The sequence below is a fragment of the Rhodococcus sp. AB351 genome (assembly GCF_049538275.1).
GTDB lineage: Bacteria > Actinomycetota > Actinomycetes > Mycobacteriales > Mycobacteriaceae > Rhodococcus.
In genome coordinates this window covers 115344-172117 of sequence record NZ_JBMVFW010000002.1, presented here as the reverse complement: position 1 = coordinate 172117, position 56774 = coordinate 115344, and the positions used below count along the sequence as shown (strand labels likewise).

Sequence of the window (56774 nt, the reverse complement as noted above, 5' to 3'; positions counted from 1 at the left end):
TGCCCGACGAGCAGCGTCGCAAGATGCTCGCCGACCACGGTATGGCGGCCCGCGGCTACCCCGACGTCCGCGCCAACACCGTTCCGGCCTTCGCGCTCGGCGACTACGAGTGGATCCTCGCCTTCGAGGCGCCGGAGCTGCACCGCATCGTCGACCTCATGCGCGACCTGCGGGCCACCGACGCGCGCCTGCACGTCCGCGAGGAGACCCCGTTCTTCACCGGACCGCGGGTCGACGTCGAAGCCCTCGTCGCGTCGCTGCCCTGACGTGACCTCGACGAGCGCGGTGCCACCCGAGGGAGAAGGTCGTCTGTTCTCCCAGATGGCGCACTGGGGGATGTTCTCGGCGCAGGCACGCGACGGCGAGGTCGTCGCCGTGCGCCCCTACGCCGGGGACCGCGACCCCTCACCGATCCTGGGGAACATCCCCGGATCGGTGCGGCACCGTGCTCGCATCGCCGGCCCGGCCGTGCGCCGCGGCTGGCTCGAGAACGGACCGGGACCGAGCTCACGACGCGGCGACGACGAGTTCGTCGCCGTCTCGTGGGACGAACTCACCGAGATCCTCGCGGGCGAACTGCAGCGTGTGAAGGACCGGCACGGCAACCGGGCGATCTTCGGTGGCTCCTACGGCTGGTCCGCACCCGGCCGGTTCCACCACGCCCAGAGCCAGGTGCACCGCTTCCTGAAGATGTTCGGCGGCTACACCCGCTCGGTGCACTCCTACTCGCTCGGCGCAACCGGCGTGATCATGCCGCATGTGGTGGGCACCCACTGGAAACTGTTCGCGCGCTCGACCTCCTGGGAGGTCATCGCCCGCGAGACCGATCTGATGGTGTGCTTCGGCGGGATCCCGCTCAAGAACACCGCCGTCAACGACGGCGGCACGAGCGATCACCCCACCCGCGACGCCCTCGACCGGATGCGGGCCCGCGGCGGACGGATCGTCTCGTTCAGCCCGATCCGCAGCGACGTGCACGGTGAGCACGAGTGGCTCGCGCCCCGGCCGGGCACCGACGTCGCGATCATGCTCGCCCTCGGCTACGTCCTGGCCACCGAAGGCCTCGCCGACCGCGAGTTCCTCGACCGCTACTGCACCGGCTACGACCGCTTCGAGGAGTATCTGCTCGGCCGCACCGACGGCGTCCCCAAGACCCCCGAGTGGGCCGCCGGACTGTCGGGCATCCCGGCCGGTACCCTCGTCGACCTCGCGCGGCGCATGGCCCGAGGCCGCACCCTGGTGTCGGTCACGTGGTCGCTGCAACGCGTGCGGCACGGCGAGCAGGCGCCCTGGGCAGGCGTGACCCTCGCCGCGATGCTCGGCCAACTCGGCGTTCCCGGAGGCGGTTTCGGCCACGGCTACGGTTCGATGAACGAACCCGGCCTCGCGCCCGTCCCGTATCCGCTGCCCACCCTCTTCCAGGGCAACAACGACGTCGAGGACTTCATCCCCGTCGCCGCGATCTCCGACCTGCTGCTGCGGCCGGGGGAGCAGTTCGACTACGACGGGCAACGCCTGACCTTCCCCGACATCCGGCTCGTGTACTGGGCGGGCGGCAACCCCTTCCACCACCACCAGGACATCGGCCGGCTGCGGCGTGCCCTGCAGCGACCCGACACGATCGTCGTCCACGACCCGTACTGGACGCCGATGGCCAAGCATGCCGACATCGTCGTGCCGTCGACGACGGCGCTCGAACGCGACGATCTGACGTGCACGCGCAACGATCCGCTGCTCGTCGCGATGCAGGCCGCCGTCCCGCGGTTCGCCGACGCCCGCGACGACTACGACACCTTCACCGATCTCGCCCACCGTCTCGGTTTCGGCGAGAAGTTCACCGACGGCCGGACCTCGCGGCAGTGGCTCGAGCACCTCTACGAGCAGTGGCGCGGGTTCGTCCTCGCCGACGACCGCCGGATCGAGGACCCACCGCCCTTCGACGACTTCTGGTTCGGCGGACCGGTCCGGATGCGGACCGAGGACGATCTGACGCTGTTCGAGGACTTCCGGTCCGACCCCGAGGCGAGTCCGCTGCGGACCCCCAGCGGACGGCTCGAGATCTTCTCCGCCGACATCGACTCGTTCGGATACGACGACTGCGCCGGACATCCCACCTGGTACGAACCCGACGAATGGCTCGGCTCCTCGCGGGTCGAGCGGTTCCCGCTGCACCTGATCGCCAACCAGCCGGCCACCCGCCTACACGGGCAGCTCGATCACGGTTCGGTGAGTCAGGCGTCGAAGATCCGTGGCCGCGAACCGATCCGGATGCGTCCCGACGACGCGGCCGCGCGAGGTCTGGAGGCCGGCGACATCGTCCGCGTCTTCAACGATCGTGGTTCGTGCCTCGCCGGGGTGGTCCTCGACGACGGCCTGTTGCCGAACGTCGTCCAGCTCGCGACGGGAGCGTGGTACGACCCGCTGGATCCGTCCGATCCCGGATCGATGTGCGTGCACGGGAACGCGAACGTGCTCACCCCCGACGTCGGCACGTCGTCGCTGTCCCACGGCTGTACGGGGCAGCACGTGCTCGTCGACGTCGAGCGGTTCGACGGCGAGCTGCCGCCCATCCGGGCCTACGATCCGCCGGTCGTCCGGCAGCGCTGAGCGGTCACAGGCCGAGGGACGCCTGGACCTCACGCAGGGTGGCTGCCGAGGCGGCCAGCCCCGCTTCCTCCTCCGGCGACAGCGGCACGTCGAGCACGGTGTGCGCGCCGCGCGCGTCGACGACGGTGGGAAGCGAGAGGCAGACGTCCTGCAGGCCCTGCCGCCCGGTCTGCAGCGTCGACACCGCGAGTACCCGGCGCTGGTTCCGCAGCACGGCCTCCACGATGCGGGCACTCGACAGTCCGATCGCGAGATTCGTGGCGCCCTTGCCGCGGATGATCTCGTAGGCGCTGCGCACGACCTCCTCGAAGAGTTCGGCGCGGGTGTCCGGACCGAAGACCGGGCGTCCGTCGACGGCGAAGGACTCCACCGGCACACCGCCGATCGTCGCACTCGACCACAGGGCGACCTCCGAGTCGCCGTGTTCCCCGACGACGAACGCGTGGACGTTCTCGACCGCGACGTCGGCGCGGTGGGCGAGCAGGTACCGCAGCCGGCCGGAATCGAGCACCGTGCCCGACCCGAAGATCCGGCCGTCCGCGATGCCGGTCGCCGCGATCGCGGCGCGGGTGACGATGTCGACCGGATTGCTGACGAAGACGATCACCGCCTCGGGGGAGACGGACAGCAGACCGGGAGTCAGGTCCCGTGCCAGGGCGACGTTCGCGGCCGCGAGATCCAGGCGCGACTGGCCGGGATGCTGCTTGGCCCCCGCGGTCACGACGATCAGATCGGAACCGGCGGTGACGGCGATGTCGTCGCTGCCCTCGATCCGGCACGACGGCGCGAACTGGGTGCCGTGGTTCAGGTCGAGGACCTCCGCGCGCACCTTCGCGGTATTCGTGTCGTACAGCGCGATCGCGTCTGCCGACCCCCGGAGCAGACATGCGTACGCCACCGCGGTGCCGACGCTTCCGGCACCGACGACGGACAGTTTCGTGTGTCGCCGGATTCTCGTACCCGTCTCGCTCATGCGAGGAATTGTGGCGTATACCGGCCGCTCGGTCGGTGACCTCGGGCCACATGATTCGGTCCGTATCAGGGCATTCCCTGCGGGCGGCCGGCCCGCCGCGAGGGCGGCGATGCGACTGCTCGAGGAGATCTACCCGAGCCGACCTGCCACTGTCCCGCAGCCGTTAGCCTCGGGACATGGCCGAGACCCCCTTCGATGCCGTCCTGTTCGACTTCTCCGGCACCCTCTTCCGGCTCGAGGAGGACGAGAGCTGGCTCGCGGACGTCACCGACCACGAGGGCAGACCCTTCGACGTGCACCGGCAGGCCGAACTCATGCGGCGGCTGACGCAACCCGTCGGGCAGCCCGTCGAGATGGACGCCGACGAGCACCACGCGTGGACCAACCGCGACCGAGAGCCGCGCTGGCACCGTGAGGCCTACCTGACGGTGCTGCGCAAGTCCGGCGTGGCCGATCCCGAGCAGGCACAGGCGCTCTACGAGAAGGTGACCGACCCCGACTGCTGGACCGTCTATCCGGACACCGTCCCCGTCGTCGAGGCACTCGCCGGCGACGGCATCGCGGTCGGCGTGGTGAGCAACATCGCCTTCGATCTGCGGCCGGCCTTCGCGCGCCTCGGTATCGACGACCTGGTGTCGGTGTTCGCGCTCTCCTTCGAGGTGGGCGCCGTCAAGCCCGAGCCGGAGATCTTCCGCTACGCAGTCGACGCACTGGGCGTCGACCCGCAGCGCACGTTGATGATCGGCGACAGCGAGAAAGCGGACGGTGCCGCCCGGTCGATCGGATGCGCGTTCGAACTCGTCGAACCGGCACCGACCGCCGAACGGCACGACGCGCTGTGGACCGTGCTGGCCGCGGCCGGGATCACTCCGACGGAACCAGGCGCAGGGAGATCGAGTTGATGCAGTACCGCTTGTCGGTGGGCGTCGGGTAACCCTCGCCCTCGAAGACGTGCCCGAGATGGCTGTGGCACGTCGCGCACACCACCTCGATGCGCCGCATGCCGAGCGAGTTGTCCTCGCGCAGGATCACGGAGTCGGAGTCGGCGGGGTCGAAGAACGACGGCCACCCGCAGTGGGAGTGGAACTTCTCGGTGCTGCGGAACAGTTCGGCACCGCACGCGCGGCATTCGTAGATGCCCTCGGTCTCGGTGTCGGTGTACTCGCCGACGAAGGGGCGCTCGGTGCCGGCCTGCCGCAACACGGCGAATTCGGCGGGAGTGAGCTTCGCGCGCCATTCCTCGTCGGTGTGGACGACCTTGGGTGCGGGTTCGGATCGAGGAGCAGACGTCATGATCTCCACGCTAACCGCGGTCGGCGCACGCGTCACGTCTGCACCGGAAGCAGCGGGTCACGTCCGTGCCGGCTGTTTCTCCTCGAGCAGGTGCGACGGCTCGATACCGTCCGCCAGGCGTCCTTCCCGCTTCGCGGCGAGGTAGCGGTCGAGCAGGACGGCGAAGACGACGATGAGCAGCAGCGACCAGCCGAAGGTGGTCTTCATGTACTCCGCCGCGCGCCCGGCCTCCACCCATCGGCTCGACAGCCACGAGTCGTAGCTCAGGAAGCCGTAGACGGCGAGCCAGGCGGGCCAGTTCCGCATCACGGAATTAGGCAGCAGCACCGTCATCAGCAGCGGGAACAGCATCATCGAGTAGTACATCTGGCCGAGCGATCCGAGCAGGAACGAGGCCGCGAGCAACACACCGCCGGCGGTGCACACGAAGAACACCTCGTCGTGGCGGCAGTAGCGGTAGAGCAGCCACACCGAGACCGCGACCATCACCGCGAGCACCGCCCGCAGGCCGAAGACCAGCCAGGTCGGGAGCCCGTAGTACATGCCGTTGCCGACGATCGCGCTGTTGAAGTAGTCGCGGGACTCGAGCAGGTACGGCACGGTGTGTTCGACGAACTGCCACGCGTCGACCGACAGGGGCCACGCGATGATCGTCAGCGCGATCGGGACGCCCGCGGCGGTGATGAAGACCTTCCACTGTCCGCGCACGAGTGGCAGGAACAGCAGGGGCGCGAGGATCGGTTTGACGGCGAAGGTCAGGCCGAGCGCAGCTCCCGCCCACAGATCACGGCGTTTGAGCAGCAGCGTCAGGAAGGCGATCTCGCCGAGCAGGACGAGACCGTTGATGTTCGTGAAGACGAGCGTGTTCGTCACCGTCTCGGAGGCGAACGCGGCGAAGACCAGCACCGGCGCGATCGGCGAGTCGAGCCGCAGACCGAACATGCGCAGCAGCAGGTACAGCGCGACGAGGATCGCGATCGCATTGGCGAGGATGAACAACCACCGCGACCGTTCGGGGTCGATCACCGCGATCGGGGCGATCAGCAGCGTGCCGGAAGGTGGGTAGAGATAGTGGGGATCGACCCACTGGAACTCGGCGGTGTACACCGGCCGGCGGTTGAGGAAGGCCAGCGCCGCGTTGTAGACCGGGGTGAAGTCGTCCGTCCGGAACCCGTTGACCGCTTTGATCACGACCCGGTGCAGAACCGTCAGTACGGCAAGGGGCCACACCACAGCCTTGACCACCTCGGCGGTCGTGCGTGCGGTCCGGGGTTCGAGACTTCTGAGGAACACTACGGCACGGTACACCGCGGGCCTGCGGACCCGTGCACACGCCCTGACCCCGTGCCGGGAAGGTTCACGCGGGGCACAGGCTCCCGTTGGGCGGAAGTTCCCCCTCGGACAGATAGGCCTCCACCCGGGCCTGCACGCAACCCGAGTGCAGGACTGCCGAATAACCGGCGCCCTGCCACGACAGTGACGCCCAGGCGATACCGCCCGCGGTGAGCACACCGGTCACCGACTCCACGCCGGCATTGCCCACGACCGGGTCCGCGGCCCCCGAGGAGACGAGCACGGGCACGTCGAGCGCAGCCGGCAGCGGCGGGGGAGGCAGGCTCGGCCACGCCGCACATGCCGTCAGGCCCGTCGCAAGGTCCGCGCCGTAGAGCGGATACAGGGTCGACCAGCTCCGGGCGAGATCGCCCGCATGGGTCGGGGTCGGCCACCGCTGTCCGTCGCTGCACCGGGCGACGAACTGACCGTCCGTCGAGAGCCTCTCCTCGGCCGCGCCGACCAGTTCGATGAGCGGCATGACATCGCCGTCCCGTGCCGCCGCGAGGACGTCCGCCACCTCACGGACGCGGCCCTGCAGATCGCCGCGCGGCGTGCCGAGGACACCCGTCAGCGCCGTGAGGAACGAGTTGGCCGAGACCGGCGCGAGGTCACCCTCGGTGGCCTGCTCGTGCAGATCCTCGATCGCCGCGCGGGGATCGTCGCCCAGGGCGCAGTCGAGGGCGATGCACTGCCGCGTGAAGGCATCGACGGCGGCCTCTGCCCCGCGGGCCTGCGACTCGGCCATGAGCTCGGCGTCGGCGGTGGCCGCGGCGGGGGAGTCGAGGACCAGGCGGCCGACCGCGCCCGGATAGGCGGCGGCGTAGGCGAGCGCGACCGTCGCACCGTTCCCCACGCCGAGGAGGCCGATCCGGTCCACGCCCCACGCCTGGCGGAGGCGCTCGATGTCGTCGGCGGCGTGCGATGCGCCGAACATCAGCTGCTGGGGCTGCAGGTAGTCGGTGCACGAGACGGTCGCCTGTCGGCCCAGATCGGCGACACGTTCGGGTGCATCGCCGGTGCGGCCGAATTGCCCGAGATCGCCGAGACCACGACGGTCCGCGGGGAAGATGCAGTCGATCGCGAGCGAGTTGCCGATTCCGCGCCGATCCACCGCGACGATCGGGCGCATCGCCAGTGCACCGGACATCGGACCGGTCGCCATGCCGGTCAGTGCACGCGAGGACGCGATGTCGGCGCCGGTCGTGAGAACCAGCGGCGCCACGTCGGTGGGGGTATCGGGCAGTCGTGCCCGCATGACCGCCAGCGGGAAGGTGCCCGTCACGGTGCCGGCCGCATCGATCGGGGCGACGACCTCCGCGCACTCGAGAACCAGGCCCTGAGGGCCGGGCAGTGCGTCGAACGAGGAGAGTGTCTCGTCGGTGCAGTTCCGCCACGCCGGTTCGGCCGACGGCACCGGGAGGTCGGGCACCTCGGTCTCGTCCTGCGGGGTCCTGTCGACGGCGACACCGGGATCGTCGCGCACCACGGCGACGTCGGGACGTATCGACGGTCCTGCTCCGCACGCGGTCGACGCCGCGGCAACCGTGATCAACATCGCGGCGATCACTCCCGATCTGCGCATGCGCACAGCCTGCCAGGTTCACCGGCGGACGCGTGCAACCGGTGGTGGAGCGGCCGATCCGAAGTGTCCTCCCAGTGCATGACGCCGAGGTGAACGCCGTGTGAAGTAGGTCGCAATCCGGATTCGAGTGAGGATCCGAGCATGGTGCGGTCGTACCCTGGGCTAATGCACGAACGTCTCGTCGACCGCAATCCGGTGGTGCCTGCAGACCAGTTGGTGGCGCAGATGGTGCCCCCCGCGATGTTCGACGAGGTGAGCTTCGAGTCGTACATCCCGGATCCGAACGAGCCGAGTCAGGCGGCTGCGGTGAAGACCGCGGCAGAGTTCGTCGGCAAGATCGGGAAGATCCGCGGCGGCAAGCGCGGCCTGTTCGGCCGCCGCTCCCAGCCGCAGGGTGCCGGCCTCTACCTCGACGGCGGCTTCGGTGTGGGCAAGACCCACCTGCTCGCCTCGATCTTCCACAGCGCACCCGCCCCCAAGGCCTTCGGCACGTTCGTCGAGCTCACCCACGTCGTCGGCGCCCTCGGGTTCAACAAGGCCGTCGAGGAGCTGTCGAGCCACAGCGTGCTGTGCATCGACGAGTTCGAACTCGACGATCCGGGCGACACCATGCTCGTCTCGCGTCTGCTGACCGAACTGTCGGCCCGTGGCGTCTCGATCGTCGCGACCTCCAACACGCTCCCCGGCCAGCTGGGTGAGGGACGGTTCGCGGCACAGGACTTCCTGCGCGAGATCAAGAAGCTCGCGTCGATCTTCGAGACCATCCGCGTCGACGGCCCCGACTACCGTCACCGCGACCTGCCGCCCGCACCCGATCCGGTCGACTCGGCCGAGCTCGCCGAGCGCGCCGAAGCGATCCCGGGCGCCACGCTCGACGACTTCGACGAGCTGTGCGCGCACTTGAGCACGCTGCACCCCTCGCGTTACGGCAAGCTCGTCGAGGGTGTCCCCGCGGTCTTCCTCGAGGGCGTGCACCCGGCGAAGGACCAGTCTGTCGCCCTGCGTCTGGTGGTCCTCGCCGACCGCATGTACGACGCGAGCATCCCCGTGACGGTCTCCGGCGCCAAGCTCGACGAGATCTTCACGCCCGAGATGCTCGCCGGCGGTTACCGCAAGAAGTACCTGCGCGCGACGTCCCGTCTCCTGGCGCTGTCCCGCTTCGAGGTCGCCGCGGGCTGATCGCATGCCCGGCGCTCGTGCGCGCCGGGTCGTCCTCATCCCATCACCGGCTCACTGCCGGGAGTTTCGTTCAGAGGGTGCGCTGCATGACGAAATCGTCGTGCGTCTGCGCGCCCACGACGAACGTGCGCGTGCCCACCACCTCGAAGCCCTGCTTCTCGTAGAAGCGCCGGGCGCGGGTGTTCTCCTGGTTGACGCCGAGCCACAGGCCCGCCCGCCCGAGCGTGCGGGCCCGCGCGACGATCGCGTCCATGAGCGCCGCGGACACCCCGGAACCGTGGTGACCCGGCATCACGTACAGCTTGCTGATCTCGATCGCCGGCCGTGCCGTGAGCATCGCATCGATCGCCGGATCCTCGGGAGCGGCGTCCACTGCCATCAGATAGCCGACGATCTCCTCACCCGCGCGCGCCTCGAGAACGATGCGTTCGGGGGAGGACAGGTACTCGGCGAACTTCTCCGCGCTGAGAGTGCGCTCGATGAAGTCGGCGATGTCGTCCTCGGCGGCGTCCGGAGGGCAGGCGAGCGGGAAGGTCGCGGCGGCGACCTGGGCGATCGCCTCGGCATCCCAGATGCCTGCCTCGTCGACGGAGACCGCTTCTTCGAGTGGTGGCATGGACATGCACACCAGTGAAGCACTCGGACGGGACGATCCTGCAGGTGCCCCGCGTGTCGATGCGAGACGGAGACACGAGCCGGACGTGAGGCGGAAAAGGGTCCGGATATGGCTGAACCCCAGCCTTGGATGGGGGGTCATGGCTGGGGTTCGACACCATCGGGGGGATGGCAACATCCACGCTACATGAGGGATACCTCAGGTTCCAGCCGCACTGGTCACGGTTCCGTCACACGGTCCCGTGTATACGACTTGCACGAAATGTCGGTGCGTTGTACCGTCGCGGCTATGAAGCGCGTACTCGTAGTTCACCGCCGTAGCGGGGTCTGATTCGGACCGACCCCTCGCTGCGGGTCGTTGAGCTACGCGTCGGTCCTCCCTTCTCGTGGAAGACCACTACGAACGATGAACGCCTTCACCTCCTTCTCCGGTTCTGCTCCGATGTTCCCTTTCGGCACTCCTGATGCCGATCCGTTCTTCGCCCGCTACGGGCGTGCCCTTCCTCGCGGACTGCGCGAGGAAGCCTCCGGCATGAGCTGGACGGAGTTCGAATCCACCTACGGTGCCCAGCACGGCCCGGTCCGCCTCGGTGGCTGGACCGCGACGGCCCTGGGTGCGGGGCGCAGCGCCTTCGAGGCGACGATCGCGATCGGCGACACGATCCACACGGCATCCGCCACGACCTGCGGGCCGATCGCCGCAATGACTGCGATGCTGTACGACCTCGGGCTGAACATCGAGATCCTGTCGTTCCACCGCCACGACCTCGGTGGGATGTCCGCGACCTTCCTGTTGTGCCGTTCCGGCGAGCGCACGACCTGGGTGATGGGCACGGGCGAGACCGGCAACGAGTCGTCGCTGCGGGCGATGATCGCGGGGATCAACAAGCTCGGCGCGTGACGCGCCGGTCCGGTGCGGGGGAGTGCCTTCGCACCGGACCACCCGCAGTCGGATCTCTCACCGTGGTGACCCGGACGATCGGCCGGCTCCACGAACGAATGCGTCTCCACGAACGAATGAAGGCCCCCTTCGAAAATCGAAGGGGGCCTTCATCTTCTGTGCGCGATACTGGGATTGAACCAGTGACCTCTTCCGTGTCAGGGAAGCGCTCTCCCGCTGAGCTAATCGCGCCGGCATGGTGATCGCCGGAGTGGAGCGGATGACGGGATTCGAACCCGCGACCCTCACCTTGGCAAGGTGATGCGCTACCAGCTGCGCTACATCCGCATGTGCACGTTGTTTCGGTGAACCGGTTCGACCCACGTGCTGGTCGAACCTGGTGCGCGATACTGGGATTGAACCAGTGACCTCTTCCGTGTCAGGGAAGCGCTCTCCCGCTGAGCTAATCGCGCGAGGTGGAGACGGGAATCGAACCCGTGTGCACGGCTTTGCAGGCCGTTGCCTCACCACTCGGCCACTCCACCGTAAAAGGTCGAGTCCAACCTCTCGAGCGGATGACGGGATTCGAACCCGCGACCCTCACCTTGGCAAGGTGATGCGCTACCAGCTGCGCTACATCCGCATTCGCACCGTTCGGCGTCTTGCTCTCCGTGGTGCGGTTCAAAACAGTAGCCGAGCATCTACGAAACACACAAATCCGCAGGTCAACGGCGGAAAACCGGCAGATTTCGCGAACGTGACGGCTCGATGACCCCATGAGAGGTGTCGAATCAGGCTTCCGAATTCGGCTTCGGGGCCGATCTCGCGTCTCCTGCTCGGGTCGATCCCGCCGGCGGTCGCGCCCTCCGGGGCCTCCCGGGCGGAGGGGCGTGCCGCTCCGGGTGCCGACTCCTGCCCGCCCGCGTGCGCGCGCGTGCAGCGCCCGGACGCGCTGCACGGAACATCGCATCGAAACGCTACGACCAGGCGATTCGTGTTCGTGGCGGGAGCGTGTTAGTGTTCCATCTCGTTCGAGCCGCTGCGAAGCGGCCCGGTCCCGTGGCTCAGTGGAAGAGCGTCCCGTTCACACCGGGGAGGTCGCTGGTTCGATCCCAGCCGGGACCACCGAGATCGACAGTGACGAAAGGCACCCCCGCAGGGGTGCCTTTTTTCGTACCTTGATGAAATCGTTGAGCGTGCGTGGCGCCCGGTCGGGCGGGTCGCCCGCGAGCGCTTGTTTCCTTCGAACCGCAACGGCCCCATCGGGCTCGACCACGCGTGTCGTGTGGGCACAGCTGTGGTGCTTGTGGCCGAAGTGCGCATAGTGATGGCAGGATCGTGGTCGTCGAGGAGGACACGTCCGGATGAGCGTTGCGGACAGCGAATGGCCGGTCGTGGGGGCGACCGGAGCGAGATTCGGATCCGGTCGGTCCCGTCGGCGTCGGCGGCCGGCGGATCACGCCGTGCCGGTACGGAATCACCGCGAGCCGGGCCCCGTCGTGGACGAGGTCACGGCAGCCGAGGTGTACCGGCCCGCAGCGCAACCGGTCGACACAGCGCAACCGGTCGACAGAGCGCAGTCGGTCGGAGCAGCGCAGGCGGCCGGCCGGAATGCGGGCACCGGGACCAGTGTGGGAATCGAGGACATGAACCAGCCAGAGACGTCGTCGTTCGTGCGCCCGTTCGTACGGAGCGGGGGACGCACCCGAGCCGAGGTGGAGTTGCCTCTCGAAGTGCTCGTGTCGGCCGTCCCCTCCGCGATGGGCAGTGAGTCCGGTCCGGCGATGGACGAGCATCGCCTCGTGCTGGCGTTGTGCGCCCAGCCGAGATCGATCATGGAGATCGCGGCCCTCGCGCAGATCCCGCTCGGTGTCGCCCGCGTGCTCGTCGGCGATCTCGCGGCGACCGGCGAGATCACCGTGCACCGCACCGCCGACAAGGTGGGACCGAACGTCGAACTGCTCGAACGGGTACTGACGGGTCTCAACCACCTCTGAGGACTTCACGGCTCCCTGTGTTCGCGGTCCGCGCGGATGTCGATAGCATGAGGAAGTTGCCGTGTGCTCGCGGTCGTCGACCGCAGCACGTGCCCGGCGACGACCACGTATCAGGCATCGAGCCGAGGAGTCCGTCACAGTGACCACGCCCGCATCCGCGAAACCAGCCACGATCGTCCGGGTGCCCGCGGGGACCACTGCGGGCGCGGCGGTCCGTGACGCGGGTCTGCCCACCAAGGGACCCGAGACGATCGTGGTCGTCCGCGACTCCGAAGGCGCGCTGCGCGACCTGTCCTGGACGCCCGAAGCGGACGTCGAGGTCGAGGCCGTCGGCGCCGACACCGACGACGGCCGCAGCGTCATCCGCCACTCGGCCGCCCACGTGCTCGCGCAGGCCGTGCAGCAGGAGTTCCCGGAGGCCAAGCTCGGCATCGGCCCGCCGATCCGCGACGGCTTCTACTACGACTTCCAGGTCGAGCGTCCCTTCACGCCCGAGGATCTCGCGAAGCTCGAGAAGCGGATGAAGAAGATCGTCAAGGACGCCCAGCGCTTCTCGCGTCGCGTCGTCGACAGCCTCGAGGACGCCCGCGAGGAACTGAAGGACGAGCCGTTCAAGCTCGAACTCATCGACGACAAGGCAGGAAGCAGTGACTTCGAGCCGGACCCCGAGGTGATGGAGGTCGGCGGCAAGGAACTGACCATCTACGACAACCTCAACCCGCGCACGGGTGAGCTCGTCTGGAAGGACCTGTGCCGCGGCCCGCATGTGCCCACCACCAAGTTCATCCCGGCCTTCAAGCTCACGCGCAGCTCCGCGGCCTACTGGCGCGGCGACCAGGACAACGCCGGCCTGCAGCGCATCTACGGCACAGCCTGGGAGTCCACGGAGGCGCTCGACGCGCACCTCGAACTCCTCGCCGAGGCCGAACGCCGCGACCACCGCAAGCTCGGCAACGAGCTTGACCTGTTCTCGTTCCCCGACGAGCTCGGTTCGGGTCTGCCCGTCTTCCATCCCAAGGGCGGCATCATCCGCCAGGAGATGGAGAACTACTCGCGCCAGCGGCACGTCGAGGCCGGCTACGAGTTCGTGTACTCGCCGCACATCACCAAGGGTCAGCTGTACGAGGTCTCCGGTCACCTCGACTGGTACCGCGACGGCATGTTCCCCGCGATGCACATCGACGAGGAGCTCAACGAGGACGGCACCGTCCGCAAGCCGGGCCAGGACTACTACCTCAAGCCCATGAACTGCCCGATGCACGACCTGATCTTCCGGTCGCGCGGGCGCTCCTACCGCGAACTGCCGCTGCGCATGTTCGAGTTCGGTTCGGTCTACCGCTACGAGAAGTCCGGTGTCGTCCACGGCCTGACTCGCGTGCGCGGCATGACGCAGGACGACGCGCACATCTTCTGCACCCCCGAGCAGATGCGCGACGAGCTCACCAGCGTCCTGAACTTCATCCTCGACCTGCTCAAGGACTACGGGCTCGACGACTACTACCTCGAACTGTCGACGAAGAACCCCAAGAAGTTCGTCGGCAGCGACGAGCTGTGGGACGTCGCGACCGAGACGCTGCGGGAGGTCGGTGAGGCCTCCGGCCTGAACCTCGTGCCCGACCCGGGCGGGGCCGCCTTCTACGGCCCGAAGATCTCGGTGCAGGTCAAGGACGCGCTCGGCCGCAGCTGGCAGATGTCGACGATCCAGCTCGACTTCAACCTGCCCGAGCGGTTCGAGCTCGAGTACACCGGCGCCGACGGTGCCAAGCACCGCCCCGTCATGATCCACCGCGCCCTGTTCGGTTCCATCGAACGGTTCTTCGGTGTGCTCACCGAGCACTACGCCGGTGCCTTCCCCGCGTGGCTCTCGCCCGTGCAGGTCGTGGGCATCCCCGTGGCCGCCGACTTCGAGGGCCACCTGTTCGACGTCGTCGGCAAGCTGAAGGCGCAGGGGATCCGCGCCGAGGTCGACGTCTCCGACGACCGCATGCAGAAGAAGATCCGCACCCACACCACGCAGAAGGTGCCGTTCATGCTGCTCGCCGGCGAGCGCGACGTCGCGGCCGGCGCGGTCAGCTTCCGCTTCCGCGACGGCACGCAGGTCAACGGCGTGCCCGTCGACGAGGCCGTGCGAATCGTCACCGAGTGGGTCCGCCGCCGCGAGAACGCCTCGCCCACCGCCGAACTCGTCGGTTCCGGCGGGGAAGGCAGCCCGTCGTGACGGGCGACCGTACCCCGGGGCCCGCCGACATCCCAGCGACCGACGACAGTCCCGCCTCGATGGTCGACCGCGGCGTGGGGGAGTCCGACCACCTGCAGCGCCTGTGGTCGCCCCATCGCATGTCGTACATCACCGAGTCCCCGCGGGGTCGCGACGAGCCGTACGAGCCCTTCACCGACATCCCCAAGATGTCCGACGAGGAGGGCCTCGTCGTCGCACGCGGCGAACTGGTGTACGCGGTGCTCAACCTGTACCCGTACAACCCGGGTCATCTGATGGTCGTACCGTATCGCCGGGTGGCCAACCTCGAGGACCTGACGCCCGAGGAGAGCGCCGAACTCATGCAGTTCGCGCAGCGGGCGCTCCGCGTCATCAAGCGCGTCTCGCGTCCGCACGGTTTCAACGTCGGCCTCAACCTCGGTGCCGCGGCGGGAGGCTCGCTGGCCGAGCATCTCCACCTGCACGTCGTGCCGCGCTGGGGCGGCGACGCCAACTTCATCACCGTCCTCGGTGGGTCGAAGGTCATGGTGCAGCTGCTGCGCGACACCCGTGCACTGCTCGCCTCGGCATGGGACGAGTGACAGCCCTCCCCGAGTCGTCGCGATCGCAGCGCACGGCCGTGGTGTCGTTCGCGTGCCGATCCGCCGCGGGCCGACTGCGCATTTCCGGCCCTATTCGTGGCAGGATCGGATTCCGGACACAACGGTCGGACAGGAAGACAGGGGTCGCGGGATGCTGAGCTTCTTCGGGCGTGCGTCGGTGTCGAAGGTCACCGCGCCGCTCGGCAAGGCGCTGATCCGTACCGGCCTGACTCCGGACGCCGTCACACTCGTCGGCACCGTCGCCACGATCGCCGCCGCCGTGACCCTGTTCCCCATGGGACACCTGTTCTGGGGTGCGATGGTCATCTGGCTGTTCGTCATGTTCGACATGCTCGACGGCGCCATGGCCCGGGCCCGCGGTGGCGGAACGCGCTTCGGAGCGGTACTCGACGCGACCTGCGACCGGGTCGCCGACGGCGCGATCTTCGGTGGTCTGGCATGGTGGGCCGTCTACCACGAGCAGAGCCGCCCGTTGTTCGTCGCCACCCTCGTCTGTCTCGTGACGTCGCAGGTCATCTCGTACGCGAAGGCGCGGGCGGAGGCGAGCGGACTGTCCGCCGACGGTGGTCTGATCGAGCGGCCCGACCGGCTCGTGATCGTGCTTGTGGGCGCCGGTCTCACCGGCCTCGGGCTCGACTGGGCGATCCACATCGCGATGTGGCTGCTCGTCGTCGGATCGGTGATCACCGTCTTCCAGCGGGTTCTCGCCGTCCGCAACTCCGCGGGTGCGCGCGAACTGCTTCCCATCACGCCCCCGGCAGGCGGGACGACGGAGACCCGGGACGACGGGGGAGCGCAGTGAGTGTCGGCGAGAAGGCGTCCGATCTGGCGTACGCGGGTGGCTGGCGTCTGGTCCGGGCACTGCCCGACGGCGTCGCGCGACGGTTGTTCGACGTCGGCGCCGACTATGCGGCGCGCCGTGGCGGCGGACCGCAGCAACTGCGCCGCAACCTCGCGCGGGTGCTCGGGGTGCAGCCGGACGAGGTGCCCGACGATCTGATCCGCCGGTCGGTCCGGTCCTACGCGCGCTACTGGCGCGAGGCGTTCCGCCTGCCGTCGATGGATCTCGACGCGACCGCGAAGTCGATCGATTCGTCCATCGAGGGCCGTGAGCACATCGAGGTGGCGCTCGCCGCCGGTCGCGGCGCGATCCTGGCGCTGCCCCACAGTGGGAACTGGGATCTCGCCGGCGTGTGGTGCGTCCGCTACTTCGGCGGATTGACCACGGTCGCCGAGCGCCTGCGTCCCGAGTCCCTCTACCGCCGTTTCGTGGACTACCGCGAGGGTCTCGGTTTCGAGATCTTCCCCTCGAGCGGCGGGGAGACACCTCCGTTCGGGGAGCTGGCCGCGCGGTTGCGCGACAACCGGATCGTGTGCCTGCTCGGCGAACGCGACCTCGCTCGCAAGGGAGTCCCGGTCACCTTCTTCGGCGAACCGACCCGCATGCCCGCCGGACCGGCGAAACTGGCCATCGACACCGGTGCGGCACTGTTGCCGGTGCACTGCTGGTTCACCGAGGACGGCTGGGGGTTCCGTGTGGATCCGGAGCTCGACGTGAGCGTCGGGATCGACGCTGCCACACAGGCCCTCGCCGACCGGTTCGCCGCCAACATCGCCGCCCACCCCGAGGACTGGCACATGCTGCAACCGTTGTGGCTCGACGACCTGTCGGAGGCCCGCCGCGCCCGGATGGAGGCGTAGGTGAGGATCGGGATGGTCTGCCCGTACTCCTTCGACGTTCCCGGTGGAGTACAGGCACACGTCGTGGATCTCGCGGAGGTCCTCATCGGCCGCGGGCACGAGGTGAGCGTGCTCGCTCCCGCGTCGGAGACGACGCCCCTGCCGGACTTCGTCGTCTCCGCAGGTCGCGCCGTCGCCATTCCGTACAACGGATCGGTCGCGCGCCTGAGTTTCGGTCCCGTCTCCTACGCGCGGGTCCGCCGCTGGATCAACGACAACGACTTCGACGTCCTCCACATCCACGAACCGAACGCGCCGAGCCTGTCGATGCTCGCGCTCAAGGTGGCGGAAGGGCCGATCGTGGCGACCTTCCACACGTCGACGACGAAATCGCTGGTGCTCAGCACCTTCCAAGGTGTCCTGCAGCCCTATCTCGAGAAGATCAGCGGCCGGATCGCGGTGTCCGAGCTGGCCCGGCGCTGGCAGGTCACCTCTCTCGGCGCCGACGCGGTCGAGATCCCCAACGGTGTCGACGTGCCGTTCTTCCGGCACGCCCCGCTGCTGCCGGGCTACCCGCGACCGGGCCGCACGGTGCTGTTCCTCGGCCGGTACGACGAATCCCGCAAGGGCATGGATGTCCTGCTCGGAGCGTTGCCGGCTCTCGTCGCCCGGCATCCCGACATCGAGATCCTCGTGGTGGGGCGCGGCGACGAGGAGCGGTTGCGGAAGGAGGCGGGGCGCTACTTCCGGCACCTGCGCTTGCTCGGGCAGGTCGACGACGACGAGAAGGCGTCCGCGATGCGCAGCGCCGACGTGTACTGCGCGCCGAACCTCGGTGGTGAGAGTTTCGGCATCGTGCTCGTCGAGGCCATGGCGGCGGGGACGGCGGTCGTCGCCTCCCAGCTCGACGCCTTCCGCCGTGTGTTGCGCGACGGACAGGCCGGTGTCCTCGTCCCGGTCGGCGACGCCGACGCGCTCGCACGTGGCATCCTCGAGGTCCTCGACGACGACGACCGCCGGCAGGCGCTGGTCGACTTCGGATCCACGGTGGTCGAGGCGTACGACTGGCCGGTGGTCGCTGATCAGATCCTGCGGGTCTACGAGACCGTCACCGTCGGTGCCGGCCCGGTGCGGGAGGTCCGGTCGTGACCGTCAGCGCGGTGACGATCCTCGTCCTGTCGCTGGTCGCCGCCGTGGTCGTGGCGATCGGTGTGTGGGCCTATTCCACTGCCAACCGGCTCGACCGTCTCCACGTGCGCTCGGATCTGTCCTGGCAGGCACTCGATGCGGCCCTGGCGCGCCGCGCGGTGGTCGTGCGGAGCATCGCCGCGTCGATCCCCGTCCCGGAGGGGCGCGCACTCGCCCAGCTCGCCGACACCGCCGAGCGGGCCGACCGCGACCGGCGCGAGGAGGCCGAGAACGCGTTGTCGGCTGCCCTGGCACGCCTCGAGACCGGCCGGCTGCGCCCCCAGCTCGTGGCCGAACTCGCCGATGCGGAGGCACGCGTGCTCATCGCCCGCCGCTTCCACAACGACGCGGTACGCGACACCCTGGCGCTGCGCACCCGACGACCGGTCCGCTGGCTGCACCTCGGGGGAACCGCGCCGCTACCCACCTACTTCGAGATCGCCGAGCGGGCGGGTGCGGTCGCCACCGCGTCTCCGGCCGTTCCCGGCACGGCTCCTTCTCCGAGCGCGACCCCTGCCTCCGGCACTGCCACCGCTCCCGTTGCGCGCACCACCCCGGTGCCGGATCGGGCACGCACGTCGGCCCGCGTCGTGCTGCTCGACGAGGACGGCCGGGTCCTGCTGCTGCGCGGACACGACCCGGCGGTGCCCGAGCGGCACTTCTGGTTCACGATCGGCGGCGCCGTCGAACCCGGCGAGGACCTCGCGTCGGCCGCGCTCCGCGAGCTCGCCGAGGAGACCGGCCTGCGGGTCGAGCGCGACATCCTGTGTGGGCCGATGTGGCGGCGCGTGGCCGTCTTCCCGTTCAACGGCGAGGTCCTGCACTCGGAGGAGCTGTTCTTCGCGGTGCGGGTGCCGTCCTTCGAACCCGCAGCGGACGGCTTCACCGATCTCGAGCGGAGCATGCGCCTCGAACACCGCTGGTTCGACGACGACGAACTGCAGGCGCTCGTGCAGTCCGGGAACCCGGTCTACCCGCACGATCTGCCCGAGCTGCTCGACGAGGCGCGGCAGGTTGCGATGCGCCGGCTCGAGCCGGAGATCCGCGCGATCCACTGAGCCCGAGCCGCTCCCCTCACACGAGCGTCGACCGGAACGACCAGGCGTCCTGCAGCCGGGCGTAGAGCCTGCCCGTGGCAACCAGCTCGTCGTGCGTGCCGTCCTCGACGATCCGGCCCCGGTCGAACACCAGGATTCGATCGGCGACCCGCGCACTGTGCAGGCGGTGGGCGATCGTCACCGTGGTGCGTCCACGTCCGATCGATGTCAGCGCCCTTTGCAGGCGCACGTCGGTTCCGGCATCGACACCGCTGGTGGCCTCGTCGAGGACCAGCAGGTCGGGGTCGACGAGCGCGGTGCGTGCCAGCGCGACGAGCTGGCGTTCGCCGACCGACAGCGCCTCACCCCGCTGGCCGGTGCGGGTGTCGAGGCCGTGCGGCAGGTCGCGGGCCCAGTCGTCGAGCCCCAGCTCGGCAAGGATCGCTTCGACGTCGTGCCGGTCGGCTCCCGGACGGGCGACGGCGATGTTCTCGAGGACGCTGCGATCGAACAGGAAGGGATCCTGGGGGACCACGGCGACACGCCGGGCGAGCGACTCGTCGCCGATGCTCGCGACGTCGACACCGGCGAAGCGGACGGTACCGGTCGTGGGGTGCAGTTGCCGGGTGAGCAGCTTGGCGAAGGTGCTCTTGCCCGAACCGGTCTCGCCCACCACCGCGACCTGCTGCCCGGCACCGATCCGCAGGTCCAGCCCGCTCAGGACCGGGCGTCCGGGGACGTAGCCCACCTCGACGGCGTCGATGTCGACGTCGAACATCCCGGGTCGCAGCGGCGTCGCGATCTCCTGTGCGACCGCGTCGGTCTCCAGGTCGAGGATCGCGAGCACCCGGCGCAGTCCCGCCTCCGAGTTCTTGGCGTCGGCCAGTGTGTTGACGGCGAACTGCAGAGGCCGCACGAAGAACGTCACGAGGAAGACGAAGGCGACCACCGTCCCCACGGTGATCGACGAACCCACACCGGAGGTGCCGAGGCCGAGCGCGACCCCGCCGCACATCACCGCGATCGTGATGAGCGTGTCGATGCTCTGGCCGACGGAGAACGAGGCGCTCATCGGCAGCAGCGTGCGGACCTGTGCGTCCGCCGTCGCATCGATCCGCGAATGCAACCGGGTCCGGACCCGCTCGACGGCGCCGGCGGCCCGGATCGTGTCGATCCCGGTGAGGGTCTCCGCGAACGCCGCGTACAGCTGCCCGATCCGCGAGCGCACCACGTCGAACCGGCCCGCGATGATCCGCTGCACGTAGCGGCCGACGAGCGGCACGACGCACGCGACCAGCGCCGCCAGGATCGCCAGCGGCCACGAGTACACCGCCATGACGAGGAACGCGATCGTCATCTGGGTCAGGTTCTGGACGAGGGTCATGCCGCCACCCTGGGCGAACACCGTCACCGCATCGAGGTCGTCGGTGCTCCGGGCGACGAAGCTGCCCTGCGCGCCGGATTCCAGACGGGTGGGAGGCAGCCGCAGGGTGTGGTCGAGCACCCGGGTCCGCAGGGCGGACACGACGTCCTCGACGGTCGAGATCAGACGACGGTTCATCAGCGACGAGCCGACGCCCGCGACCAGCACGGCCGCCATTCCCAGGAGCGCGCACCGGACGACGATCCGGGTGCGCTCCTCGGAGGTGACCGCGGTGAGCAGACCGTGATCGATCGTGTACTGCACCACGACGGGAACGACGATGCGTCCCACCGCCGCGAGCGCGGCGAACGCCAGGGTGGCGGCCAGGCCGGTCCGCACCGACGGGACGAGCCGGGCGACGCGGCGGAGCAACGCGACGGTGCCGAGTCGTTCGGTGTCGATCCTTTCGGCGTCCGGTTGTGCGGATGCGGTGGGGGACACGGTCATCGGGTCGCCCCCTCGAGTTCGGCCGTGCGTGCGTTGTCGTCGTAGGCCGTCACCAGGTCGCGGTAGGCGGGCACCGATGCCGCGAGACCGGCGTGAGTGCCGGTCGCGACCACCTGGCCCTGATCGACGAAGACCACCTCGTCGGCGAGCGAGATCATCGCGGGACGGTGTGCGACGACGAGGATCGTGGTCTCCGATCGTCCCTGCGAGAACTCCGCCCGCAGGTTGTCGACGACGGCACGCTCCACGGCGGGATCGAGTGCGGACGTGGCGTCGTCGAGGACGAACACACGGGGTCGCCGCACGAGTGCCCGAGCGAGGGCGATGCGCTGGCGTTGGCCGCCGGACAACCGCGCGTGACCGTCGCCGATCACGGTGTCGAGACCGTCCGGCAGTTCGTCGACGAAGCCGGCCTCGGCGAGCGCGAGCGCGCGACGGACCGTTGCCTCGTCGATCCCGTCGTCCCACAGGGTGAGGTTGTCGCGCACGGATCCGGCGAAGACGAACGGGGTCTGGGTGACGAGAGCGACGTGTCGTGCCGTGTGACCGGGTGGTGTCGTGGCCAGGTCGACGTCGTCGAGGGTCACGGTGCCCGAGGTGGGCGGGAACAGACGAGTGAGCAGCGCGACGAGGGTGGACTTGCCGGAACCGTTGCGCCCGACGAGCGCCACGATGCGTCCCGGGCGCAGATCCAGGTCGACCGAGTCGACGGCGGGCCGGTCGGCGTCGGCGAAGCGGTAGGAGACGGCATCGGCGCGCAGACGGGCCGGAGCGGCCGAGTGGGGGACGGAGGCCGAGCCGGACGGCTCCGGTTCGGCCTCGGCCAGTACCGTCTCGACGCGGCGGCGACCGACGACACCGGCCGGCAGGACGGCGAGGAAGCGGCCGATGACACCGAGCGGCATGACCATGGTGAGCAGCAGGTAGACGACCGAGACCAGAGCGCCGATGGTCACCGCACCGGCCTCGATCCGCACCACGCCCACGAGCAGGACCACGAGGACCGCGAACGACGGGGTCAGTTCGATGAGCGGGTCGAAGATCGCCCCGACACGACCCGCGGACCGATTGGCCCTCGCGAGTTCGTGTGCGGCGCCGGCGAATCGCCGCGTCTCGTCGTCGGTCGCTCCGAGCGTGCGGATGACCTGGGCGCCGGCGATCGCCTCGTGCGCGAGCGCGGCGACCTCGGCGCGGCGCGACTGCACCTGCCGGGCGCGCGGCGACAGGACCCGTTGGTAGACCACGTTCGTCGCGATGAGCGCGGGGATGAGCACGGCCGCGATCACACCGAGCCGGGTGTCCGTGCGGAAGACCTGGACGAGCACCGCCAGGAGCATGCCGGTCATGCCGACCGCGAACGGGAAGTGCTGCATCGGGGCGTGGGCGGAGTCGGCGTCGGAGACGGCATGGGCGAGCAGGCGACCGGTGGGATGACCTCGGTGCCAGCGCGATCCGGAATCGAGATAGTGATCGGCCAGGCGCGTGCGCGTGCGGGCCAGTCCGCGGAACTGGACGGTGCCTCCCGCGAACGTGCGGGTCACGATGCTCAGGACGCGCAACAGGGCGACGCCGATCAACGCGAGGGCCGTTGCCACGGCGACGCCGGTGGACAGCTCGCCGCGTTCGAAGCTCCCGAGGACGAGATCGTCGGTGGCCGAGCCGATCACGTCGGCGAACAGTACCGTGCACAGGCCGTTGGCGATGCTCGCGCCGATCGCGACCGCCGCGGGGACGGGGAATCGGCGACAGTCCTCGACCATCATCGCGATTCCTGCCCGGAAGGTGGCTCCGCGGAGCGGTTCACGAGCAACAGGGCGGTTCGGTGCCACGGGCATCCCAGCCTTTCGTCGGTTCCCGGACATCCGCGTGAACCCTCGAGGTGAAACGGCGGAGTGCGCCCACGGCCGTGGGCGCACATCCCTCCCATCATGAGCATCGGCAACGATCCGGGCGACGGTTCGAGTCGGCGTGATCGAAACCTCCGGAGCCCGGCCGGGGGAGTGGACCGGCAGCATGCAGTCCAGTTGTTGTCAACTGGCTATGGGGGTGGCTCGGATACGGCCCTAGGCTGGGGTCCGCTGCCCGTCGCCCCGTGCGCCGGCAGTACTCGCCGATCCGTCCACCGAGGAGGAATCCCCATCGTGACCAGCCCCGATACCGCCCCCGTCACCGGCACCGCCCGCGTCAAGCGCGGCATGGCCGAGATGCTCAAGGGCGGGGTGATCATGGACGTGGTGACCCCCGAACAGGCGAAGATCGCCGAGGACGCCGGCGCGGTGGCGGTCATGGCCCTCGAACGCGTGCCCGCGGACATCCGCGCGCAGGGCGGCGTGTCGCGCATGAGCGATCCCGACATGATCGACGGCATCATCGAGGCCGTCTCGATCCCCGTCATGGCCAAGGCGCGCATCGGCCACTTCGTCGAGGCGCAGATCCTGCAGGCTCTCGGGGTCGACTACATCGACGAGTCGGAGGTGCTCACCCCCGCCGACTACGAGAACCACATCGACAAGTTCGCGTTCACCGTGCCGTTCGTGTGCGGCGCAACGAATCTCGGTGAGGCACTGCGCCGTATCAACGAGGGCGCGGCGATGATCCGCTCCAAGGGCGAGGCCGGCACCGGCGACGTCTCGAACGCCACGACCCACATGCGTCGGATCCGCCAGGAGATCCGGCGCCTGACCTCGCTTCCCGAGGACGAGCTCTACGTCGCCGCCAAGGAACTGCAGGCCCCCTACGACCTCGTCGTCGAGGTCGCCCGCGCCGGCAAGCTGCCCGTCACCCTCTTCACCGCCGGTGGCATCGCCACCCCCGCCGACGCGGCGATGATGATGCAGCTCGGCGCCGAGGGCGTGTTCGTCGGATCCGGAATCTTCAAGTCGGGCAACCCCGCCCAGCGTGCGGCCGCGATCGTCAAGGCCACCACCTTCCACGACGATCCCGACGTGCTCGCGAAGGTCTCGCGCGGCCTCGGCGAGGCGATGGTCGGTATCAACGTCGACGAGATCCCGCAGCCGCACCGGCTCGCCGAACGCGGCTGGTGACCGCTCTACCGGGGTGCGTGCAGGGCGAGCAGGGCGACGTCGTCCTGCACGCCCGCCCCGAGCGTCGCGAGCGCCTCGCGGACGGCTCCGACCGCTTCCGCCGCGCTCGTCGGCTTCGATGCGCGGACGTGGTCGAGGAGGCGGTCCTCCCCGAAGCGTTCGCGGGTCTCGCCGGAGACGAGGGCCTCGGTCACCCCGTCGGTGTACAGCAGCAGCGTGTCGCCGGGGCGCAGCGCGAAGGTGTGCTCGACGAGCCGCGGCGTGGGCAGCATTCCGATCAGCTGTCCGCCGATCGTGGGGAGATAGTCGACGTTGCCGTTCGCGCGCACGAGAAGCGGCGGCGGATGCCCACCCGAGGCGAGACGGATGTCGACCCGTCCGGTGTCCGGATCGGGCGCGACCGTGCCGAAGGTGAGCGTGCAGAAGGGAGCTCGCGTCTCGCTGTCGCGTTCGTCGAGCAGGGTGGTGTTGAGCGTCCTGAGCGCCGCGGACGGGAACGTCTCGTAGACCGCCGCGGCGCGCAGCGTGTAGCGGACGATCGACGTCACCGCCGCTGCGCGAGCGCCCTTTCCGCACACATCGCCGAGGAACAGCCCCCACGTGCCGGCGCGCGCGGGGAACAGGTCGTAGAAGTCGCCGCCGACCTCGTCGGGGGACGCGATGTGGTAGTACGCGTCGACCTCGAGTCCCGGTACCGCGGGCAGGCTCGGTGGAAGCAGGGTCGCCTGGAGCGTGGCGTTGATCTTGCGGAGCCGCTCACGCTCGAGTTCCGCCTCGCGACGGGCACGGAGCAGTTCCGTCTCGTAGGCGCGGCGCTCGCGCGCATCGAACAGCATCGTGCGGATCAGCGCGGGCCTGCCCTCGGCGTCCGGCTCGACCACCGAGGCGGCCAGGACCGGAAGCCGGGTCCGGTCGGCACGGACGAGTTCGAGAGCGATCCCGTTGATCTGCCCGTGCATGAGCAGGAGCGGCGCGTAATGGGTCTCGTGGTAGATACGGCCGCCCACGCTGAGCAGGTCCGAGAAGTACCGCTTGCCGACCAGTTCGTCGCTCGGGAACCCGAGCCAGTCCGTCAACGTCCGGTTCACCTCCGTGATCCGTCCGTCCGGGAGCGTCGTCAGGAATCCGCACGGCGCGTTGTCGTACAGCGCATCGCCGTGTCGGATACGGGGATCGAGGGTCCGATCGGTCGTCGCCGTCACCCCGATCGGCGCGCGAACGCCGCGATCGCGGCTGCTGTCTCTTCGGGTGCGCTGAGCTGCGGGCAGTGGCCGGTCGCGTTCAGAGTCACGAGTTCGCTCCCGGGGATCTGCTCGTGAACGAAGGCACCGACCTCGCGCGGAGCGATCGCATCGTGGGCGCACTGGGCGACGAGCGTGGGCACCGACACCGCGGCCAGATCGGAGCGATTGTCGGCCAGGAAGGTCACCCGGGCGAAGACGCGCGCCACCTCGGGATCCGCGCGGCAGAAGATCTCGGCGAGTTCGTCGCCGAGCTCCGGCCGCTCGGGATTGCCCATGATGACCGGCGCCATCGACTCGGTCCAGCCCAGATAGTTCGCCTCGAGGGATTCGAGCAGCTCGTCGATGTCGTCGGCGCTGAACCCACCTCGGTAACCGGTGGCCGGATCGTCGATGAAGCACGGGGACGGCGCGAGCAGCACGAGACCGGAGAAGACCTCCGGGGCAGCGGCCGCCGCGAGGACACCGATCGACGCGCTCACCGAGTGGCCGACGAAGAGCACCGGCCCGAGATCCAGGCTCCGGCACAGGTCCACGACGTCGTCGGCGTAGGTCTCCATCCGCGAATAGCGCTGGGGATCCCAGGCGGTCGCATCGGAGCGCCCGGAGCCGACGTGGTCGAACCGCACCACGGTGAAGTCGGGTTCGAGCAGCGGGATCACCAGGCGCCACAGGTGCTGGTCGCAGCCGAAACCGTGCGCGAGGACGACCACCGGGCCCTGTCGGTTGCCCGTGATCGTCACGCTGTTCCTGCGCACCACATCGGTGACTTGTCGCATTGCACCCCCTCCGTTCTCCCGAGGGTGTCACATTCGGTACCCGATAGCGATCCCGGTTCTCCCACCACTTCCCGGGGACACGGCGTTCGGTACACGTCCGTGCAGCTAGCCTTCTTGCGTACGGTGCACAGAAGGAGTTCCCATGGCGAAGATCGAGCAGATCCTGGCGCTCGAACAGATCGAGAACGACATCTTCCGGGGTATCGCGACGGAGACGTTGCTGCCGCGGACGTTCGGTGGTCAGGTCGCCGGTCAGGCGCTCGTATCGGCGGTCCGCACCGTCGATCCCGACTTCGGGGTCCACTCGCTGCACGGCTACTTCCTCCGGCCGGGGAACCCGACGATGCAGATCGTCTATCTCGTCGACCGGATCCGCGACGGCCGCTCCTTCTGCACCCGGCGCGTGACGGCCGTCCAGGACGGCAAGGCGATCTTCACCATGTCGGCGTCGTTCCACGTGCGCGACGAGGGGATCGAGCACCAGGACACGATGCCGCGCGTGCCGGCTCCGGAGGAACTGCCCGATCCGGAGACCGTGGTCGACGACGCAACCCTGCTGTGGGCGAAGAAGGAATGGGCCGAGTGGGACTTCCGGTTCGTTCCCCGCGACCGGATGGACTCGTCGAGCAGGATGGCCGCACAGCAGCAGCTGTGGTTCAAGTCCCGCGAGATCCTCCCCGACGACCCGGTCTTCCACGTGTGCACGCTCGCGTACATGAGCGACATGACGTTGCTCGGCTCGGCGAGTGTCGGCCACGACGACGAACGGACGCAGGGCGCATCCCTGGACCACGCGATGTGGTTCCTGCGGCCGTTCCGCGCCGACGACTGGCTGCTCTACGACCAGACGTCACCCTCCGCCGGGCTGGGGCGCGCACTGACCCAGGGGCGGATCTTCGATCGCAACGGCAACATGGTCGCGGCGGTGGTGCAGGAAGGACTCACGCGGTACCTGCGCGAGTCCTGAACGAGGGCGTCCCCGACGAGGACGCCCTCACGGAGTGCCTGCACACCGGCGACCCCGGACGGACAGGCAGGCAACGGTGACCACTTCTTCCCCCACGATCGGCGTCCTGGCACTGCAGGGCGACGTCCGCGAACACCGCAGTGCTCTCGAGGCGGCGGGTGCGCGGACGATCGCGGTGCGGCGCGAGCGCGAACTCGACGAGGTCGACGGCATCGCCCTCCCCGGCGGCGAGTCCACGACCGTCAGCCGGCTGTTACGCGTGTTCGATCTGCTCGAGCCGTTGCGGAGCCGGTTGAAGGCGGGCCTGCCCGCCTACGGTTCGTGCGCCGGCATGATCCTGCTCGCCTCCCGGGTGCTCGACACCACCGAGGACGCCGAGCACCTCGACGCCCTCGATATCGTGGTGCGCCGCAACGCGTTCGGCCGTCAGGTCGACTCGTTCGAGACCGACCTGCCGCTGACCGGCCTCGACGACGGACCGGTGCGCGCGGTGTTCATCCGCGCACCCTGGGTGGAGGAGGTCGGGCCCGACGTCGAGGTCCTGGCCACGGTGCCGGACGGGCCGGCGGCGGGCCGGGTGGTCGCGGTGCGGCAGGGTGCGGTGATCGCGACCTCCTTCCATCCCGAGATCACCGGCGACCATCGCGTGCACCGGTTGTTCGTGGAGACCGTGCGTTCGGCCACCTGACCGCGGAGTGCGCCCGACGACCTCGGCGACATGACGACACGGCCACCGTGCGGTGACCCACAGCGGGAGCGAGTAGAATCGACGCTCCGACCTGTCGGTTGACGCCGACCACACTTCGCCGGAAGGGGCTCGAAGCGAATGAGCGGCCACTCCAAATGGGCCACCACCAAGCACAAGAAGGCGGTCATCGACGCCAAGCGCGGCAAGATGTTCGCGAAGCTCATCAAGAACATCGAGGTGGCGGCTCGGACCGGCGGTGGCGACCCGGCGGGTAACCCGACCCTGTTCGACGCCATCCAGAAGGCGAAGAAGAGCTCGGTCCCGAACGACAACATCGAGCGTGCCCGCAAGCGCGGCGCCGGTGAGGAAGCCGGCGGTGCCGACTGGCAGAACATCACCTACGAGGGCTACGGCCCCAACGGTGTCGCGCTGCTCATCGAGTGCCTGACCGACAACCGCAACCGCGCCGCCGGTGAGGTCCGCACGGCGATGACCCGCAACGGCGGCAACATGGCCGATCCGGGTTCGGTCGCCTACCTGTTCACCCGCAAGGGTGTCGTCGTGCTCGAGAAGAACGGCCGCTCCGAGGACGAGATCCTCGAGGTCGTCCTCGAAGCGGGCGCCGAGGAGATCAACGATCTCGGCGACTCCTTCGAGATCGTCTCCGAGGCGTCCGACCTGATCGCCGTGCGTACGGCGCTCGTCGACGCCGGCATCGACTACGACTCGGCCGACCCCGACTTCCGGGCCTCGGTCGAGGTGCCCGTCGACGCCGAGGGCGCGCGCAAGGTCATGAAGCTGGTCGACGCGCTCGAGGACTGCGACGACGTGCAGAACGTCTACACGAACGTCGACATCTCCGACGACGTGCTCGCCGAACTCGACGCCTGAGCGACGCTCTCGTCGTACTCGTCCCCGAGCGACGCTCGTCGTACTTGTCACAGCGGCCGGGGTCGCGTGTCGGTCTCCCGGCACCCGACCCCGGCCGCTATGCTCTCGAACAGGCGTTCGCAATCGTGCGGAGCGGGGTCGGGTCCGTCGGATGTGTCGGAAACCGGCCGTATTCGGGTGTCGAGAGGTGAGTCGGGTGCGCGTGATGGGTGTCGACCCCGGTCTGACCCGCTGTGGTCTGGGGATGGTCGACACAGGACGCGGACGCGACGTGATCCCCGTCGCCGTCGGGGTCATCCGCACCTCGCCCGACCTCGACCTCGAGCACCGGCTCCTCAAGGTGTCCGACTCGGTCGAGGAATGGATGGACCGCTACGAGCCCGACGTCGTCGCGATCGAGCGCGTGTTCTCCCAGCACAACGTGCGCACCGCGATGGGCACCGCGCAGGCCGGCGGTGTCGTGGCCCTGGCCGCGGCGCGTCGCTCGATCCCGGTCATGTTCCACACGCCGAGCGAGGTGAAGGCCGCGGTCACCGGCAGTGGCACGGCCGACAAGAAGCAGGTGACCACGATGATCACCCGCATCCTCAAGCTCGACGCCGCGCCGAAGCCCGCCGACGCCGCCGACGCGCTCGCGCTGGCCGTCGCACATTGTTGGCGGGCCCCGCTGATCGCCAGACTTGCGGCCGCCGAAGCTGCGGCCGCCCAGCAGAAGAAACGCTACGAGGAGCGGCTGCGCGAACAGTCGGCCGCACGGAAGGCAGGTAGCCGGTGATCGCCTCGGTACACGGCGAGGTACTCGACATAGCCCTCGACCACGTGGTGATCGAGGCGGGTGGGATCGGCTACCGGATCAACACCACACCCGCGACCCTCGCCGGTCTCCGGCGCGGCGAGCAGGCCAGACTCGCCACCGCGATGATCGTCCGCGAGGACTCCATGACGCTGTACGGCTTCGTGGACGCGGAGGCGCGCGAGCTGTTCGGTCTGCTGCAGACGGTCAGCGGCGTCGGCCCCCGGCTCGCCATGGCCACGCTCGCCGTCCTCGAACCCGATGCCTTGCGTGCGGCTCTCGCCGACGGCAACACCGCAGCGCTGACGCGGGTGCCCGGGATCGGCAAGCGCGGCGCCGAACGCATGATCGTCGAACTGCGCGACAAGGTCGCGGCCTTCGGTGCGACCGGAGGGTCGCCCGTCGCGGCCGGAGCCTCGCCGCTGCGCGACCAGATCGTCGAGGCGCTGGTCGGCCTCGGATTCACGCCGCGTCAGGCCGAACCTGCCGCCGACAAGGTTCTCACCGAGGATCCGGGGGCCGACGTCTCGACGGCACTGCGCTCGGCGCTCAAGCTGCTGGGTAGGTCGCGGTGACCGACGAGTACCGTGAGTTCGATGCTGCAGCGGCCGACCGTGATCGGTCGCCCGTCACGGCGGAGCACCTGCCCTCCGACAGCGACATCGAGACCAGCCTGCGCCCGACCAGTCTCGACGATTTCATCGGGCAACCGCGGGTCCGCGAGCAGCTGCAGCTCGTCCTGCGAGGAGCGAAACTTCGCGGCGGCACTCCCGACCACATCCTCCTGTCCGGCCCGCCCGGTCTCGGCAAGACGTCGATGGCGATGATCATCGCCGCCGAACTCGGCACGTCGCTGCGACTCACCTCCGGTCCCGCGCTCGAACGGGCTGGCGATCTCGCCGCGATGCTGTCGAACCTCGCCGAGGGCGACGTGCTGTTCATCGACGAGATCCACCGCATCGCCCGACCGGCCGAGGAGATGCTGTACCTCGCGATGGAGGACTTCCGCGTCGACGTCGTGGTGGGCAAGGGGCCCGGCGCGACGTCCATCCCGCTCGAGGTCGCACCCTTCACCCTCGTCGGCGCGACCACCCGTTCCGGCGCCCTCACCGGCCCGCTGCGCGACCGGTTCGGTTTCACCGCGCACATGGACTTCTACGAGCCTCCCGAACTGCAGCGGATCCTGCACCGCTCCGCGTCGATCCTCGGGATCGATCTGCGCGACGACGCCGCTGCGGAGATCGCCGGTCGCTCCCGCGGCACGCCGCGTATCGCCAACCGGTTGCTGCGCCGCGTCCGCGACTACGCCGACGTGCGGGCCGACGGTGTCGTGACCCGGGCCGTCGCCCAGGCCGCGCTCGAGGTGTACGACGTCGACCCGATCGGTCTCGATCGTCTCGACCGCGCCGTCCTCGGCGCACTCGTCCGCAGTTTCGGTGGCGGCCCGGTCGGCGTGTCGACACTCGCCGTGGCAGTGGGGGAGGAGCCCGCCACCGTCGAGGAGGTGTGCGAGCCGTTCCTGGTCCGTGCCGGCATGGTCGCGCGCACTCCGCGCGGACGTGTGGCCACGCAGGCCGCCTGGTTGCAGCTCGGCCTCACCCCGCCGCCGGAGGCCGCCACCGGGGGCATCGAGGTGCGTGCGCGCGAACCCCAGCTCGAGCTGTTCGAGGACGACCCCGACACGACCCTCGAGGGCGGTGTCGATCCGTCCGACCCGGACGATCCGGACGTACGGCGGTAGGACCCTCGCCCGGGGAATGGCACACTGGTCTACTGCGTCGGTCCGTGGAGGCCGATCCCGACGTCGTGGTGCCGCATGCGCCACCACGACCCGCTGGTGTCGCCCGCGTCACCACCCACCGACAACGACCGAGGACTGACTTCAACGATGGAACTGCTCTTCCCTCTCCTGATCCTGGCACTGCTCGTCCCGACCTTCCTGGGCGTGCGGCGTCAGAAGAAGGAGATGCAGAAGGTGACGGCGCTGCAGGACTCCCTGCGCATCGGCGACCGCGTGATGACCACCGCGGGTCTGCACGCCACGGTGGCCGCCCTCGCCGACGACACCGTCGATCTCGAGATCGCGCCGGGTGTCGTCACGACCTGGTCGCGTCTGGTCATCCGGGAGCGCGTCGAGACCGAGACCCCGCAGGATCCGGATCTGCTCCGCAAGGACGACGATGCGACCCCGCCGGAGGGACGTCCGACCGAGTACTGACAGCCGATTCGCGACGCACGGTTTCGGCACCGGAGTCTCCGGTGCCGGTGCCGAGCGCCGCGCGACTGCACCCGACCACCACTCACTCGCATCGAGGAGACTGACAGACCGTGGCACCTTCCAACGGATCGGTGCATCCCGTGCGCGCTCTCGCCCTGTTCGGGGTGATTCTCGCCGCGTTGTATGCACTGGTCTTCTTCACCGGGGACAAGTCGCCCACCCCGAAGCTGGGCATCGACCTGCAGGGTGGCACCCGCGTCACCCTCACCGCGCGAACCCCCGACGGGAGCAGCCCGAGTCCGGACAGCCTCCGCCAGGCCCAGCAGATCATCGAGACCCGCGTCAACGGCCTCGGTGTCTCGGGTTCGGAAGTGATCGTCGAGGGCGACAACCTCGTGATCACCGTCCCGGGTGAGGACAGCTCCCAGGCCAGGACGCTGGGCCAGACCGCCCGTCTGTACATCAGGCCGGTGATCGGGGGACCGATCGACGCGAACATGACCGCCGAGGATCTCGCCGAGCAGCCCGGCGCCGGTACGCCCGAGGGCGGGCTGCCCGCAGAACCGGCCCCTGCCGAACCGGCACCCGGCGAACCCGCACCGGCCGACCAGGCTCCGCCCGCCGATGCGCCCGAACCGCAGGGACGTCCGTTCCCGGCGCAGGATCCCACCGCGCCCACCGATGCCCCGGAACCGGCCGAGACGCCCGAGGCTCCGACCGAGCCGACCGGAGCACCCGAGGCTCCCGAGAACGACGGCTCGCTCACCCCGCAGGAACAGGCGGCCGCCGACATCGCCGCGGCCAAGGCCACCCGCCAGAGCGAGGACCCCGCGGTGCAGCAGGCCGCAGCTCTCGCGCTCGACTGCTCCGCGGCCGACCCGCTCGCAGGCAACGACGACCCGGCGCTTCCGCTCGTCGCGTGCTCCACGGACGGCACCGCGATCTACCTGCTCGGCCCGAGCATCATCGACGGCCAGCAGATCGACGACGCCACCTCCGGCTTCAACCAGCAGCAATCGCGCTACGAGGTCAGCCTGACCTTCGACAGCGAGGGCAGCAACACCTGGGCGCAGTTCACCGCCGCGAACATCGGTCAGCAGGCCGCCTTCGTGCTCGACTCGAAGGTCGTCAGCGCCCCGGTGATCCAGGGCGCCACCCCCGCCGGCAGCGCCACCTCGATCACCGGCCAGTTCACGAACACGCAGGCCGCCGAGCTCGCGAACACCCTCAAGTACGGCTCGCTCCCGCTGTCGTTCGTCGCGTCCGAAGCCGAGACCGTCTCCGCGACACTGGGTCTGGCCTCGCTCGAGGCCGGCCTGATCGCCGGTGCGGTGGGCCTGGCCCTCGTGCTGATCTTCTGCCTCGCCTACTACCGGATGCTCGGACTGCTCACCGCACTGTCGCTCGTCCTGTCGGGTCTGGCGGTCTACGCGGTCATGGTGCTGCTCGGCCGATACATCGGGTTCACGCTCGACCTCGCCGGCGTCGCCGGTCTCATCATCGGTATCGGCATGACCGCCGACTCGTTCGTCGTCTTCTTCGAACGGATCAAGGACGAGATCCGCGAGGGACGAAGTTTCCGTTCCGCCGTGCCGCGCGGTTGGGCCCGTGCCCGCCGGACCATCCTTTCCGGTAACGCGGTCAGTTTCATCGCCGCCGCCGTGCTCTACGTCCTGGCCGTCGGTCAGGTCCGTGGCTTCGCGTTCACCCTCGGCCTCACCACGATCCTCGACGTCGTCGTGGTGTTCCTCGTGACCTGGCCGCTGGTGTTCCTGGCCTCGAAGTCGAAGTTCTGGTCCAAGCCGAGTGTGAACGGTCTGGGCGCGATCCAGCAGGTGGCCGACGAGCGTCGCCTCGTTGCCGCGACCGCTGCGAAGGAGGCGTGACGATGACCGACACGACCACGACGACGGCCATACCGCAGCACGGTCTGCTGTCCCGCCTGTACACCGGCACGGGTGCCTTCGAGATCGTCGGCCGCCGCAAGCGGTGGTACATCGTCACCGCGGTGATCGTGCTGATCGCCCTGCTCAGCATGCTGCTGCGCGGATTCAGCTGGGGTATCGACTTCGAGGGCGGCACCCGCATCCAGATGCCGGCAGTGGCCGGTGTCTCCGTCGACGACGTCGAAACCGTTTTCAGCGACACGATCGGTTTCGAACCCGAAGCGGTGCAGACCGTCGGTGCCGGCGACGGTGCGACCGTCCAGATCCGGTCGGAGACCCTCGACGGCGATCAGGTCGCCGAGCTGCAGACCGCACTGTTCGAGGAGTTCCAGCCCGCGGGGCCGGACGGTGAGCCGTCCCGCAACGCGATCAGCGTCGCCGACGTCAGCGAGACGTGGGGAAGCCAGATCACCAACAAGGCGCTCATCGCGCTGGTGGTCTTCCTCGTCATCGTCAGCATCTACATCACGATCCGATACCAGCGGAACATGGCGATCGCAGCGATCGCGGCCCTGTTCTTCGACATCATCGTGACAGCGGGTATCTACGCCCTCGTCGGCTTCGAGGTCAGCCCTGCGACCGTCATCGGTCTGCTCACCATCCTCGGCTTCTCGCTGTACGACACGGTCGTGGTCTTCGACAAGGTCGAGGAGAACACCCGCGGCATCCTGCACCTGCACCGCCGCACCTACGCCGAGCAGGCCAACCTCGCCGTCAACCAGACCCTCATGCGTTCGATCAACACCACGATCATCTCGGTGCTGCCGGTGCTCGCGCTCATGGTGGTCGCGGTGTGGCTCCTCGGGGTGGGCACGCTCAAGGACCTCGCCCTCGTCCAGCTCGTCGGCATCGTCGTCGGTACCTTCTCGTCGATCTTCTTCGCGACCCCGTTGCTGGTTACGCTCGAGGAATGGCGTGGTCCGGTCGCGAAGCACACCCGGAAGGTGCTCGCCAAGCGGGAGGAGGCCGCCGCCCGCGCAGCGAAGGCCGGGGCGACAGCCGGATCGCAGTCGGCCGACGTGGTCGACGCGAAGGTGGTGCCGACGGTCCAGGGGGCCGGAGCCCTGCCCGACCGGGCGACGGTCCGTCGCGGCCCCGCCCCCGGAGCGCGACCCACCGGAAAGCGCGGCAAGAGAAGGTCCTGACATGGCGGTGAGCGAGCGGAACGACCCGACCACAAGGCGGTCGCCGAGGCGCCGCGGCACACTCTTCGCGTGCGCGGCGGTCGCCTCGACACTCGCGTTCTCCACCGTGGCCTGTGGCACGGACGAGGAACCGGTGCACTCGATCGGGTACGCGATCGACAACACGGTGACGACCTACAACGCCAACACCGTCGACGGCGCCGCCTCCGGCGCACGCCAGGCGTTCGCCCGGGTGCTGCCGGGCTTCGGCTACGTCGGCCCGTCGGGCCGGGTGGTCGCGGACACCGACATCGGCACCGCCTCGGTCGTGCCCGGTGAGGGCCTGACCGTGCAGTACCGCCTGTCGCCGGATGCGGTCTACTCCGACGGCGTACCCATGTCCTGCGACGACCTCGTCCTCGCCTGGGCCGCGTCGAGCGGACGCTTCACCGCACCCGACGAGTCCGGCGAGCAGGTCCCGCTGTTCGACGCCGCCCACCGCGGTGGTTACGCCGACATCGACCGGGTCGACTGTCAGGCGGGGTCGAAGGAGGCCACCGTCGTCTTCCGGCCCGGCCGTGAGGACACGAACTGGAAGGCGTTGTTCGGTGCCACCGAACTGATGCCGGCCCACGTGGCGGCGGACAGGTCGGGTGTCCCCGACCTGGTCGGGGCGATCACGTCGAACGACACCGAGGCCGTCCGGCGCATCGCGGAGTTCTGGAACACCGGCTGGACCCTCACCCCGGGCGAGATCGATCCGGCGCTGTTCCCGTCCTCGGGTCCGTACCGCATCGAGTCGTACACCGCCGAGGACGGCCTGACACTCGTCGCGAACGAGCGGTGGTGGGGGAACGCCCCGGGCACCGACCGCATCGTCGTCTGGCCGCGCGGCACCGACACGTCCGCGGCCGCGGAGGACGGCCGCATCCACGTCGTCGACGTGGCCGAGGGATCCGTCGGCCACAGCAACCTCGGTGACGGCGCCGACGTCTCCACCGTCGTCTCACGCAACCTCGAACAACTGGTGTTCGCCACGAGCGGTGTCTTCCAGGACCCGGCGGCGCGTCGCGCCGTCGCCCTGTGCACGCCCAGGACACAGTTGTTCGACGAACTGGGCGCATCCGACGAGTCGAACGGCGTCACGGGCCCCGTCACCTCGCGGCTCCTGGCGCCCGACTCGCCGTTGTACCCGCAGACCGCGCAGACCGCCGAACGTTACGCCGAGGTCGACATCGACGCCGCGCGTTCCGAACGTGAGGCCTCCGGTCAGGACCGCATGCAGGTCCGCATCGGCTATCTCGGACCGGACGAGCGTCGCGCGCGCACCGTCGAGCTGATCGGCGAGTCCTGCCGGGAGGCGGGCATCGAGATCGTCGACGCGGGCTCCGACACCTTCACGCCGTCGCAGCTGACGGCGGGGGAGGTCGACGCGATCCTCGTGGGGACGGCCACGGCGGCCGGTGCCGGTGGTGCCGCCGACATGGAGGACGCCCGCGGCTCGCTGCACTCCGGCACCGGCAGCAACGTCGGCGGCTATTCGATCGGACGCGTCGACGAACTGCTCGACGGTCTGCTCGTGGCGAAGGACAACGCGGCCATCGCCGGACTCGCGACCGAGGCCGAACGCATCCTGTGGGGCGACATCCCCACCCTGCCCCTGTTCGCGCAGCCCCGCACGATCGGGTTCGCGGCGGGAATGCATGCCGGGGTGCCCAATCCGACGACCGCGGGTGCGGGCTGGAACATGGACCGGTGGATACTCGGAGGATGAACGCTCAACGGATCGGCGACCCGCGGCTCGTCGAGGAAGCTGCCGTGGCCGTGGCCGAACACACCCGATGGGTCGACGACTTCCCGACCGCGGGTGTCCGTTTCGCCGACCTGACGCCCGTCTTCGCCGACGGACCGTCCTTCTCGGCCGTCATCGCGGCGCTGGCGTCCGCGGCACCCGACGCCGAACTCGTCGCTGGTATCGATGCGCGCGGCTTCCTCCTCGGCGGCGGCATCGCCCGCACCCTCGGCGTGGGCGTGCTCGCCGTCCGCAAGGCGGGTAAGCTCCCGCCGCCCGTCCAGACCTGCGAATACAGCCTCGAATACGGCACCGCCGCGATCGAGATCCCGGGCGACTGGATGGCCCTGCAGGGCCGCAAGGTCCTCGTCGTGGACGACGTCCTCGCGACCGGTGGAACCCTCGCCGCGACCGTCGAACTGCTCGAACGTGTCGGTGCCGAGGTCGTCGGGATCACCGTCGTCACCGAGATCGAAGCCCTCGGTGGCCGGGCGCGACTGCAGAAGTACCCGCTCACGTCTCTCGTGCGGATCTGAGAGATAGAGTTGCCACAGGTGCCGGTGAACCCGCCGGGCCCGTACGGTCCGGACATGCGCATCGGTGACGAACCGGGTTCGCAGCCGCGACGGGAGGTGGAGGCATGACCCAGAATCTCGATTGGTCCCACAATTCCGGTCAGAACCCGACACCCACACCGGCATCGACCTCCGCGTCGAGGCGGGTGCGCGCCCGCCTGGCGCGACGCATCACCGGTCAGCGCGGCACCAGCCTCAAGCCTGTCCTCGAGCCGCTGGTCACCATCCACCGCGAGCTGTACCCCAAGGCCGACCTCTCGCAGCTGCAGCGCGCGTACGACGTCGCCGAGGAGCGGCACGCGAGCCAGAAGCGCAAGTCCGGCGATCCGTACATCACCCACCCGCTGGCGGTCGCCACGATCCTCGCCGAACTCGGCATGGACACCACGACCCTCGTCGCGGCACTGCTCCACGACACCGTCGAGGACACCGGGTACACGCTCGAGCAGCTCACCGCCGAGTTCGGTGAAGAGGTCGCGCATCTCGTCGACGGCGTCACCAAACTCGACAAGGTCGTGCTCGGTTCGGCCGCCGAGGGCGAGACCATCCGCAAGATGATCATCGCGATGGCGCGCGACCCCAGGGTGCTCGTCATCAAGGTCGCCGACCGCCTGCACAACATGCGGACCATGCGCTTCCTGCCTCCCGAGAAGCAGGCCCGCAAGGCACGCGAGACCCTCGAGGTCATCGCGCCGCTGGCCCACCGTCTCGGTATGGCGACGGTCAAGTGGGAGCTCGAGGACCTCGCGTTCGCGATCCTCCACCCGAAGAAGTACGAGGAGATCGTCCGGCTCGTCGCGACCCGCGCACCGTCGCGCGACACTTACCTGGCCACCGTCCGCGACGAGATCGGCCGGACGCTCGCGGCGTCGCGGATCGACGCGGTCGTCGAGGGCCGGCCCAAGCACTACTGGTCGATCTACCAGAAGATGATCGTCAAGGGCCGCGACTTCGACGACATCCACGACCTGGTCGGCGTGCGCATCCTGTGCAACGAGATCCGCGACTGCTACGCGGCTGTCGGTGTCGTGCACTCGCTGTGGCAGCCCATGGCGGGACGGTTCAAGGACTACATCGCCCAGCCCCGCTACGGCGTCTACCAGTCGCTGCACACCACCGTCATCGGTCCCGAGGGCAAGCCGCTCGAGGTGCAGATCCGCACACACGAGATGCACCGCACCGCCGAGTTCGGCATCGCCGCGCACTGGCGGTACAAGGAGACCAAGGGACGCCACTCGGGTGATGTCGCCGAGCTCGACGACATGGCCTGGATGCGGCAGCTCCTCGACTGGCAGCGGGAAGCGGCCGACCCGGGGGAGTTCCTCGAATCGCTCCGCTACGACCTGGCGGTCAAGGAGATCTTCGTCTTCACGCCGAAGGGCGACGTGATCACCCTGCCCTCCGGCTCGACGCCCGTGGACTTCGCGTACGCCGTGCACACCGAGGTCGGGCACCGCTGCATCGGAGCCCGCGTCAACGGCCGCCTCGTCGCTCTCGAACGCAAGCTCGAGAACGGCGAGGTCGTGGAGGTCTTCACCTCCAAGGACCCCAACGCCGGCCCGAGCCGCGACTGGCAGTCGTTCGTCGTCTCACCCCGCGCCAAGGCGAAGATCCGGCAATGGTTCGCCAAGGAGCGTCGCGAGGAGGCCCTCGAATCCGGCAAGGACGCCATCGCGAAGGAGGTCCGCCGCGTCGGCCTGCCGCTGCAGCGACTGATGAACGCCGACCTGATGGTCGCGGTCGCCAAGGAACTGCGCTACGCCGACGTCTCGGCGCTGTACACCGCCGTCGGTGAGCACCACGTCTCGGCGCACCACGTCGTGCAACGGCTGGTCGCGCTGCTCGGTGGGGTCGGTGGCGTCGAGGAGGAGCTGGCCGAGCGGTCCACCCCGTCGACCATCCCCACCCGCTCGCGGCACAGCGGCGACTCCGGTGTCCTCGTGCCGGGCGCACCGGGCACGGTCTCGAAGCTCGCCAAGTGCTGCACGCCCGTCCCCGGCGACGAGATCATGGGCTTCGTGACCCGCACCGGAGCGGTGAGCGTGCACCGCACCGACTGCACCAACGCCGGGTCGCTGCGGGAGCAGTCGGAGCGCATCATCGAGGTGCAGTGGGCGCCCTCGCCGTCGTCGGTCTTCCTCGTCGCGATCCAGATCGAGGCGCTCGATCGGCACCGCCTGCTGTCGGACGTCACGAAGGCGCTCGCCGACGAGAAGGTCAACATCCTGTCGGCCTCGGTGACGACCACGGGCGACCGGGTCGCGGTGAGCCGGTTCACCTTCGAGATGGGCGATCCGAAGCATCTCGGGCACGTGCTCAACGTCGTCCGCAACGTCGAGGGCGTCTACGACGTCTACCGGGTGACCTCGGCAGCCTGATCGCGGCGGTCGGGTCGCTCCGTCACCGCACGGCTCCGATCACGACGGGCGTCGTGGGTACGCCGCCCCCGAGCGGGCTGGACCCGTCGTGCCCGTCCGCGGCGGCCGCGTCGAGCACCGGCATCCCGGCATCGGCGATGCGGCCGAAGGCCGTGAAGTCCGGTCGCAACAGCGAATCTCCGAGCAGCAGGAAGAACTGGCTGCCGTTGCTGTTCTCCACCCCGGCGTTGGCCATCGCGACCGTGCCGCGTGGATACAGCACCGCCGGCGGGAGGTAGGACGTCGCCGCCTCCGCCGCGAACTGCGGTACCGGGTACTCGTCCGCGAACGTGTAGCCGGGCCCGCCGGATCCCGTCCCCGTGGGATCGCCGCACTGGTAGAGCTCACCGCCCGGATCGGTTGCGAGACGGTGGCAGGAGGTGCCGTCGTAGAACCCGCGACGCGCGAGGTCGACGAAGCTGTTGACGGTGCACGGAGCCTGGGTCCGGTCGAGCACGAGCGGGATCGCGCCGATCGACGTCTCGAGTGTCAGGTCGACGATGCCCACGGTCGATGCGGTGGACGGGGGACGAGTACCACCCCTGTCGACGTACTCGCATGTCACCGTCGGTTCCGGTTGGGCCGAGACCTCGGGGAGCCCGCGGTAGATCGACAGATCGCGTGGGGGAGCGGACCGTGGCTGGGCGACCTCGGTGACCTTCGTGGTTTCGGAACCGGCGTCCTGCGCACAGCCGCCGAGCAACACTGCGACGGCGACGAGACAGAGCGGAACAACGGTACGGAGCCGGGACGCGAACCGCTGCTCGGTGGTGTGGATCACAGCATCGGGACGCTATCGGAACCCTGCACGAACCGATAGGGGCCGAGGGTGGATCGGTGAACAATCACCCCCGAGATCACCCCGTGAGGTGGTGTGGTCCAGCGGATCTCGTACCGGCCGGCAGTATCCGCGCCGTCGGAGTCCCGAAGGCACGACGGCCCGCCCCGGGATCCGGGGCGGGACGTGCGTGCGCTGCGTGCGAGGGGTGTCAGGACCCGACGGTCACCGACTCGATCTGCACCGCGCGGTTGGGGGCACCGCCGCCGGCCGCCATCGATCCGTCGTCGCCCTCCGCCGCGACCTCCTCGATCACGGTGAGTCCGGCCTCGTCGACCGTCCCGAAGACCGTGTAGGTGGGGGGAAGCTGCGAATCCTCGTAGACCAGGAAGAACTGGCTGCCGTTGCTGCCGGGCCGGCCGGTGTTGGCCATCGCGACCGTGCCGCGCGGGTAGATCACCGGCTGGCGCAGCTGGGCGTCGCCGGGTGCGTACACGTTCTCCGGGTACTCGGTGTCGAAGCCGTAACCCGGACCGCCCGTGCCGGTGCCCGTCGGGTCGCCGCACTGCAGCACCTGCAGACCCGGCGAGGTCACCAGACGGTGGCAGGGCGTGTCGTCGAAGTAGCCCTGCTCCGCGAGGGACACGAAGCTGTTGACCGTGCACGGCGCCGCGGCCCGGTCGAGCTCCACGCCGATCTCGCCGACGCTGGTGGTGATCTGCGCGGCGGTGGTGCCGGTGGCGGAGACGTCGTCCGCGGACGGGGAGGTCACGTCGCGGGCGGCGTCGCCCGAGGCGTTGTAGGTGCACGAGACGGGATCGCCACCGGCGGGTCGCTCCGGCAGTTCGCCCGTGTAGGCGGGGGACTCCCGGTCGGCGACGGAGGCCGGTGCCGAGGAGGTCGCGGCGCTGTCGGTGGACGTGTCGTCGGAGCATCCCGTGAGCAGGAGTGCCAGCCCGGCGCCGGCGGCGAGGGTGGTGCGCAATCGGATCATCAGTCCATCCTGACCGACGTGAGGGTGGTCTCCAGCGCGGGGGCACCGTCGGCGGCTCCGCCTGCGACACCGGCCGCGGCGATCTTGTCGAGGGTCGCGAGACCGGTCTCGTCGATCGTGCCGAAGACGGTGTACTGCGGCGGCAGCACCGAATCGCCGTACACCAGGAAGAACTGGCTGCCGTTGGTGTCCGGGCCGGCGTTGGCCATCGCGAGCGTGCCGCGCGGATAGGTCATCGGTTCCTGCGCCGCTGGATCGTCGGCGGCGAACTGGTCGGTGGGGAACTCGTTCGCGAACTGGTAACCCGGCCCGCCCGACCCGCTACCCGACGGGTCGCCGCACTGCAGGACCTGCAGGGACGGCGAGGTGGTGAGCCGATGGCAGGCCGTCTCGTCGAAGAAGTTCTGCGAGGCGAGCGACAGGAAGCTGTTGACGGTGCACGGCGAATCGTCGTTGTGCAGGATCAGGCCGATGTTCCCCTGGCTCGTCTCCACGCTGACGCTGATGTCCGTGTTGCCCTCGCCGGTGGTGCGGATGCCCTCGGTGCGCGGCGGCTCCGCCGGCTTCGACGGTTCGCGGCCGTCCGCGGGGTAGGAGCAGTTCACCGTCTCGGGCAACGGCTCGGACCGGCCCTCGGGGAGCGCGGCGTACTCCATTTCCGAACCCGAGGTGTCGTTCGACGCCGCCTCGGTGGCCGTGTCGTCGCCCCGGTCGACCGCCCACAGAGCAACACCCGCACCGACGACCACGATCACTGCGAGCGCGGACAGCGCGATCGTCATGCGGCGCCGCTTGCGCTCGCGTTCGGCTCGACGCTCGAGCTGCCGTTCGAGTTTGCGTTTCGCGGCCTGGCGCCGTTGTGCGTTGCTCGGCACTGCAGTAGTCCTCCCGTGAACGATCGATGTGGTCCAACCGACTTCGAAGCAGACCCGAGTCTGCCACCCGGGACCGGCAACCCGCGGGCAGGGCGCAACGCATAGTCTGTAGGAGACCTCGAAGGCTTCCACCCGTAGGAGCGATGCTCGTGCTCGTGACCGGATTCCCTGCAGGGATGTTCCAGACCAACTGCTACATCCTCGCGCAGGACAACGCGAAGGAGTGCGTCGTCGTCGATCCCGGCCAGGACGCCGCCGAGCCGCTCGTGGAGTTCCTCACCGGATCCGATCTCACGCCCCGGGCGGTGCTGCTCACGCACGGTCACCTCGACCACATGTGGTCGGCGCAGCCGGTGGCCGACCGGTACGGGATCCCGGTCTACATCCACCCGGACGACCGGATGATGCTCACCGATCCGCTGCAGGGCATGGGGTCGAGCCTTGCGCCCTTCCTCGACGGCGTCGAGTTCGTCGAACCGCAGCAGGTCGTGGAGTTCGCCGACGGGGACGAGATCGAACACGCCGGAATCGGGTTCGTCGTCGACCACACGCCCGGACACACCCGCGGCTCGGTCGTCCTGCGCACCCGCACCACCACGCCCGACGGGGCCGTCCTGAACGTCGCCCTGACCGGCGACACCCTGTTCCAGGGATCGATCGGCCGCACCGACCTGCCCGGCGGCGACCACGCGCAACTGCTCGACTCGATCGCGCGCAAGCTGCTCGTGCTCGACGACGGCACCAACATCCTCCCCGGACACGGTGGGGCGAGCACGATCGGCCAGGAGCGGGTGTCGAACCCCTTCCTCACCGGCCTGGCAGAATCCCGCTGACGGCACGAACACCGACGCACGAACACCGACACATCGACACCGGCGCATCGATACCGACGCACGAACACCGCGATCCGTCCGGTGACCAACCGAGAGAATCCCGAGAGAAGGCAGTACCAGTGAGCAAGGCCTCCACGTTTTCGGCGCCGAAGGGTGTGCCCGATTACGTTCCCCCGCAGTCGGCGGAGTTCGTGGCGGTACGGGACGGTCTGACCCGTGCCGCACGCCTGGCGGGGTACGGGCACGTCGAGCTGCCCATCTTCGAGGACACCGGCCTGTTCGCTCGCGGCGTCGGCGAGTCCACCGACGTCGTCACCAAGGAGATGTACACCTTCGCGGATCGCGGTGAACGCTCGGTCACGCTGCGTCCCGAGGGCACCGCAGGTGTGATGCGCGCGGTGATCGAGCACGGTCTCGATCGCGGTCAGCTCCCCGTGAAGCTGTCCTATTCCGGACCGTTCTTCCGCTACGAGCGTCCCCAGGCGGGCCGCTACCGTCAGCTGCAGCAGGTCGGCGTCGAGGCGATCGGCATCGACGATCCCGCGCTCGACGCCGAGGTCATTGCGGTCGCCGACGCAGGATTCCGGTCGCTCGGACTCGACGGCTTCCGCCTCGAGATCACGTCCCTCGGCGACGAGACCTGCCGACCGCAGTACCGGGAGAAGCTGCAGCAGTTCCTCTTCGCGCTCCCGCTCGACGAGGAGACGCGCCGCCGCGCCGAGATCAACCCGCTTCGGGTGCTCGACGACAAGCGCCCGGAGGTCCGCGAGATGACCGCCGACGCACCGCTGATGCTCGACCACCTCTCGGACACCGCTCGCGCGCACTTCGACGAGGTGCTCGCCCACCTCGACGCGATCGGTGTCCCGTACGTCGTCAACCCGCGCATGGTGCGCGGCCTCGACTACTACACGAAGACCACCTTCGAGTTCGTCCACGACGGGCTCGGCGCCCAGTCCGGCATCGGTGGTGGAGGCCGCTACGACGGGCTCATGGAACAGCTCGGCGGCCAGCCCCTCTCGGGCATCGGTTTCGGAATCGGCGTGGACCGCACGGTTCTCGCGCTCGCCGCCGAGGGCAGGACCGCCGGTAGCCCCGCGCGGTGCGAGGTGTACGGGGTGCCGATGGGCGATGCCGCCAAGGCCGCGCTCGTGCCCATCGCACACAGGCTGCGCGCTGCGGGTGTCCGCGTCGACCTCGCCTACGGTGGGCGCGGCCTCAAGGGCGCCATGAAGGCGGCCGACAAGTCCGGCGCCGTCGTCGCGCTCGTGCTCGGCGACCGCGAACTCGAGGCGGGCGAGATCGTCGTCAAGGATCTGCGCACCGGCGAGCAGCACAGCGTTGCACTCACGGACGTCGTCGCCCGTGTGGGTGAGGTCGTTGCCGGCGCATGACGACCGGGACGGTGCCGCCGTCCCGCTCGATCTGATCCCGTCCAAACTGCTCCGGCCACGCGCCCGCAGGATCGCGCTGCTCGCACTCGCCGTCGGCGTCGTCCTCGGCTTCCTCGTCTGGATCGTCGCGCCCGGCTGGGTAGCGCTGCTCGTCGGGGGCGTCTTCGCCGTGCCGCCGGCCGTCGGTGCGTTCCTGGCCACGCGTCGGCACCTGCTGCTGCGCGGCACCGTCGTCACCCTGTCGGGGGCGTTCCGGTCGCGCAGTGTCGATCTCGCGCGACTCGCCGGGGTCGAACTGATCGTTCGGGTGGGCGGGGTATCGCAGGCCGTCGTGCGCGTCAACGACGGCGAGCACAACCTCGTGTCGGTCCCGCTCGCCCTGTACGCGAACGGCGGCGGCCGCGAACTCGACGTACTGGCCCTGCGAAAGCTCGCGGATGCGCTCGCCACCAGCGAGATCGCACCGGCGGCGGCGATCTCGTCGGTGCTCGTCGAACAATTGCGGGCCGAGGCCCGCGACGCCGCGCTCGGCGAACGCCCGCTCTACCGGGCGATCGAACTCGCGCGCGGCGCCGGCCGGGTGCCGCAGACGACGCTGACCGACCACGAGGTCGCCTCGCTCGTGGACTGACGGCCCGTCGATCGGCGAGTGGCGCTCACCGGTCGTCGTACGAACCGATCACCGCGGGAACGACCAACGGCAGTTCGCCGACGACCTCGGTGCCCTCCGCGGCGGCACTCAGCAGACGGGTGGGGGAGCGGTGCTCCTCGTCGTCGGATCCGCGGGTCGAGCCCGCGGGGACCATCCCGCCGGTCGAGGGTGCCCTTCCCATCGCGGTCGCGCCGGTCGTGGTCGGCGAACCCCCACCCGTACCGGGCGCGGTCGGAATCGGAGCGGCGGCAGGCGCACCTGCAGTTCCGAACGCGGCCCCTGCGGTGCCGTGACCGGCGGCCACTCCGGCCGACATCGTTCCGGCCGATCCCGCGACCGCCGCGCCGACGGTCGGAACCGCCGCGTGTGCGGTGGGCACGGTCGCCGCGTGGGCGGTGGGAATGGTCGGGGCGTGCGCGGCGGCCGTGAACGGCGCTGCGACACTCGACGCGACATCGGTTGCGGCAGTGGCGACCGTGCGCATCTCGTGGACCCCGGCCACGGCGACCGGCGCGGGCACGGGAATCGGTGTGGTCAGCGCCGTCATCGCGGCGGTATGGATCGTCAGCTCGCCCCGGGTGCGCGCGACGACGGCCAGTGCCGCCTGGAGATGCTGCACGGCGGACGCCAACAGGGCGGCCTGGCCCGGCGGCGTCGCGAGAGCGGGCGCGGCCGCCATCGCCGTGGCCACGAACGACTGTGCGATGCCGGTCAATTCGATGTTGCCGCGTTCGACGGTCGCCGTGGCGGCGCGGGTGACGTCGCCGATCCGGTCGCCGCGGTCGGCCAGTTCGAGGGCGGACTGTTGTGCGCGCACCCCGTGCCCTGCGGCCTCGTCGGCCGTCACCCCCTCCCACGACTCCGGAAGTGCGTGCAGCGCACTGCGGCCGAGCATCGTGGCGGTTTCGAGCAGACGCGACCCCTGCTGCAGGATCGCCGAGGGATCGAGCGAGTCGAGGATGCCGGTGCCGAACATCGAGCAGAGGTCGGTGAGCGGCCGCACGATCGTTTCGAGATCGGGTAGCACCGGTACCGGGATCGATTCGAGCAGTTCGACGATCGAATTCGCCTCGAGGACGGGCAGACCGGGCTCGGGGAGCACGGGTTCCGGCAGTACCGGAAGCGGTGCGTCGAGGACCGGTCCGATCGGAGACGCGCGGAGAGCGTCGAGAACGGTCGGTGAGGCGGCGGGTGTTGCGGTGTCGACGACCGATCCCTGCATCACAGTCCTCCCGCAGCATCGGCCAGCGCCGAAGCCGTTCCGGTGTCGGTCGTTTCGTAGCCGGTGGCCGCCTCGTGTGCCGCGATGCCGTTGGACGCGTAGGCCCACGACAGTTGCGCGACGGCGCGGCTGTGCTCGGACTGGGCCGCCGCGAACACTGCGAGGAACTCTCCGCCGATGAGTCCCATGGCCGGGCTCAGCGCGGAGATGTTGGCCTGCAGATCGAACGTCCCCGCCTGCGCCACCTGCTCGGCCGCACGAAGATTCGTGGTCCCGAACGCTCGAATTCCGTCGGGCACCACCCGGATTCCGGCACCGGGAAACAGACCGCTCATCGAACCCCCCCATCGAAGATCAGTGTGGCGAGCACTGTAACTCGAGCGAACCGGGCGAGCCACCGGGCCCTCGGCCGGCTGTGGATGAAGCGGCGGGAATGCCGATGTATTCGTTGCACAGCGAGTGCGCTCCGTCCGATCGAACACGATGTCGAACGATCTGTTGACAGCGAATAGCACACATGTTCGACTGGAGGGCATGCGGTGGGCGGGTCAGGCTGTGGATGCGGACGACGGAGCTCTGCCGGGTCTCGAACGGGCCGGCCTCGTCCGTAGTGTCCGCACGCCGGAGTTCGAGGGCGTCACCTTCCACGAGGTGCTGTGCAAGAGCGCGCTGAACAGGACGCCGGAGGCCTCCCGGTTGCCGTTCCGGTACACCGTCAACACCTTCCGCGGCTGCACACACGCGTGCCGGTACTGCTTCGCCCGGCCCACGCACGAGTACCTCGATCTCGACGCCGGGCACGACTTCGACTCGCAGCTGGTCGTCAAGACCAACGTCGCCGCCGTCCTGCGCCGCGAACTCGCGCGACGATCCTGGACCCGGGAACACGTGGCGCTCGGCACCGACACCGATCCCTACCAACGTGCGGAGGGGCGCTACCGGCTGATGCCCGGAGTCATCCGGGCCTTCGCCGAATCCGGCACCCCCTTCTCCATTCTCACGAAGGGCACGCTGCTGCGCCGGGATCTCCCGCTGCTGTCGCTGGCGGCCGGTCAGGTCGACGTGTCGGTCGCGGTGTCGCTCCCGATCGGCGATTCCGAGCTCGCCGCGCACATCGAGCCGGGCACGCCGTCACCGAAGGCCCGTCTCGATCTCGTGAAGGCGATCGTCGAGGCCGGGTTGTCGTGCCATGTCATGGTCGCTCCGGTGCTGCCCTTCCTCACCGACTCGCGGCAGCACCTCGACACGCTGTTCGACTCCCTCGCCGCAGCCGGCGCGTCGGGGGTCACGGTGATACCGCTGCACCTGCGCGGATCGACCCGCGGGTGGTTCCTGTCGTGGCTCGCCCAGGAGCATCCTGCCCTCATGCGCCGCTATCGCCGCCTCTACGGCCGGGGCGCCTACGTCGCTCCCGAGTACTCGCAGTGGTTGGACGAGCGGGTCGCGCCCCTGCTCGACCGTCACCGCCTCGGGGCCCGGGCGTCCGCTCGGCGCGAGGAGAAGGGGGCGCTGCGCACCGACGAACGCGCCCCCGAACCGGAGGCGGCGCTCACCCTGTTCTGAGGCGGTTCGCGGGCGGCGTGTCAGTCGTCGTATGCGAGCCGGAACTTCTCGAACGCCGCACGCGAGGCTTCGGGGACCGGCCGTGAGCCGCCTTCGGCGGCGGTGCCGACGTCCACCGAATCGGCGAGCGCGACGCACCTGCCGTGCTGGAACAGGGCCGAGCCGATCACGACCGACGACGTCCCGATGTGATGGACACCGGTGGCGATGACGATGTCGTGCGGATAGAACACCTCGGCCAGGAAGTTGATCTCGATCTTCGCGAGTACCGCACGCTCGAAGGGCTGGGTACCGCCCAGGGTCGACGACACGGCCTCCATGACGAGGACGCGGGCCTGTTCGAAGTAGCGGGCGATCGAGACGTTGTTGATGTGCCCGAGCGCGTCGGTGTCGCCGAAGAGGGGCGTGATCGTGCGCTGCAACGGATACAGGTCGAGCGAGGTGCGTCGCGGGTCGTACCGCATGGGAGGTACCGCCTTCGAGATGGTGACTGTGACCCGGTCAACATATCCGTGACCGGGCCGGCGTCCCGCTTCGGAGGCGCGGGAGGTGTTCGTCCCGGGGTGGACGGCCTACCGTCTACCGTCGATCATGCGATCGCGCATGCGGGTGAAGGCCTCGGCCATGGAGGTGACGTCATCGGGCGAGAGCAGGTCGAACATGTTCTCGCGGACCGCCTCGACGTGGCCCGGACCCGCCTCGGCGAGTCTCGCGTAGCCGACGTCCGTCAGTTCGGCCCACGCGCCACGTCGGTCGGATTCGCACTCCACGCGCCGGACCCACCCCGCATTCTCCATGCGGGAAACGGCGCGGGTGATGCCGCTGCGGGTCGTGGTGCTCGCGTCGGCGAGGTCGCGCATGCGCATCCGGCGGTCGGGTGCCTCGGACAGCAGGACCAGGATCTCGAAGTCGGTGAAGGAGATGTCGGAGTCCCGCAGCAGCTGCTTGTCGAGATTCTGGAACAGCAGACGCGTCGCATCGAGATAGGCGCGCCACAGGCGCTGTTCGTCGTCGCCGAGCCACTTCGCTTCTCCCATGACCTCCAGTGTACCCGTGTTAGTTGACTGCGCAATCAAATGTGACACACTGGAAGCGTCGACCGACGGACCACCGAGAGGAGTCGAGCGGCATGAGCAACACCGACACCCGTCCCGAGGAGATCCGCTGCCGGACGGAGGACCTCCCGATTCGCGACCCGCTCCGCCCCCGCGTGGAGATCATCACCTCGCGTGAGGTCCCGCTCGGCGGCCCCCGGGCCATGCCCGTCCGCCGCACGCTCCCGCAACGGCAACGTTCGCTGATCGGTGCGTGGTGCTTCGTCGACCACTACGGTCCCGACGACGTCTCCCGCACCGGCGGCATGGACGTCGCACCGCACCCCCACACCGGGCTCCAGACGGTGTCGTGGCTGTTCACCGGGGAGATCGAACACCGCGACAGTCACGGCGTGCACGCGATGGTCCGGCCGGGGGAGTTGAACCTCATGACCGGAGGCCACGGGATCTGCCACTCCGAGGTCTCCACCGCCGCGACCGCGACGCTGCACGGTGTCCAGCTGTGGGTGGCCCTGCCCGACACGCATCGCGATGCGCCCCGCGACTTCCAGCACCACGTGCCGCCGGTCGTCCGGGTGCCCGGCGCCGACGTCAAGGTCTTCCTCGGTTCGCTCGCCGGCCAGGAGTCGCCCGTGACGACGTACACCCCGCTGCTCGGCGCGGAGATCGTCCTGGACCCCGCAGCGAGTATCACCCTCGACGTCGACCCGTCGTTCGAACACGGGGTGCTCGTCGACACCGGTACGGTCGCACTGTTCGGCACCGTGCTCACCCGTGCCGCGCTCGGCTACACCGGAACCGGCGTGCCGGCCCTCGAACTGACCAACACCACCGACGAACCCGCACGTATCGTCCTCCTCGGCGGAACACCCTTCGGCGAGGAGATCGTCATGTGGTGGAACTTCGTCGGGCGCGACCACGACGAGATCGTCGCCTACCGGGACGCCTGGGAACGCGGCTCCGATCGGTTCGGCAGCGTCTCCGGCTACACCGGCAGGGTCGAGCGTCTCCCGGCGCCACCCCTGCCCCAGGCACGTATCCGCCCCCGCCGCAATCCGCCCACCGCAGATCCGAACTGCCCGACACAGGACCCCGCATGAGCACCGCACCGATTCTCGACGTCCGCCGCGCGGACGACCGCCTCCACACGAAGATCGACTGGCTCGACTCGAGGCACTCCTTCTCGTTCGGCCACCACTACGATCCCGACAACACGCATTTCGGGATGCTGATGGTCAACAACGACGACATCGTCCGTCCGGGAAGCGGTTTCGACACCCACCCGCACCGCGACATGGAAATCGTCACCTGGGTGCTCCGCGGATCGCTCGTGCACCAGGATTCGACGGGACACTCCGGGGTGATCTACCCGGGTCTCGCGCAGCGCATGAGCGCGGGCTCCGGCATCCTCCACTCCGAGAAGAACGACTCGTGGCGTCATCCCGGCGCCACCGCGTCGTATGCCGCCGAGCACGACGAACCGGTGCGGTTCGTGCAGATGTGGGTGCTGCCGGACGAAGCCGGGATCGAGCCGGGATACGAACAACTCGAGATCGACGACGAACTGCTCTCCGGCGGTCTCGTGCCGGTCGCATCCGGAATGGACGCCTACGCCGACCATTCCGCCATCCGCATCCGCAACAGATATGCCGCCATGCACGTCGCGCGGATGCGTCCGGATCGCCCCGTGACGCTGCCGGACGCACCCTTCGTGCACCTCTTCGTCGCCCGGGGCGAAGCCGCACTCGAGGGAGCCGGACCTCTCGCCGAAGGAGACGCGGTGCGGATCGCCGGAGGTGGCGGTCGAGCGCTCACCACGGCGACCGGCGCCGAGATCATCGTCTGGGAGATGCACGCCGCACTCGGACATTCCTGAACACCGGCACTGCCGACCGCTCCGGCGGACCGGAAACGGCAACAGGCCCGCCCCGCAGATCCGGGACGGGCCTGTCGCCGTCGTGGGTCAGTTCGCGGCGCCGCTCATCGGCAGCAACCGGGCCAGGACGTCCGACAGGGTGATCAACCCGACGATCCGTCCGTTCTCGGTGACGGTGACCAGATGGTTCCTGGTTTCCCGCATCGTCGTGAGCGCCTCGTAGACCGGCGTCGCGGCGTCGATCGTCAGCGCGGGGCGCATCAGTTCGGCCGCCGTGGTTCCGGGTGCGGCCTGGAGACTGTCACGTACGTGCACGACACCGTCCACGTGCCCGTTGGCGCGTACGAGCAGCCGGAGATGCCCCGTGCGATGAGCCGTCTCACGGATCTCGTCGGCCGTCGAGGTCGGCTTCACACTGCTCGGCTCCGCCTGCGGCGTGACGATCTCGCCGAGCGTGAGCGTCTCGAGCTCCAGCGCGCTGCTCAGGTGCCCGTGATAGCGCTCGTCGAGCGTGCCGACGGTGGCCGAGTGCTCGACCAGATGGCGGAGTGCATCGGGATCCTGACCTTCGGCGACCTGATCCACGGGATCCACGCCGACCTTCCGCAGGCACCAGTTCGCCATGTGGTTCAACCGGACGAGCAACGGCCGGGTCACCCACATGAACGCCCGCATCGGCAGCGCCAGCATCGTGGCGGACTTCTCCGGGTGGGCGATCGCCCACGACTTCGGTGCCATCTCGCCGACGACGAGGTGCAGGAACGTCACGATGATCAGCGCAAGGACGAAGCCGGCGACATCCGCGAGCCACAGCGGCGCGCCCCAGTTCTCGAACAAGGGCGTGAGCCAGTGGTGCACTGCGGGTTTCGTCGTCGCACCCAGTGCGAGCGTGCACACCGTGATACCGAGCTGGGATCCTGCGAGCAGCACCGACAGTTCGGACGCGCTGCGCAGGGCGGCGCGCGCCGAGCGGCTCGACGGCGCTGCGTCCTCGAGCCGGTGTCGTCGCGCCGCGATGAGCGCGAACTCGACCGCGACGAAGAACGCGCTGGCGGCGATCAGGCCGATCGTCACCACCGCGACGACCACAGGGTTACTCATTGCCGGTCACCTCGTCCGTCAGAACGGTCACGCGCACGGACGACGGCACGTGCTTGTCGATGTCGCGTACCTCGGCCACCAGGGTCCTGTGGATCGGGCCGTCCTCGTTCAACAGTTCGGCCGGATCCGGATCCAGCGTGATCCGGACGGTGTCCCCCACCTCGGGCAGGCCGCCGAACTCGGTGATGACCAGACCCGCGAGCGTCTCGTAGTCGCCCTCGGGCAGTTCGTGGTCGAGGGTGCGGGCCACCTCGTCGATGTGTGCGTCGCCGCGGACGATCCAGCCGTCGCCCTCGGGACGGATGACCTCGACGGCCATCGCGGGATCGTGCTCGTCGGCGATCTCGCCGACCAGTTCCTCCGCGATGTCCTCGAGCGTGACGACGCCGGCGAAACCGCCGTACTCGTCGATCACCAGTGCCATCTCGTCGTCGGCCCGGGCCAGTTCGGTGAGGACTTCCGGTAGTGCCAGCGTGGCCGGCACGATCACGGGCGGTCGGCAGACCGTCGCGGCCGTGCCCGTCGGGGTGTCGAGGCCGAGGAGGTCGTGCAGATGCACGACCCCGCGCAGATCGTCGGACGAGGTGCCCACCACGGGGTAGCGGGTGTGCCCCTCGCTCATCTTGTCGAGGATCATGGCGACCGGCTCGTCCAGCTCGACGACGTCGACCCGCGACCGCGGGATCATCGCGTGTTCGGCGGTCCGGGTCGGGAACTCGAGGATCCGGTCGAGGAGGGTGGACAGCTCCGGCGGAAGTTCGCCGGTCTCGCGGGACGCGGCCACGATGTGTTCGAGGTCGCGCGGTGTCGCGGAGTGCTCGACGTCGTGCACCGGCTCGATGCGCAGGGCTCGCAGCAGGAGATTCGACGACGCGTCGAACAGTTTGATCAGCCATCCGAAGACGGCGAGATAGGCGCTCGTCGACAGGGCGAGGCGGCGTGCGACCGGTTCGGGACGGGCGATGGCGAGGTTCTTCGGTACCAGCTCACCGAAGACCATCTGGACCACCGTCGAGAAGAGCACGGCCAGCACGGTGCCGACGGCGACACCCACGGCGGTGGGGATGCCCACACCGCCCAGCAGTTCGCCGAGGCCGCTACCGATCAGCGGTTCCGCGACGTAACCGACGAGCAGGCCGGTGACGGTGATGCCGAGCTGAGCGCCCGAGAGCATGAACGAGGTGCGGCGGGTGACCGCCAGTGCGCGGGCCGCAGCCGAGTCACCGCCTTCGGCGCGGGCCTTCAGACGGGAGCGGTCGACGGCCATGTACGCGAATTCCTGCGCGACGAAGTAGCCGGTCAGTGCAGTGATGGCGAGAACGACAAGAATGCCGGCCGCGATTCCGAGGGCGGTCAGCACTTCGGGGACCGGGCTCGGGTGACGAGCAGAGCGTCACATCTGGGCGGGACGGGTCTTCGAGGTTTTCGCTTGGGGCGTTTCATGACTCCCTCTGGGTCGGGTGGGGCTGACGGATGCATTCACAGGATAGGACGAACGGACGGGGGTGGAAGTTCCACCATCCGGGTGGAGGTATGGTCACAAAGCGATCTTGTAATCCCCGGATTATCATCCGAATGGACCGGATTGTCCGACGCGGGTATTTCCGAGCGATTACGACATTTCTGACCGATTTTCTCGAATATTTCGACGTTTGTGCTGGTAGGGACATTTTGTGGCCCGGATTACAAATCTAAGTGCTGCGCGGACGTGGAATGCAGGTAACAATTGGATCGCGTGTCGACGCGCGTCGTCACAACTTCGTTGTTGTTCCATTGATGGGAGAAGCCCGTGCCTGCACTCGAGTTCCTTGTCGACCTCTTCGGTAACCTCGCCGACCTGTTCGACGTGCTGAACTTCTTCACCGGTTCCGCTGATGCGGCCGGCGATGCGTTCGGCAGCAGCCAGGCCTGAGCCTCGCAGACTCGAAGGCCCGTGGGTTGATCCCGCGGGCCTTCGTCGTGTCCGGAGATGGTCGTCTCCGTCCGGCCAGGGGGAGCGGAGTGCCGCACCGTTTCCGACCCCCGTTCTCGATCCCGTCCCGACCACAGAAACCGACGTTTGGGTTCGTTTCGCCAGGGCTAACCGGTGGATGTAATTCGGACCACTCAACCCAAACGGACGTTCGGTGAGAGGACGCGAAAGATGACATCTCGAACACCAAGCCCCGGCCGCGGCTCGATGACGGCAACGCCGGTGCAGACCGCGGCGCTCGTGGTGGGCGCGGTCTTCCTCCTGGTGGGCATCCTCGGTTTCATCCCGGGTGTCACGTCGGACTACGACCAGCTCTCGGGTGCAGGCCACCATTCCGAGGCTCTGCTGTTGGGGATCTTCCAGGTCTCCATCCTCCACAACATCGTGCACCTGCTCTTCGGTGTCCTGGGACTCGCTGCAGCCCGGGATGCAGCCATGGCCCGCAGTTTCCTCATCATCGGCGGTGCGATCTACCTGGTGCTGTGGATCTACGGTCTGATCATCGACAAGGACAGCAGCGCCAACTTCGTGCCCTTGAACACCGCGGACGACTGGCTCCACTTCGTCCTCGGCCTGGGCATGATCGCTCTCGGCGTGCTTCTCACACGCACGCGAACGGCCCCGGGTACGGCTCGCCCCTGACCCGAGCCCGCCCCTCCCGACGTCGGGATCCGGAAGAACCCGTGGTTCACGCCACGGGTTCTTCCATGTGGGCAGGCAGAGTGTCGGTGTGGGTCTCGTCGGGGCGACCGGCATCGTCGACCGTCAGCACCCCCGACTCGGCGATCGCCTCGAGCGACAGCGTCCGGTAGCCCTCGCTGTCGAACAGGACGGTGACGCGATCGTGCTCGCAGGTCATCACCACTCCCGGTCCCCACTCGGCATGCACCACGCGAGTGTTCGGGGCGAACGCCGACGTCTCGCAGTCCACCTGCGCCGTCTCGGTGCCCGGAAGCACGGATACCGTTGCGGCCTCGTCGGACGCGCCGTCCCGGCAGGTGTCGCACCGGCCGCAGGGGTCGGACAGCGCCTCGCCGAAGTATCCGAGCAGGAACCGGCGGCGGCATCCGCGGGTCTCGGCGTATCCGCGCATCATCTCGACCCGCGACCGGTCCAGTCGTTCACCCGAGGCAGCCGTCTCGCGTGCGCGCTCGACCGCCTTCCGTCGTGGGATGTCGGCGGCGGAGAGTCCGCGCCGGCCGGAGACGAGAGCCCCGCATCGCTCGAGCAGGTTCACCGCGTTGGACAGTCTCCGGCCCCGCACGTCGAGTTCGGTACGCAGCCGTCCGAGCTTCATCGGCGACGCGGAGCGGACCGCCGAGAACACCTGGCCGATCAGCTCCTCGTCGGGGTTGTGGGTGGTGAAGAAGGTCGCGAGCGACAGATCCTCGGGACGGTAGAACATCAGGACGGTGGCCGGCTCCCCGTCGCGTCCGGCGCGCCCGATCTGCTGGTAGTAGGAATCGACCGAGTCGGGTACCGAGGCGTGCACGACGAAACGCACATCCGGCTTGTCGATACCCATGCCGAAGGCGGAGGTCGCCACCACGACATCGCAGCGACCGTCGAGGAATCCGAGGTGGACGTCCTCGCGCTCGGCCGCGCGCATCCCGGCGTGATAAGGGCACGCATCGATCCCGCGTTCGCGCAGGGCCTCGGCGTACCGCTCGGTGTCCTTGCGGGTCGCGGCGTACAGGATGCCCGGACCGGACAGGGACGCCACTGCTTCGACGACGGCGCGTCGCTTCTCGCCGTCGTCGGTGTGTCTGCGCACCTCGATGTCGAGGTTCGGCCGGTCGAAACCTCCGGCGACGACGAGCGGATCCCGCATGCGCAACGCCTCGACGATGTCCTCGCGGACCGGGGGTGAGGCGGTCGCGGTGAGTGCGACGACGGGTGGTCGGCCGAGAGCCTCGGCCACGTCTCCCAGGCGCAGATATTCGGGCCGGAAGTCGTGCCCCCACATGGCGACGCAGTGCGCTTCGTCGACGACGAGGAGCGAGACCTCCACGCTCCTCAGGCGCTCCAGGACCTCGTCCTTGGCGAGCTGTTCGGGAGCGAGGAAGACGTAGTCGGCGTCGTGTTCGAGCACGGCCTGCCAGTTCGCCTCGTTCTCCGACTCGCGCTGGCGCGAATTGATCGCGACCGCCTCGGGCGCCTCCGAGTGGTCCAGACCGGCGATCTGATCGTTCTGCAACGCGATCAAGGGGGAGACGACGACCGTCACCCCCGGTAGCAGCAGTGAGGGCACCTGATAGATCGCGGACTTCCCGGAGCCGGTGGCCATCACGGCCAGGACGTCGCGTCCGTCGAGCAGCGGAACCATCGCGTCCAACTGTTCGGGACGCAGCGTGTCCCAGCCGAACACCTTCTGCGCCGCGGCGCACAGTTCCTCGCGGGCATCCTCCGATGCTCTGTCGGACGACGGCCGATATGTCTTGTGCTGCAAGTGGACTCCAGGAATCGGAAGGGACTGCCCGTGACGGGGCGAGCGCAGGATGTCTCCCGCATACCCGACGACGTGCCCGACCCAAACGGTTGCGAGCTCCCGGTGCCGTGTCGAGCCGACGGGGTGTGGGTACCCGCGAGCCATACGTGCCGAGGAGGAGATATGAACGACGCTCGACCTCTCGCTCTGGTGACCGGAGCATCGCGAGGCATAGGCCGGGAGCTGGCGGCCCTGTTCGCGGCCGACGGATACGACCTCGTGCTCGCGGCGAGATCGGACACTCTGGACGAGGTCGCTGCCGACCTGCGGACGTCCGGTGCGGAGGTGATGTCGGTCCACGCGGATCTGAGGACTCCGGAAGGGGTCCGGGCGGTGCACGAGGCGGCGACGGCCGGAGGTCGCGTCCCGGCGGCGGCTGCGCTCAACGCCGGTGTCGGGATCGGCGGGGCGTTCGTCGACGCAGAGCTCGAGGACGTTCT

General features: G+C 69.2%; 53 protein-coding genes and 6 tRNA genes (2 of these 59 cut by a window edge). 35 read left to right on the top strand and 24 right to left on the bottom strand.

What is annotated here, in order from left to right; translation table 11 throughout:
• Both hemQ and ACPCXD_RS06845 read left to right on the top strand, forming a co-directional pair.
• On the top strand, positions 1-266 hold the 3' portion of the coding sequence (gene hemQ, locus ACPCXD_RS06850) for a hydrogen peroxide-dependent heme synthase (RefSeq protein WP_006551366.1). 430 nt of this gene lie to the left of the window's left edge; 266 of the gene's 696 nt are visible here — the last part of the coding sequence; the start codon falls outside the window, past its left edge; the stop codon is at positions 264-266.
• A gap of 55 nt (positions 267-321) precedes the next feature.
• A complete protein-coding gene (locus ACPCXD_RS06845; RefSeq protein ID WP_037191405.1) occupies positions 322-2607 on the top strand; it encodes a molybdopterin-dependent oxidoreductase in 2286 nt (761 codons plus the stop codon).
• A gap of 4 nt (positions 2608-2611) precedes the next feature.
• Here ACPCXD_RS06845 and ACPCXD_RS06840 read toward each other — a convergent pair whose 3' ends face one another.
• The gene (locus tag ACPCXD_RS06840) at positions 2612-3580 is read right to left on the bottom strand and encodes an L-lactate dehydrogenase (protein WP_016694445.1); all 969 of its coding nucleotides are present in this window, start codon (positions 3578-3580) and stop codon (positions 2612-2614) included.
• A gap of 176 nt (positions 3581-3756) precedes the next feature.
• Between ACPCXD_RS06840 and ACPCXD_RS06835 the strand changes: the two genes are divergently transcribed.
• Positions 3757-4482 carry an HAD family hydrolase gene (locus ACPCXD_RS06835; RefSeq protein ID WP_145691749.1) on the top strand — a complete coding sequence of 242 codons (726 nt, stop codon included), beginning with the start codon at positions 3757-3759 and terminating at the stop codon, positions 4480-4482.
• On the opposite strand, the gene msrB is transcribed toward ACPCXD_RS06835, so the two are convergent.
• The 3 genes from msrB to ACPCXD_RS06820 form a co-directional block, all read right to left on the bottom strand.
• Positions 4445-4873: a peptide-methionine (R)-S-oxide reductase MsrB gene (gene msrB, locus ACPCXD_RS06830; RefSeq protein ID WP_145691748.1), complete on the bottom strand. Its 429-nt coding sequence runs from the start codon at positions 4871-4873 to the stop codon at positions 4445-4447. The two genes, ACPCXD_RS06835 and msrB, sit on opposite strands and share 38 nt — an antisense overlap.
• A gap of 57 nt (positions 4874-4930) precedes the next feature.
• Positions 4931-6166: a glycosyltransferase family 87 protein gene (locus ACPCXD_RS06825; protein ID WP_423659006.1), complete on the bottom strand. Its 1236-nt coding sequence runs from the start codon at positions 6164-6166 to the stop codon at positions 4931-4933.
• Between the two features lie 64 nt (positions 6167-6230).
• The gene (locus ACPCXD_RS06820) at positions 6231-7790 is read right to left on the bottom strand and encodes an alpha/beta fold hydrolase (RefSeq protein ID WP_229567981.1); all 1560 of its coding nucleotides are present in this window, start codon (positions 7788-7790) and stop codon (positions 6231-6233) included.
• A gap of 165 nt (positions 7791-7955) precedes the next feature.
• Between ACPCXD_RS06820 and zapE the strand changes: the two genes are divergently transcribed.
• Positions 7956-8969, top strand: coding sequence for a cell division protein ZapE (gene zapE / locus ACPCXD_RS06815; protein WP_016694441.1), 1014 nt, complete (start codon positions 7956-7958; stop codon positions 8967-8969).
• A 70-nt stretch (positions 8970-9039) separates the two neighbouring features.
• Here the strand turns inward: zapE and ACPCXD_RS06810 are convergent, their stop codons facing one another.
• Positions 9040-9591, bottom strand: a complete 552-nt coding sequence (locus tag ACPCXD_RS06810) for a GNAT family N-acetyltransferase (RefSeq protein ID WP_229567983.1) — start codon at positions 9589-9591, stop codon at positions 9040-9042.
• A 399-nt stretch (positions 9592-9990) separates the two neighbouring features.
• Here ACPCXD_RS06810 and ACPCXD_RS06805 point away from each other — a divergent pair, with 399 nt between their 5' ends.
• Positions 9991-10485: an alpha-isopropylmalate synthase regulatory domain-containing protein gene (locus ACPCXD_RS06805; protein ID WP_160876009.1), complete on the top strand. Its 495-nt coding sequence runs from the start codon at positions 9991-9993 to the stop codon at positions 10483-10485.
• Between the two features lie 159 nt (positions 10486-10644).
• Here the strand turns inward: ACPCXD_RS06805 and ACPCXD_RS06800 are convergent.
• The 5 genes from ACPCXD_RS06800 to ACPCXD_RS06780 form a co-directional block, all read right to left on the bottom strand.
• Positions 10645-10716 (bottom strand) — tRNA-Val (locus ACPCXD_RS06800).
• A 20-nt stretch (positions 10717-10736) separates the two neighbouring features.
• A tRNA-Gly gene (locus ACPCXD_RS06795) sits at positions 10737-10812 on the bottom strand.
• 50 nt (positions 10813-10862) lie between these two features.
• Positions 10863-10937 (bottom strand) — tRNA-Val (locus ACPCXD_RS06790).
• A gap of 1 nt (position 10938) precedes the next feature.
• Positions 10939-11009 (bottom strand) — tRNA-Cys (locus ACPCXD_RS06785).
• A gap of 25 nt (positions 11010-11034) precedes the next feature.
• Positions 11035-11107 (bottom strand) — tRNA-Gly (locus tag ACPCXD_RS06780).
• 410 nt (positions 11108-11517) lie between these two features.
• On the opposite strand from ACPCXD_RS06780, the gene ACPCXD_RS06775 reads away from it, so the two are divergent.
• The 8 genes from ACPCXD_RS06775 (at position 11518) to ACPCXD_RS06740 (ending at position 19207) form a co-directional block, all read left to right on the top strand.
• Positions 11518-11589: transfer RNA gene (locus tag ACPCXD_RS06775), tRNA-Val, on the top strand.
• Between the two features lie 239 nt (positions 11590-11828).
• Positions 11829-12461: a DUF742 domain-containing protein gene (locus ACPCXD_RS06770; protein ID WP_059381311.1), complete on the top strand. Its 633-nt coding sequence runs from the start codon at positions 11829-11831 to the stop codon at positions 12459-12461.
• A 139-nt stretch (positions 12462-12600) separates the two neighbouring features.
• The gene (gene thrS / locus ACPCXD_RS06765) at positions 12601-14679 is read left to right on the top strand and encodes a threonine--tRNA ligase (protein ID WP_085468071.1); all 2079 of its coding nucleotides are present in this window, start codon (positions 12601-12603) and stop codon (positions 14677-14679) included.
• A gap of 59 nt (positions 14680-14738) precedes the next feature.
• Entirely contained in the window at positions 14739-15260 is a 522-nt protein-coding gene (locus tag ACPCXD_RS06760) for an ATP adenylyltransferase (RefSeq protein WP_060653306.1), read from the top strand.
• A gap of 151 nt (positions 15261-15411) precedes the next feature.
• Complete coding sequence (pgsA, locus tag ACPCXD_RS06755) at positions 15412-16083, top strand: phosphatidylinositol phosphate synthase (protein WP_160876013.1); 672 nt, start codon at positions 15412-15414, stop codon at positions 16081-16083.
• Positions 16080-16982 carry a phosphatidylinositol mannoside acyltransferase gene (locus ACPCXD_RS06750; RefSeq protein ID WP_160876014.1) on the top strand — a complete coding sequence of 301 codons (903 nt, stop codon included), beginning with the start codon at positions 16080-16082 and terminating at the stop codon, positions 16980-16982. The genes pgsA and ACPCXD_RS06750 overlap by 4 nt, the downstream gene beginning before the upstream one ends.
• The gene (locus ACPCXD_RS06745) at positions 16983-18110 is read left to right on the top strand and encodes a glycosyltransferase family 4 protein (protein WP_016694911.1); all 1128 of its coding nucleotides are present in this window, start codon (positions 16983-16985) and stop codon (positions 18108-18110) included.
• Positions 18107-19207, top strand: a complete 1101-nt coding sequence (locus tag ACPCXD_RS06740; protein ID WP_423659001.1) for an NUDIX domain-containing protein — start codon at positions 18107-18109, stop codon at positions 19205-19207. Before ACPCXD_RS06745 ends, ACPCXD_RS06740 begins: the two co-directional genes overlap by 4 nt.
• A gap of 16 nt (positions 19208-19223) precedes the next feature.
• Here ACPCXD_RS06740 and ACPCXD_RS06735 read toward each other — a convergent pair whose 3' ends face one another.
• Both ACPCXD_RS06735 and ACPCXD_RS06730 read right to left on the bottom strand, forming a co-directional pair.
• Positions 19224-21056: an ABC transporter ATP-binding protein gene (locus tag ACPCXD_RS06735; protein WP_229567986.1), complete on the bottom strand. Its 1833-nt coding sequence runs from the start codon at positions 21054-21056 to the stop codon at positions 19224-19226.
• On the bottom strand, positions 21053-22819 hold the full coding sequence (locus ACPCXD_RS06730) for an ABC transporter ATP-binding protein (RefSeq protein ID WP_423658998.1): 1767 nt from the start codon (positions 22817-22819) through the stop codon (positions 21053-21055). The genes ACPCXD_RS06735 and ACPCXD_RS06730 overlap by 4 nt, the downstream gene beginning before the upstream one ends.
• Before the next feature lie 378 nt (positions 22820-23197).
• Between ACPCXD_RS06730 and pdxS the strand changes: the two genes are divergently transcribed.
• Positions 23198-24100, top strand: a complete 903-nt coding sequence (pdxS, locus tag ACPCXD_RS06725; RefSeq protein WP_059381317.1) for a pyridoxal 5'-phosphate synthase lyase subunit PdxS — start codon at positions 23198-23200, stop codon at positions 24098-24100.
• Positions 24101-24105: 5 nt separating this feature from the next.
• Here pdxS and ACPCXD_RS06720 read toward each other — a convergent pair whose 3' ends face one another.
• Complete coding sequence (locus ACPCXD_RS06720; RefSeq protein WP_229567990.1) at positions 24106-25302, bottom strand: SpoIIE family protein phosphatase; 1197 nt, start codon at positions 25300-25302, stop codon at positions 24106-24108.
• Entirely contained in the window at positions 25299-26120 is an 822-nt protein-coding gene (locus ACPCXD_RS06715) for an alpha/beta fold hydrolase (protein ID WP_229567992.1), read from the bottom strand. The genes ACPCXD_RS06720 and ACPCXD_RS06715 overlap by 4 nt, the downstream gene beginning before the upstream one ends.
• 142 nt (positions 26121-26262) lie before the next feature.
• Here ACPCXD_RS06715 and tesB point away from each other — a divergent pair, with 142 nt between their 5' ends.
• The 12 genes from tesB (at position 26263) to ACPCXD_RS06655 (ending at position 39492) form a co-directional block, all read left to right on the top strand.
• Positions 26263-27087 carry an acyl-CoA thioesterase II gene (gene tesB / locus ACPCXD_RS06710; protein WP_016694918.1) on the top strand — a complete coding sequence of 275 codons (825 nt, stop codon included), beginning with the start codon at positions 26263-26265 and terminating at the stop codon, positions 27085-27087.
• 76 nt (positions 27088-27163) lie between these two features.
• On the top strand, positions 27164-27775 hold the full coding sequence (pdxT, locus tag ACPCXD_RS06705; RefSeq protein WP_088898172.1) for a pyridoxal 5'-phosphate synthase glutaminase subunit PdxT: 612 nt from the start codon (positions 27164-27166) through the stop codon (positions 27773-27775).
• Between the two features lie 138 nt (positions 27776-27913).
• Positions 27914-28666: a YebC/PmpR family DNA-binding transcriptional regulator gene (locus ACPCXD_RS06700; protein ID WP_088898171.1), complete on the top strand. Its 753-nt coding sequence runs from the start codon at positions 27914-27916 to the stop codon at positions 28664-28666.
• 196 nt (positions 28667-28862) lie between these two features.
• Positions 28863-29441, top strand: a complete 579-nt coding sequence (gene ruvC, locus ACPCXD_RS06695; RefSeq protein ID WP_026061730.1) for a crossover junction endodeoxyribonuclease RuvC — start codon at positions 28863-28865, stop codon at positions 29439-29441.
• Positions 29438-30034: a Holliday junction branch migration protein RuvA gene (ruvA, locus tag ACPCXD_RS06690; protein ID WP_016694922.1), complete on the top strand. Its 597-nt coding sequence runs from the start codon at positions 29438-29440 to the stop codon at positions 30032-30034. Before ruvC ends, ruvA begins: the two co-directional genes overlap by 4 nt.
• Positions 30031-31200 (top strand): Holliday junction branch migration DNA helicase RuvB, encoded by a 1170-nt coding sequence (gene ruvB / locus ACPCXD_RS06685; protein WP_016694923.1) that lies wholly within the window; start codon positions 30031-30033, stop codon positions 31198-31200. The genes ruvA and ruvB overlap by 4 nt, the downstream gene beginning before the upstream one ends.
• A 147-nt stretch (positions 31201-31347) precedes the next feature.
• Positions 31348-31677, top strand: coding sequence for a preprotein translocase subunit YajC (gene yajC / locus ACPCXD_RS06680; RefSeq protein ID WP_016694925.1), 330 nt, complete (start codon positions 31348-31350; stop codon positions 31675-31677).
• A 110-nt stretch (positions 31678-31787) separates the two neighbouring features.
• Positions 31788-33563 (top strand): protein translocase subunit SecD, encoded by a 1776-nt coding sequence (secD, locus tag ACPCXD_RS06675; RefSeq protein ID WP_229567993.1) that lies wholly within the window; start codon positions 31788-31790, stop codon positions 33561-33563.
• Positions 33564-33565: 2 nt separating this feature from the next.
• On the top strand, positions 33566-34768 hold the full coding sequence (gene secF / locus ACPCXD_RS06670) for a protein translocase subunit SecF (RefSeq protein ID WP_423658994.1): 1203 nt from the start codon (positions 33566-33568) through the stop codon (positions 34766-34768).
• Position 34769: 1 nt separating this feature from the next.
• Positions 34770-36521, top strand: coding sequence for an ABC transporter substrate-binding protein (locus ACPCXD_RS06665; protein ID WP_160876022.1), 1752 nt, complete (start codon positions 34770-34772; stop codon positions 36519-36521).
• A complete protein-coding gene (locus tag ACPCXD_RS06660; protein WP_016694929.1) occupies positions 36518-37075 on the top strand; it encodes an adenine phosphoribosyltransferase in 558 nt (185 codons plus the stop codon). Before ACPCXD_RS06665 ends, ACPCXD_RS06660 begins: the two co-directional genes overlap by 4 nt.
• Before the next feature lie 104 nt (positions 37076-37179).
• The gene (locus ACPCXD_RS06655) at positions 37180-39492 is read left to right on the top strand and encodes a RelA/SpoT family protein (protein WP_423658991.1); all 2313 of its coding nucleotides are present in this window, start codon (positions 37180-37182) and stop codon (positions 39490-39492) included.
• A gap of 22 nt (positions 39493-39514) precedes the next feature.
• Here ACPCXD_RS06655 and ACPCXD_RS06650 read toward each other — a convergent pair whose 3' ends face one another.
• From ACPCXD_RS06650 to ACPCXD_RS06640, 3 genes are all read right to left on the bottom strand, one after another.
• Positions 39515-40312: a peptidylprolyl isomerase gene (locus ACPCXD_RS06650; RefSeq protein ID WP_423658989.1), complete on the bottom strand. Its 798-nt coding sequence runs from the start codon at positions 40310-40312 to the stop codon at positions 39515-39517.
• 208 nt (positions 40313-40520) lie between these two features.
• Positions 40521-41303, bottom strand: coding sequence for a peptidylprolyl isomerase (locus ACPCXD_RS06645; RefSeq protein WP_423658987.1), 783 nt, complete (start codon positions 41301-41303; stop codon positions 40521-40523).
• Positions 41303-42178 (bottom strand): peptidylprolyl isomerase, encoded by an 876-nt coding sequence (locus ACPCXD_RS06640; protein WP_423658986.1) that lies wholly within the window; start codon positions 42176-42178, stop codon positions 41303-41305. The genes ACPCXD_RS06645 and ACPCXD_RS06640 overlap by 1 nt, the downstream gene beginning before the upstream one ends.
• A 149-nt stretch (positions 42179-42327) precedes the next feature.
• On the opposite strand from ACPCXD_RS06640, the gene ACPCXD_RS06635 reads away from it, so the two are divergent.
• The 3 genes from ACPCXD_RS06635 (at position 42328) to ACPCXD_RS06625 (ending at position 45036) form a co-directional block, all read left to right on the top strand.
• Entirely contained in the window at positions 42328-43011 is a 684-nt protein-coding gene (locus tag ACPCXD_RS06635) for an MBL fold metallo-hydrolase (RefSeq protein ID WP_186455154.1), read from the top strand.
• A gap of 119 nt (positions 43012-43130) precedes the next feature.
• A complete protein-coding gene (hisS, locus tag ACPCXD_RS06630; protein ID WP_160876025.1) occupies positions 43131-44405 on the top strand; it encodes a histidine--tRNA ligase in 1275 nt (424 codons plus the stop codon).
• Positions 44392-45036: a hypothetical protein gene (locus ACPCXD_RS06625; RefSeq protein ID WP_172414944.1), complete on the top strand. Its 645-nt coding sequence runs from the start codon at positions 44392-44394 to the stop codon at positions 45034-45036. The genes hisS and ACPCXD_RS06625 overlap by 14 nt, the downstream gene beginning before the upstream one ends.
• Positions 45037-45061: 25 nt before the next feature.
• Here the strand turns inward: ACPCXD_RS06625 and ACPCXD_RS06620 are convergent, their stop codons facing one another.
• Positions 45062-46279: a hypothetical protein gene (locus ACPCXD_RS06620; RefSeq protein WP_145691730.1), complete on the bottom strand. Its 1218-nt coding sequence runs from the start codon at positions 46277-46279 to the stop codon at positions 45062-45064.
• The gene (locus ACPCXD_RS06615; RefSeq protein ID WP_088898158.1) at positions 46279-46614 is read right to left on the bottom strand and encodes a type VII secretion target; all 336 of its coding nucleotides are present in this window, start codon (positions 46612-46614) and stop codon (positions 46279-46281) included. Before ACPCXD_RS06615 ends, ACPCXD_RS06620 begins: the two co-directional genes overlap by 1 nt.
• A gap of 199 nt (positions 46615-46813) precedes the next feature.
• Between ACPCXD_RS06615 and ACPCXD_RS06610 the strand changes: the two genes are divergently transcribed.
• The gene (locus ACPCXD_RS06610; protein ID WP_423658982.1) at positions 46814-47842 is read left to right on the top strand and encodes an Rv2578c family radical SAM protein; all 1029 of its coding nucleotides are present in this window, start codon (positions 46814-46816) and stop codon (positions 47840-47842) included.
• Positions 47843-47862: 20 nt separating this feature from the next.
• Here the strand turns inward: ACPCXD_RS06610 and ACPCXD_RS06605 are convergent, their stop codons facing one another.
• Complete coding sequence (locus ACPCXD_RS06605) at positions 47863-48306, bottom strand: acyl-CoA thioesterase (RefSeq protein ID WP_145691728.1); 444 nt, start codon at positions 48304-48306, stop codon at positions 47863-47865.
• 108 nt (positions 48307-48414) lie between these two features.
• Positions 48415-48879, bottom strand: a complete 465-nt coding sequence (locus tag ACPCXD_RS06600; protein ID WP_016694941.1) for a MarR family winged helix-turn-helix transcriptional regulator — start codon at positions 48877-48879, stop codon at positions 48415-48417.
• Between the two features lie 92 nt (positions 48880-48971).
• Here ACPCXD_RS06600 and ACPCXD_RS06595 point away from each other — a divergent pair, with 92 nt between their 5' ends.
• Together ACPCXD_RS06595 and ACPCXD_RS06590 are read left to right on the top strand one after the other, a co-directional pair.
• Positions 48972-49997 carry a pirin family protein gene (locus ACPCXD_RS06595; protein WP_145691727.1) on the top strand — a complete coding sequence of 342 codons (1026 nt, stop codon included), beginning with the start codon at positions 48972-48974 and terminating at the stop codon, positions 49995-49997.
• Entirely contained in the window at positions 49994-50773 is a 780-nt protein-coding gene (locus ACPCXD_RS06590; protein WP_059381339.1) for a pirin family protein, read from the top strand. Before ACPCXD_RS06595 ends, ACPCXD_RS06590 begins: the two co-directional genes overlap by 4 nt.
• An 87-nt stretch (positions 50774-50860) precedes the next feature.
• Here the strand turns inward: ACPCXD_RS06590 and ACPCXD_RS06585 are convergent, their stop codons facing one another.
• Positions 50861-51874: a hemolysin family protein gene (locus ACPCXD_RS06585; RefSeq protein ID WP_172414943.1), complete on the bottom strand. Its 1014-nt coding sequence runs from the start codon at positions 51872-51874 to the stop codon at positions 50861-50863.
• Positions 51867-53234 (bottom strand): hemolysin family protein, encoded by a 1368-nt coding sequence (locus ACPCXD_RS06580; RefSeq protein WP_145691725.1) that lies wholly within the window; start codon positions 53232-53234, stop codon positions 51867-51869. The genes ACPCXD_RS06585 and ACPCXD_RS06580 overlap by 8 nt, the downstream gene beginning before the upstream one ends.
• Before the next feature lie 429 nt (positions 53235-53663).
• Here ACPCXD_RS06580 and ACPCXD_RS06575 point away from each other — a divergent pair, with 429 nt between their 5' ends.
• Positions 53664-53786 carry a hypothetical protein gene (locus ACPCXD_RS06575; protein ID WP_016691628.1) on the top strand — a complete coding sequence of 41 codons (123 nt, stop codon included), beginning with the start codon at positions 53664-53666 and terminating at the stop codon, positions 53784-53786.
• A 267-nt stretch (positions 53787-54053) separates the two neighbouring features.
• Entirely contained in the window at positions 54054-54488 is a 435-nt protein-coding gene (locus tag ACPCXD_RS06570) for a DUF4383 domain-containing protein (RefSeq protein ID WP_016691629.1), read from the top strand.
• A 46-nt stretch (positions 54489-54534) separates the two neighbouring features.
• On the opposite strand, the gene ACPCXD_RS06565 is transcribed toward ACPCXD_RS06570, so the two are convergent.
• Positions 54535-56295: a RecQ family ATP-dependent DNA helicase gene (locus ACPCXD_RS06565; RefSeq protein ID WP_016691630.1), complete on the bottom strand. Its 1761-nt coding sequence runs from the start codon at positions 56293-56295 to the stop codon at positions 54535-54537.
• 162 nt (positions 56296-56457) lie between these two features.
• Here ACPCXD_RS06565 and ACPCXD_RS06560 point away from each other — a divergent pair, with 162 nt between their 5' ends.
• Positions 56458-56774, top strand: the 5' portion of a protein-coding gene (locus ACPCXD_RS06560; RefSeq protein WP_016691631.1) for an SDR family NAD(P)-dependent oxidoreductase. 475 nt of this gene lie beyond the right edge of the window; the window shows 317 of its 792 coding nt (coding positions 1-317); it begins with the start codon at positions 56458-56460; the stop codon falls past the right edge of the window.

Bases quoted from the DNA above. Each gene is read 5' to 3' on its own strand.
- ACPCXD_RS06805 (WP_160876009.1), top strand. From the start codon at position 9,991: ATGAACGCCTTCACCTCCTTCTCCGGTTCTGCTCCGATGTTCCCTTTC.
- ACPCXD_RS06760 (WP_060653306.1), top strand. From the start codon at position 14,739: ATGGTCGACCGCGGCGTGGGGGAGTCCGACCACCTGCAGCGCCTGTGG.
- ACPCXD_RS06645 (WP_423658987.1), bottom strand. From the start codon at position 41,303: ATGATCCGATTGCGCACCACCCTCGCCGCCGGCGCCGGGCTGGCACTC.
- ACPCXD_RS06700 (WP_088898171.1), top strand. From the start codon at position 27,914: ATGAGCGGCCACTCCAAATGGGCCACCACCAAGCACAAGAAGGCGGTC.
- ACPCXD_RS06730 (WP_423658998.1), bottom strand. From the start codon at position 22,819: ATGATGGTCGAGGACTGTCGCCGATTCCCCGTCCCCGCGGCGGTCGCG.
- ACPCXD_RS06615 (WP_088898158.1), bottom strand. From the start codon at position 46,614: ATGAGCGGTCTGTTTCCCGGTGCCGGAATCCGGGTGGTGCCCGACGGA.
- ACPCXD_RS06770 (WP_059381311.1), top strand. From the start codon at position 11,829: ATGAGCGTTGCGGACAGCGAATGGCCGGTCGTGGGGGCGACCGGAGCG.
- ACPCXD_RS06620 (WP_145691730.1), bottom strand. From the start codon at position 46,279: ATGCAGGGATCGGTCGTCGACACCGCAACACCCGCCGCCTCACCGACC.
- ACPCXD_RS06845 (WP_037191405.1), top strand. From the start codon at position 322: ATGGCGCACTGGGGGATGTTCTCGGCGCAGGCACGCGACGGCGAGGTC.
- yajC (WP_016694925.1), top strand. From the start codon at position 31,348: ATGGAACTGCTCTTCCCTCTCCTGATCCTGGCACTGCTCGTCCCGACC.
- ACPCXD_RS06605 (WP_145691728.1), bottom strand. From the start codon at position 48,306: ATGCGGTACGACCCGCGACGCACCTCGCTCGACCTGTATCCGTTGCAG.
- ACPCXD_RS06600 (WP_016694941.1), bottom strand. From the start codon at position 48,879: ATGGGAGAAGCGAAGTGGCTCGGCGACGACGAACAGCGCCTGTGGCGC.
- ACPCXD_RS06585 (WP_172414943.1), bottom strand. From the start codon at position 51,874: ATGAGTAACCCTGTGGTCGTCGCGGTGGTGACGATCGGCCTGATCGCC.
- ACPCXD_RS06660 (WP_016694929.1), top strand. From the start codon at position 36,518: ATGAACGCTCAACGGATCGGCGACCCGCGGCTCGTCGAGGAAGCTGCC.
- zapE (WP_016694441.1), top strand. From the start codon at position 7,956: ATGCACGAACGTCTCGTCGACCGCAATCCGGTGGTGCCTGCAGACCAG.
- ACPCXD_RS06715 (WP_229567992.1), bottom strand. From the start codon at position 26,120: ATGCGACAAGTCACCGATGTGGTGCGCAGGAACAGCGTGACGATCACG.
- ACPCXD_RS06590 (WP_059381339.1), top strand. From the start codon at position 49,994: ATGAGCACCGCACCGATTCTCGACGTCCGCCGCGCGGACGACCGCCTC.
- ACPCXD_RS06835 (WP_145691749.1), top strand. From the start codon at position 3,757: ATGGCCGAGACCCCCTTCGATGCCGTCCTGTTCGACTTCTCCGGCACC.
- tesB (WP_016694918.1), top strand. From the start codon at position 26,263: ATGGCGAAGATCGAGCAGATCCTGGCGCTCGAACAGATCGAGAACGAC.
- msrB (WP_145691748.1), bottom strand. From the start codon at position 4,873: ATGACGTCTGCTCCTCGATCCGAACCCGCACCCAAGGTCGTCCACACC.
- ACPCXD_RS06840 (WP_016694445.1), bottom strand. From the start codon at position 3,580: ATGAGCGAGACGGGTACGAGAATCCGGCGACACACGAAACTGTCCGTC.
- ACPCXD_RS06665 (WP_160876022.1), top strand. From the start codon at position 34,770: ATGGCGGTGAGCGAGCGGAACGACCCGACCACAAGGCGGTCGCCGAGG.
- ACPCXD_RS06610 (WP_423658982.1), top strand. From the start codon at position 46,814: ATGCGGTGGGCGGGTCAGGCTGTGGATGCGGACGACGGAGCTCTGCCG.
- ACPCXD_RS06810 (WP_229567983.1), bottom strand. From the start codon at position 9,591: ATGTCCATGCCACCACTCGAAGAAGCGGTCTCCGTCGACGAGGCAGGC.
- ACPCXD_RS06655 (WP_423658991.1), top strand. From the start codon at position 37,180: ATGACCCAGAATCTCGATTGGTCCCACAATTCCGGTCAGAACCCGACA.
- ACPCXD_RS06820 (WP_229567981.1), bottom strand. From the start codon at position 7,790: ATGCGCAGATCGGGAGTGATCGCCGCGATGTTGATCACGGTTGCCGCG.
- secF (WP_423658994.1), top strand. From the start codon at position 33,566: ATGACCGACACGACCACGACGACGGCCATACCGCAGCACGGTCTGCTG.
- pgsA (WP_160876013.1), top strand. From the start codon at position 15,412: ATGCTGAGCTTCTTCGGGCGTGCGTCGGTGTCGAAGGTCACCGCGCCG.
- ACPCXD_RS06570 (WP_016691629.1), top strand. From the start codon at position 54,054: ATGACGGCAACGCCGGTGCAGACCGCGGCGCTCGTGGTGGGCGCGGTC.
- ACPCXD_RS06735 (WP_229567986.1), bottom strand. From the start codon at position 21,056: ATGACCGTGTCCCCCACCGCATCCGCACAACCGGACGCCGAAAGGATC.
- ACPCXD_RS06595 (WP_145691727.1), top strand. From the start codon at position 48,972: ATGAGCAACACCGACACCCGTCCCGAGGAGATCCGCTGCCGGACGGAG.